This window comes from Bradyrhizobium sp. SZCCHNS3052, from assembly GCF_032484495.1.
Lineage (GTDB): Bacteria > Pseudomonadota > Alphaproteobacteria > Rhizobiales > Xanthobacteraceae > Bradyrhizobium.
The window spans coordinates 57672-113689 of record NZ_JAUETB010000013.1; the positions used below are offsets into that span (position 1 = coordinate 57672).

Annotated in this window: 56 protein-coding genes (2 of these 56 cut by a window edge); 40 read left to right on the plus strand and 16 right to left on the minus strand. The window is 65.4% G+C overall.

The window, feature by feature from the left end; all coding sequences use genetic code 11:
• The 4 genes from QX073_RS28865 to QX073_RS28880 all read left to right on the plus strand — a co-directional run.
• On the plus strand, positions 1-96 hold the final stretch of the coding sequence (locus tag QX073_RS28865) for a YciI family protein (RefSeq protein WP_315717600.1). The gene continues 273 nt to the left of window position 1, outside the view; the window shows 96 of its 369 coding nt (coding positions 274-369); the start codon falls outside the window, past its left edge; it ends in the stop codon at positions 94-96.
• Positions 93-1364: an RNA polymerase sigma factor gene (locus QX073_RS28870; protein WP_315826689.1), complete on the plus strand. Its 1272-nt coding sequence runs from the start codon at positions 93-95 to the stop codon at positions 1362-1364. Before QX073_RS28865 ends, QX073_RS28870 begins: the two co-directional genes overlap by 4 nt.
• Positions 1365-1460: 96 nt before the next feature.
• Entirely contained in the window at positions 1461-1874 is a 414-nt protein-coding gene (locus tag QX073_RS28875) for a DoxX family protein (RefSeq protein ID WP_315717598.1), read from the plus strand.
• 30 nt (positions 1875-1904) lie between these two features.
• Entirely contained in the window at positions 1905-2324 is a 420-nt protein-coding gene (locus tag QX073_RS28880) for a VOC family protein (RefSeq protein ID WP_315717597.1), read from the plus strand.
• Between the two features lie 5 nt (positions 2325-2329).
• Here QX073_RS28880 and QX073_RS28885 read toward each other — a convergent pair whose 3' ends face one another.
• Positions 2330-2776 (minus strand): hypothetical protein, encoded by a 447-nt coding sequence (locus QX073_RS28885; RefSeq protein WP_316226759.1) that lies wholly within the window; start codon positions 2774-2776, stop codon positions 2330-2332.
• 4 nt (positions 2777-2780) lie between these two features.
• Complete coding sequence (locus QX073_RS28890; protein WP_315717595.1) at positions 2781-3581, minus strand: SDR family oxidoreductase; 801 nt, start codon at positions 3579-3581, stop codon at positions 2781-2783.
• 993 nt (positions 3582-4574) lie between these two features.
• On the opposite strand from QX073_RS28890, the gene QX073_RS28895 reads away from it, so the two are divergent.
• A complete protein-coding gene (locus tag QX073_RS28895; RefSeq protein WP_410052310.1) occupies positions 4575-5675 on the plus strand; it encodes a hypothetical protein in 1101 nt (366 codons plus the stop codon).
• 46 nt (positions 5676-5721) lie between these two features.
• Here the strand turns inward: QX073_RS28895 and QX073_RS28900 are convergent, their stop codons facing one another.
• Positions 5722-6240, minus strand: a complete 519-nt coding sequence (locus QX073_RS28900; protein WP_315753948.1) for a helix-turn-helix domain-containing protein — start codon at positions 6238-6240, stop codon at positions 5722-5724.
• 106 nt (positions 6241-6346) lie between these two features.
• On the opposite strand from QX073_RS28900, the gene QX073_RS28905 reads away from it, so the two are divergent.
• From QX073_RS28905 to ftsH, 17 genes are all read left to right on the plus strand, one after another.
• A complete protein-coding gene (locus tag QX073_RS28905) occupies positions 6347-6898 on the plus strand; it encodes a dihydrofolate reductase family protein (RefSeq protein ID WP_315753946.1) in 552 nt (183 codons plus the stop codon).
• Between the two features lie 186 nt (positions 6899-7084).
• Entirely contained in the window at positions 7085-7735 is a 651-nt protein-coding gene (locus QX073_RS28910) for a glutathione S-transferase family protein (protein WP_315753944.1), read from the plus strand.
• Positions 7736-7847: 112 nt separating this feature from the next.
• Positions 7848-8261, plus strand: a complete 414-nt coding sequence (locus QX073_RS28915) for a YciI family protein (protein ID WP_315826693.1) — start codon at positions 7848-7850, stop codon at positions 8259-8261.
• Positions 8262-8294: 33 nt separating this feature from the next.
• On the plus strand, positions 8295-8711 hold the full coding sequence (locus tag QX073_RS28920; RefSeq protein ID WP_315717588.1) for a YciI family protein: 417 nt from the start codon (positions 8295-8297) through the stop codon (positions 8709-8711).
• Between the two features lie 33 nt (positions 8712-8744).
• Complete coding sequence (locus QX073_RS28925) at positions 8745-9113, plus strand: hypothetical protein (protein WP_315756049.1); 369 nt, start codon at positions 8745-8747, stop codon at positions 9111-9113.
• A 262-nt stretch (positions 9114-9375) separates the two neighbouring features.
• Entirely contained in the window at positions 9376-10101 is a 726-nt protein-coding gene (locus QX073_RS28930) for a TetR/AcrR family transcriptional regulator (RefSeq protein WP_315717586.1), read from the plus strand.
• A gap of 129 nt (positions 10102-10230) precedes the next feature.
• On the plus strand, positions 10231-10716 hold the full coding sequence (locus QX073_RS28935) for a DUF2852 domain-containing protein (protein WP_315717585.1): 486 nt from the start codon (positions 10231-10233) through the stop codon (positions 10714-10716).
• Positions 10717-11171: 455 nt separating this feature from the next.
• Complete coding sequence (tolQ, locus tag QX073_RS28940) at positions 11172-11855, plus strand: protein TolQ (protein ID WP_315717584.1); 684 nt, start codon at positions 11172-11174, stop codon at positions 11853-11855.
• 39 nt (positions 11856-11894) lie between these two features.
• On the plus strand, positions 11895-12374 hold the full coding sequence (locus QX073_RS28945; protein ID WP_315717583.1) for a biopolymer transporter ExbD: 480 nt from the start codon (positions 11895-11897) through the stop codon (positions 12372-12374).
• Positions 12371-13405, plus strand: a complete 1035-nt coding sequence (locus QX073_RS28950; protein ID WP_316226760.1) for a protein TolA — start codon at positions 12371-12373, stop codon at positions 13403-13405. The genes QX073_RS28945 and QX073_RS28950 overlap by 4 nt, the downstream gene beginning before the upstream one ends.
• Positions 13406-13473: 68 nt before the next feature.
• Positions 13474-14745, plus strand: coding sequence for a Tol-Pal system beta propeller repeat protein TolB (tolB, locus tag QX073_RS28955; RefSeq protein WP_315717581.1), 1272 nt, complete (start codon positions 13474-13476; stop codon positions 14743-14745).
• Positions 14746-14991: 246 nt separating this feature from the next.
• Positions 14992-17331 carry a putative bifunctional diguanylate cyclase/phosphodiesterase gene (locus QX073_RS28960; RefSeq protein ID WP_315826695.1) on the plus strand — a complete coding sequence of 780 codons (2340 nt, stop codon included), beginning with the start codon at positions 14992-14994 and terminating at the stop codon, positions 17329-17331.
• A 355-nt stretch (positions 17332-17686) separates the two neighbouring features.
• Positions 17687-18409, plus strand: coding sequence for an N-acyl amino acid synthase FeeM domain-containing protein (locus tag QX073_RS28965; RefSeq protein ID WP_316226761.1), 723 nt, complete (start codon positions 17687-17689; stop codon positions 18407-18409).
• 279 nt (positions 18410-18688) lie between these two features.
• Complete coding sequence (pal, locus tag QX073_RS28970; RefSeq protein ID WP_172133860.1) at positions 18689-19183, plus strand: peptidoglycan-associated lipoprotein Pal; 495 nt, start codon at positions 18689-18691, stop codon at positions 19181-19183.
• A gap of 202 nt (positions 19184-19385) precedes the next feature.
• The gene (gene ybgF, locus QX073_RS28975) at positions 19386-20435 is read left to right on the plus strand and encodes a tol-pal system protein YbgF (RefSeq protein ID WP_316226762.1); all 1050 of its coding nucleotides are present in this window, start codon (positions 19386-19388) and stop codon (positions 20433-20435) included.
• 61 nt (positions 20436-20496) lie between these two features.
• Entirely contained in the window at positions 20497-21570 is a 1074-nt protein-coding gene (tilS, locus tag QX073_RS28980; protein WP_316226763.1) for a tRNA lysidine(34) synthetase TilS, read from the plus strand.
• Between the two features lie 235 nt (positions 21571-21805).
• Complete coding sequence (gene ftsH / locus QX073_RS28985) at positions 21806-23722, plus strand: ATP-dependent zinc metalloprotease FtsH (RefSeq protein ID WP_315717576.1); 1917 nt, start codon at positions 21806-21808, stop codon at positions 23720-23722.
• 215 nt (positions 23723-23937) lie between these two features.
• Here ftsH and QX073_RS28990 read toward each other — a convergent pair whose 3' ends face one another.
• Positions 23938-25143, minus strand: coding sequence for an alpha/beta hydrolase family protein (locus QX073_RS28990; RefSeq protein WP_316226764.1), 1206 nt, complete (start codon positions 25141-25143; stop codon positions 23938-23940).
• 178 nt (positions 25144-25321) lie between these two features.
• On the opposite strand from QX073_RS28990, the gene QX073_RS28995 reads away from it, so the two are divergent.
• From QX073_RS28995 to QX073_RS29005, 3 genes are all read left to right on the plus strand, one after another.
• Positions 25322-26548 carry a glycosyltransferase family 87 protein gene (locus QX073_RS28995; RefSeq protein ID WP_316226765.1) on the plus strand — a complete coding sequence of 409 codons (1227 nt, stop codon included), beginning with the start codon at positions 25322-25324 and terminating at the stop codon, positions 26546-26548.
• 157 nt (positions 26549-26705) lie between these two features.
• Complete coding sequence (locus tag QX073_RS29000) at positions 26706-27380, plus strand: helix-turn-helix domain-containing protein (RefSeq protein ID WP_315717573.1); 675 nt, start codon at positions 26706-26708, stop codon at positions 27378-27380.
• A 125-nt stretch (positions 27381-27505) separates the two neighbouring features.
• Positions 27506-29119 (plus strand): glycosyltransferase family 87 protein, encoded by a 1614-nt coding sequence (locus QX073_RS29005; protein WP_316226766.1) that lies wholly within the window; start codon positions 27506-27508, stop codon positions 29117-29119.
• A gap of 6 nt (positions 29120-29125) precedes the next feature.
• Here QX073_RS29005 and pyk read toward each other — a convergent pair whose 3' ends face one another.
• The gene (pyk, locus tag QX073_RS29010; RefSeq protein WP_315717571.1) at positions 29126-30562 is read right to left on the minus strand and encodes a pyruvate kinase; all 1437 of its coding nucleotides are present in this window, start codon (positions 30560-30562) and stop codon (positions 29126-29128) included.
• Positions 30559-31155, minus strand: coding sequence for a DUF1036 domain-containing protein (locus tag QX073_RS29015; protein WP_315717570.1), 597 nt, complete (start codon positions 31153-31155; stop codon positions 30559-30561). Before QX073_RS29015 ends, pyk begins: the two co-directional genes overlap by 4 nt.
• A gap of 194 nt (positions 31156-31349) precedes the next feature.
• Here QX073_RS29015 and QX073_RS29020 point away from each other — a divergent pair, with 194 nt between their 5' ends.
• Complete coding sequence (locus QX073_RS29020; protein WP_315717569.1) at positions 31350-31652, plus strand: DUF1244 domain-containing protein; 303 nt, start codon at positions 31350-31352, stop codon at positions 31650-31652.
• Positions 31653-31941: 289 nt separating this feature from the next.
• Positions 31942-32217, plus strand: a complete 276-nt coding sequence (locus QX073_RS29025) for a DUF2312 domain-containing protein (RefSeq protein ID WP_008961835.1) — start codon at positions 31942-31944, stop codon at positions 32215-32217.
• A gap of 168 nt (positions 32218-32385) precedes the next feature.
• Here the strand turns inward: QX073_RS29025 and QX073_RS29030 are convergent, their stop codons facing one another.
• The 3 genes from QX073_RS29030 to QX073_RS29040 all read right to left on the minus strand — a co-directional run bounded on the left by QX073_RS29030 (position 32386) and on the right by QX073_RS29040 (position 38250).
• Positions 32386-34041 (minus strand): DUF882 domain-containing protein, encoded by a 1656-nt coding sequence (locus QX073_RS29030; RefSeq protein WP_316226767.1) that lies wholly within the window; start codon positions 34039-34041, stop codon positions 32386-32388.
• A gap of 271 nt (positions 34042-34312) precedes the next feature.
• A complete protein-coding gene (locus QX073_RS29035; RefSeq protein ID WP_316226789.1) occupies positions 34313-36370 on the minus strand; it encodes a murein L,D-transpeptidase in 2058 nt (685 codons plus the stop codon).
• 386 nt (positions 36371-36756) lie between these two features.
• Positions 36757-38250 (minus strand): sigma-54 dependent transcriptional regulator, encoded by a 1494-nt coding sequence (locus QX073_RS29040; RefSeq protein ID WP_316186040.1) that lies wholly within the window; start codon positions 38248-38250, stop codon positions 36757-36759.
• 120 nt (positions 38251-38370) lie between these two features.
• On the opposite strand from QX073_RS29040, the gene QX073_RS29045 reads away from it, so the two are divergent.
• From QX073_RS29045 to QX073_RS29090, 10 genes are all read left to right on the plus strand, one after another.
• Positions 38371-40353, plus strand: coding sequence for a M3 family oligoendopeptidase (locus QX073_RS29045; protein WP_316226768.1), 1983 nt, complete (start codon positions 38371-38373; stop codon positions 40351-40353).
• 197 nt (positions 40354-40550) lie between these two features.
• The gene (locus QX073_RS29050) at positions 40551-40703 is read left to right on the plus strand and encodes an aa3-type cytochrome c oxidase subunit IV (protein WP_315717565.1); all 153 of its coding nucleotides are present in this window, start codon (positions 40551-40553) and stop codon (positions 40701-40703) included.
• 140 nt (positions 40704-40843) lie between these two features.
• On the plus strand, positions 40844-41971 hold the full coding sequence (locus QX073_RS29055) for a Re/Si-specific NAD(P)(+) transhydrogenase subunit alpha (protein WP_315717564.1): 1128 nt from the start codon (positions 40844-40846) through the stop codon (positions 41969-41971).
• A gap of 11 nt (positions 41972-41982) precedes the next feature.
• Positions 41983-42300, plus strand: coding sequence for a proton-translocating transhydrogenase family protein (locus QX073_RS29060; RefSeq protein WP_315717563.1), 318 nt, complete (start codon positions 41983-41985; stop codon positions 42298-42300).
• A 45-nt stretch (positions 42301-42345) separates the two neighbouring features.
• Entirely contained in the window at positions 42346-43743 is a 1398-nt protein-coding gene (locus QX073_RS29065; protein WP_315717562.1) for an NAD(P)(+) transhydrogenase (Re/Si-specific) subunit beta, read from the plus strand.
• 18 nt (positions 43744-43761) lie between these two features.
• Complete coding sequence (locus QX073_RS29070) at positions 43762-44562, plus strand: alpha/beta hydrolase (protein WP_316226769.1); 801 nt, start codon at positions 43762-43764, stop codon at positions 44560-44562.
• Between the two features lie 103 nt (positions 44563-44665).
• A complete protein-coding gene (locus QX073_RS29075; RefSeq protein ID WP_316226790.1) occupies positions 44666-46003 on the plus strand; it encodes a sodium:proton antiporter in 1338 nt (445 codons plus the stop codon).
• 115 nt (positions 46004-46118) lie between these two features.
• Positions 46119-47216, plus strand: coding sequence for an ionic transporter y4hA (locus QX073_RS29080; RefSeq protein WP_316226770.1), 1098 nt, complete (start codon positions 46119-46121; stop codon positions 47214-47216).
• 15 nt (positions 47217-47231) lie between these two features.
• Complete coding sequence (locus QX073_RS29085) at positions 47232-47516, plus strand: cupin domain-containing protein (protein WP_315717559.1); 285 nt, start codon at positions 47232-47234, stop codon at positions 47514-47516.
• Positions 47517-47739: 223 nt separating this feature from the next.
• On the plus strand, positions 47740-48648 hold the full coding sequence (locus QX073_RS29090) for a hypothetical protein (RefSeq protein ID WP_316175048.1): 909 nt from the start codon (positions 47740-47742) through the stop codon (positions 48646-48648).
• Positions 48649-48871: 223 nt separating this feature from the next.
• Here the strand turns inward: QX073_RS29090 and rpsU are convergent, their stop codons facing one another.
• The 3 genes from rpsU to purE form a co-directional block, all read right to left on the minus strand.
• Complete coding sequence (gene rpsU, locus QX073_RS29095; protein ID WP_315717557.1) at positions 48872-49174, minus strand: 30S ribosomal protein S21; 303 nt, start codon at positions 49172-49174, stop codon at positions 48872-48874.
• Between the two features lie 166 nt (positions 49175-49340).
• Positions 49341-50450, minus strand: coding sequence for a 5-(carboxyamino)imidazole ribonucleotide synthase (locus tag QX073_RS29100; protein ID WP_316226771.1), 1110 nt, complete (start codon positions 50448-50450; stop codon positions 49341-49343).
• Complete coding sequence (gene purE, locus QX073_RS29105) at positions 50447-50935, minus strand: 5-(carboxyamino)imidazole ribonucleotide mutase (protein ID WP_315753910.1); 489 nt, start codon at positions 50933-50935, stop codon at positions 50447-50449. Before purE ends, QX073_RS29100 begins: the two co-directional genes overlap by 4 nt.
• 87 nt (positions 50936-51022) lie before the next feature.
• Here purE and QX073_RS29110 point away from each other — a divergent pair, with 87 nt between their 5' ends.
• A complete protein-coding gene (locus QX073_RS29110) occupies positions 51023-51784 on the plus strand; it encodes a GGDEF domain-containing protein (RefSeq protein ID WP_315753908.1) in 762 nt (253 codons plus the stop codon).
• Between the two features lie 44 nt (positions 51785-51828).
• Here QX073_RS29110 and QX073_RS29115 read toward each other — a convergent pair whose 3' ends face one another.
• The 3 genes from QX073_RS29115 to QX073_RS29125 all read right to left on the minus strand — a co-directional run bounded on the left by QX073_RS29115 (position 51829) and on the right by QX073_RS29125 (position 52726).
• Positions 51829-52080 (minus strand): hypothetical protein, encoded by a 252-nt coding sequence (locus QX073_RS29115; RefSeq protein ID WP_315717553.1) that lies wholly within the window; start codon positions 52078-52080, stop codon positions 51829-51831.
• Between the two features lie 79 nt (positions 52081-52159).
• Positions 52160-52372, minus strand: a complete 213-nt coding sequence (locus tag QX073_RS29120) for a hypothetical protein (RefSeq protein WP_315753906.1) — start codon at positions 52370-52372, stop codon at positions 52160-52162.
• Between the two features lie 147 nt (positions 52373-52519).
• Positions 52520-52726 carry a YdcH family protein gene (locus QX073_RS29125; RefSeq protein ID WP_009028242.1) on the minus strand — a complete coding sequence of 69 codons (207 nt, stop codon included), beginning with the start codon at positions 52724-52726 and terminating at the stop codon, positions 52520-52522.
• 290 nt (positions 52727-53016) lie between these two features.
• Between QX073_RS29125 and QX073_RS29130 the strand changes: the two genes are divergently transcribed.
• On the plus strand, positions 53017-53202 hold the full coding sequence (locus QX073_RS29130; protein ID WP_315717551.1) for a YdcH family protein: 186 nt from the start codon (positions 53017-53019) through the stop codon (positions 53200-53202).
• 196 nt (positions 53203-53398) lie between these two features.
• On the opposite strand, the gene QX073_RS29135 is transcribed toward QX073_RS29130, so the two are convergent.
• Entirely contained in the window at positions 53399-54502 is a 1104-nt protein-coding gene (locus QX073_RS29135) for an NAD(P)/FAD-dependent oxidoreductase (RefSeq protein WP_315753904.1), read from the minus strand.
• A gap of 211 nt (positions 54503-54713) precedes the next feature.
• Here QX073_RS29135 and QX073_RS29140 point away from each other — a divergent pair, with 211 nt between their 5' ends.
• Positions 54714-56018 carry the 5' end (the start) of an EAL domain-containing protein gene (locus QX073_RS29140; protein ID WP_315753902.1) on the plus strand. 1401 nt of this gene lie beyond the right edge of the window, so the window shows 1305 of its 2706 coding nt (coding positions 1-1305); the start codon lies at positions 54714-54716; its stop codon lies beyond the right edge, outside the window.

Consider the following 56018-nt stretch of genomic DNA (forward strand, 5'->3'; position numbering starts at 1 on the left):
CTCGAGGTCGCGCGCGAGCTCGGTGAGGCCAATCCCGGCGGCTCCTACGAGATCCGTCCCGTCGGCACGTTCAGGCCGGGTGGAGCGCTGGCATGACCGATACGGCCTGGATCGATGCAGCCCTGACATCAGCACGTCCCCAGGCCGTCGGCGCGCTGCTGCGCTATTTCCGCGACCTCGACACGGCGGAGGAGGCGTTCCAGAACGCCTGCCTGCGCGCGCTGAAGAGCTGGCCCCAGAATGGGCCGCCGCGCGATCCCGCGGCGTGGCTGATCATGGTCGGACGCAACGCGGCCATCGATGACGTCCGCCGTGTCCGACGCGAGCAGCCGCTGCCGGAGGACGAGGCGATCTCGGATCTCGACGACGCCGAGAGCGCGCTGGCCGACCGGCTCGACGGCTCGCATTATCGCGACGACATCCTCCGCCTGCTGTTCATCTGCTGCCACAAGGATCTGCCCGCGACGCAGCAGATCGCGCTGGCGCTGCGCGTGGTGTCCGGACTGACGGTGAAGCAGATCGCCCGGGCCTTCCTGGTCAGCGAGGCCGCCATGGAGCAGCGCATCACCCGCGCCAAGGCGCGCGTCGCGCAGGCGAACGTGCCGTTCGAGACCCCTGGGGCGGTCGAGCGGTCGGAGCGCCTGACCGCGGTCGCCGCCATGGTCTACCTGATCTTCAACGAGGGCTATTCGGCCAGCGGCGAGACCGCCGCGCAGCGCCAGCCGCTGTCCGAGGAGGCGATCCGGCTGGCGCGGTTGCTGCTGCGGCTGTTTCCGAGCGAGCCCGAAATCATGGGGCTGACGGCGCTGCTGCTGTTGCAGCACGCCCGCTCCGCCGCCCGCTTCGACGCCGAGGGATTGCCGATTCTTCTGGAGGATCAGGATCGCTCGCTGTGGAACCAGCCGATGATCGCGGAAGGCACAGCCCTGATCGACAAGGCGATGCGCCATCGCCGCAGCGGTCCGTACCAGATCCAGGCGGCGATCGCGGCGCTGCATTCGCGCGCCGCGCGTCCGGAGGATACCGACTGGACGCAGATCGACCTGCTCTATGGCGCGCTGGAAGTGGTGCAGCCCTCGCCGGTGGTGACGCTCAACCGCGCCGTTGCGGTGTCCAAGGTCCGCGGCGCCGGGGCGGCGCTCGACCTGATCGCGCCGCTCGAAGGGCGGCTCGCCAACTATTTCTATTTCTTCGGCGTGCGCGGCGCGCTGCTGATGCAGCTCGGACGCGCCGACGAGGCACGGACCGCCTTCGACCGCGCCATCGCGCTGGCGCACAGCTCGGCGGAGGCCGCGCACATCCGCATGCAGCTCGATCGCCTGATGCGCGACAGCGCAACGGCTCAGGTCCAGGTCGGCCAGTGACATTCCGCTGAGATTCGATCCAAAATCTTGAACCGGGCTGTCGGCGGCACGCTCCTTCATTCGTCCTTGGAGCAGCATTACGGGGAGGAGCTGCAGATGACGACGATAACCTTGGAAGAACCGGTCTCGCGCGCCGAATTGTGGAGCGGCCGCATCCTGAGTGGGCTGGTGACCCTGTTCCTGCTGTTCGACGGCGCGATCAAGCTCGTCCCTCTGCCAGTCGTCACCCAGACGCTGGATCAGATGGGCTATGGCGCGAGTGACGGCACGGCCCGCGCGCTCGGTCTGATCACGATCGTCTGCACCGTGCTCTATGCGTTGCCGCCGACGTCGTTCGTCGGGGCGATCCTGCTGACAGGCTATCTCGGCGGCGCCATCGCTTCTCATGTCCGCATCGGCAGTCCGCTGTTCAGCCACGTCCTGTTCGGCCTCTATCTCGGGCTGATGCTGTGGGGCGGCTTGTGGCTGCGCGATCGCCGGCTGCGCGCGCTGCTGCCGCTGCCGCGCTGACGAATGATCTTTCAACCAAGGAGGATGACGATGATCTGTCCCTATCTGACGTTCAACGGCGATTGCGAGCAGGCGCTCAAGCACTACAGCGAGGTGCTCGGCGCCAAGATCGAGATGATGATGCGCAACGGCGAGGCGCCGCCGGAGATGCCGTGTGCGCCGGAGCACAAGGACAGGATCATGCATGTCCGCTTCTCGATCGGCGGCGGCGTCCTGATGGCCTCGGATTCGCCGCCCGAATATTATCAAGGCAAGCCGCACGGAATCTCGGTCTCGCTCCAGATCGCGGATCCGGCCGAGGCCGAGCGCAAGTTCAACGCGCTCCTCGAAGGCGGTGCCGTCACCATGCCGTTCGGCAAGACCTTCTGGTCGAAGGGCTTCGGCATGGGCGTCGATCGCTTCGGTATTCCGTGGATGATCAATTCCCCGGCGGAAGGCTACGCGGCGTGACGCCGCTAGCGGCACGAGGGGTACATCGCCTTGAGCTCGCGCCCGCGCAACAACAGAAGCCGCGACGTCAGGCCGCCGCGGCGCTCGATCCAGCCGCGCACCGGCGTGGGATAGGTCTGCAGCACCAGCTCGGAGGCTTCGGGTTCCGCATAAACGCGGCCGCGCCGGTCGACCGAGCGTGCGGCGTGGAAGCCGAGGGAGGCTCGCCGCGTCACGCAGATGCGGTCCTCGGGCACGACGCTGAGCACCAGCGTGCAGGCCGACAGGCAGGGACCGTCGATGATGACACGCTCCCCGGAGGCGCGCACCTTCTCGAACAGATCGAGGAACGGTCCCACCTCGCCGCCGGGCGAGGAGATGATGCGGACGTCGGCGCGCGCCAGCATCGTCGCGATCCCCCACAAGAGGACGGCGAGCAGCAAGGTCAGGATGATGCGCGTCCGGCTCGGCATCGTTTCATGTGTTCCTGCGTTGGCCGCGCAAGGTCGGCAATCCGATTCCCGCGGCATCGAAGCCGCCATCGACGGCCAGGATCTGTCCGGTGATATAGCTGGAGCGTTCGGAGCTGAGAAACAAGATCGCCTCGGCGAGTTCGTCCTCGAGGCCGTAACGGTTGAGTGGAATGGCGTCGTGATAGTCGGCGCGGATCTCCGGCGTGTGCACGTCCTTGGCCATCGCGGTCTCCACCGGGCCCGGCGCCACCGCGTTGACGCGGATGCCGGCGGAAGCGAGCTCGACCGCGAGCTGCTTGGTCAGATGCGCCAGCGCCGCCTTGCTGGTGCCGTAGGCGGAGCGCAGCGTCGAGGCGCGGACGGCTGAAATCGAGGTGATGTTGACGATGGTGCCGCCGTGCTCGCGCATCAGCGGCACCGCGGCGCGCGTGCACAGAAACGGCCCGGTCAGGTTGACGTCGAGGATGCGTTGCCAGTCGGCTTCGCTGGTTTCCATGATCGGGGCGAAACGCGCCACGCCGGCATTGTTGACCAGTGCATCGAGACGACCGAAACGGCCGGCAATGCGCGCCAACGCATCGGCGACCATCGCCGCGTCCGCGACGTCGCAATGCAGCGCGAGCGTTCGATCGGGGGATTTGAGTGCCGATGTGGCGTCGTCGAGCAGCGTCTTCTCGATGTCGAGAAGCGCCACGCGCCAGCCTTCGTGCAGAAATCTCTTTGCCGTCGCCAGCCCGATGCCGCGTGCCGCCCCGGTGATCAGGGCGACCTTGTCAGTCAGCGTCGTCGTCGATGTTTCCGTCACGGGGGTCGACTCCTCGGGCCGGCAGCCCGGCTCTTCTCGTCGTTGAGTCCTAACATGCGCTGCGCGGATCGGCTGTGAAGGCCGTCACATCTGTCAGTGTACGTTCAATCCAGCTCCGCGCGATGCGTATAGCCAGCGAGTTTCGTGGGCGTTGTCAAACAGCCAGGGGTGGTAACGACGACGTCAATTCGCGTTCTCGCGGTGTCGAAGCACCCGAGTCGTGCTCGCCCTGGCCTCCCTCTCGGGTCGGAGGGCGCAGGGAAGACCGGGAGCTTGCCCGCCCCATGGCCCCCGCGGGAAAAATGCACGGGGCAGGAACCACAGATTCGGCTGAGACATCCCGGCCCTCCCTGCGCGATGCCCGGGGACCGGCTGTTTTGCCCCCGTTTCCGCCACAATACGCTCCCGCATCGGACACGGCATCAGCATCGGGATGCCAGGGACCACATGATTTCGCCGTACGCGCCGCGTTGTTCGTCTGCGTGTCCTCATATGAGCATGATCTTGTCGGAAAGCTGTGGCGCAATAGCCGTCAACGGCCTCCGGTTCCGAATCATGCTCCACGCTGCAACATCGACGCGTTCACCGCATCCTGCTCCCCACGTTCGTGACGACCGCGAAACGTCCCTCTCGATCGGGAACAGGACGTGGCTAAAGGAGCATGAATTCCGGAAAGGCGAAAGAGGGATTTTTTACGGGAAGCACTGGACAAGGGTGATCGACTTGAAAGTCTTCAGGAAAAGAGCCGCCTCTCCAGGCGCGTTCCCCCGTGGAATTGGACAGTCCCGCCGTCGGCTGATTTGCTCGTCGTCGGGTGGCTCTCGGACGTGTCCGGGACGGATCTGAACCGGTGGCGTAGAGTTTAAGAGTCTCGGTAGAATCGACATGGGCGACCTATTCATCAGCCGGCGAATCACCCTCGTCAGAACCACGGAGCTGCACGCTTCGTCGCACGGGTCGAATGGTCTGAGGCGCGGGTGCGGCGCGCTGCTGTTGTCGTGCATTGTCCTCGGGCTCGCGGCGTCCGGCGCCGCCGGAGCGGATGGCAGCGTTGCTGCGAAACCGGCAGAGACCGAGCAGGCTGCGCACGATGTCGCGCCGCCGCAGCAGCCGCAGACGGCGGAGCCCGAGACGGTGGGGCGGCCGTCGGACGTGCAGATGCCGGCTCTGAAAGTGGTCGTTCCACCGACCGAGCCTGCGAAGCCGATCGCGGCCGAGCGCAAGGGCGACCCGCGGAGCGACGCCAAGACCACGAAGAATCTGTCGGTGCCTCAGCGCGCGCTGCCGGCCGACGTCGCGCAGATGATCGGCCGCAGGATCTGGCTCAACGAGGCCGGGGGACGGCGCGACGCGATCACGTCGTGGAATGCGGGTGAAGAATTCGCCTCGCTGGGAATCGGGCATTTCATCTGGTACCCGTCCACCGCGAAGCCGCCTTATGAAGAGGGTTTTCCGGGGCTGATCGCATTTCTGCGCAAGGGCAAGACGCCGTTGCCTGCATGGCTCGACAAGACGCCGATTCCGGCATGCCCGTGGACCAGCCGGGCCGACTTCAAGCGGAATTTCAACTCGCCGCAAATGCGGCAATTGCGGCAGTTCCTGCTCGACACGATTGCGGAGCAGACGCAGTTCCTGGTGGCGCGTGCGCAAGGCGCGATGGACAAGATCCTCGCCAACACGCCCGACAGCGCCGAACGCGAGCACATCGTCGCGCAATATTCGCGGGTCGTGCGCGCCTCCAACGATCTCTACCCGCTGATCGACTACATCAACTTCAAGGGCGAGGGCACCAATCCGTCCGAGACGGCCGTGGACAAGGAGACGGGCCAGCGCCAGGGCTGGGGTCTCAAGCAGGTGCTGCTCAAGATGAACGGCACCACCACCGAGTCCAAGGCCGTGCTCGCCGAATATTCCGACGCGGTGCAGGTCGTGCTGCAACAGCGGGTTCGCAATCTGCCCTCGAACCGCGTGTGGGAGGCGGGCTGGCTGCGTCGCGCCGAGACCTATCGCCGTCCGATCGCGCAGCTCGAGCAGGCCCCCGAACGCGCCCCGCGCAAATCATCGCGCTACAGGGCCGACAACACGCGGTTCTGATGCGGGAAGCGGCGCGCACGATCCGTGCGCGTCGCGAGGCGTGCGATCATCGGCCGCCTGCCTCGGCCTTCTTGGCAGCGACGACCTTCTGGTAAGCTGCCTGCAGCCGCTCGCCGACGCTCGGTCCAGCCCTCCTGCGCCGTTTCGCGCCGAGATGGGTTTCGCGCAGCTCGTCCATGAATTCGGCCCACATCTTCGGGCCGCCTTCCATCAATAGCTTGGCGCGGATGCCGAGCTCCTCCGAGACGGGCAGATACTTGTAACCCCAGCCCGCCATCTGCGCGAGGATCGGCAACAGCTCGATGCCCTGCTCGGTCAGGGAATAGATGCCCTTCTGCTTGTGGCTCGGATCGTCCTCACGGCTGATGATGCCGGCCGCGAGCAGCGTCTTCAGCCGGTCGGCGAGAATGTTCGAGGAGATGCCCTCCTCCGAGCCGCCGAGCAGCTCGCGATAGTGCCGGCGATTTCCGAACATCATGTCGCGGATGATCAACAGGCTCCATTTATCCCCCACCACTTCGAGCGACAGGTTGATCGGGCAGCCGGAGCGCTGAGGGTCGGACATCGAAGTCTCGTGAGCAGGGATCGCGCATAAACCGCTTGCAATATTGCACCGGTCTGGGCATTCTCCAACTGCTTGCAAAATGAAAGCAGTCAGGGAGAGGCAGTCGATGGCGAGACTGGTGATGTGGAACATGATGACGCTGGACGGCATGGTTGCGGGCCCGAACGGCGACATCTCCTGGCACGAGGATGTGTGGGGCCCGGAGCTGGAGCAGATCTCCGAGACGCAACTGCACGAGGCGGGCGGATTGCTGTTCGGCAGGGTGACCTACGATCTGATGGCCGGCTATTGGCCGACCGAGAAGGGCGTGATCGCCGACGTCATGAACAGCATCCCCAAATATGTTGCCTCCCGCACGCTATCTCGCCTGGCATGGTCAAACGCGCATCTGCTGGGTCCGGAGCTCGCGGCCGAGGTCGACAAGCTCAAGCAGGAGAATGCCAAGGACCTGTTCTTGTTCGGCAGCGCCGACCTCGGCTCGAAGCTTGTGGCACACGACCTGATCGATGAGCTTCGAATCGCGATCAACCCGCGCGTGCTTGGCGCCGGACGGCCGCTGTTCAAGCCGGGGCAGGCCTTGAAGCTCAGCCTGATCGACAGCCGGGCGCTGTCCAACGGCGTTGTCATCGCGCGCTATGCCCCCGTTCGGGGCGTGTGAGCCCATATCTCGCGGCGCGCTCCGGGTTCCGGGGCAGCGCAGGTCTTTCCACTCACATCATCCGTGCGTCAAGGGCCTCACCTCAACCCTCTCCCCGTGAACAGCGGGCCGCGGGAGCGCACCGTCCTGCGGCCGCGCGTTCGGGACCAAACGACTTGTTCTCACTCAACTCAGCAGGAGCGTACGATGTCCCTGACCCTTTACTATCATCCGCTGTCGTCGTTCTGCTGGAAGGTGCTGATCGCGCTGTATGAGAACGACGTTTCGTTCACGCCGAAGCTGATCGATCTCGGTGACGCGGATGAGCGCGCGGCGTTCTTGAAGCTGTGGCCGATCGGTAAATTTCCCGTGCTGCGCGACGAGCAGCGCACGATTCCGGAATCGAGCATCATCATCGAGTATCTCGACCAGCACTATGCGGGCAGGACGCGCTTCATTCCCGATGATCCCGATCTCGCTTTGCGGACACGTCTGCGCGATCGCTTTCTCGACCTCTATCTGCACATGCCGACGCAGACCGTCGTGTTCGACCGGCTGCGGCCGGCCGATGCCCGCGATCCGCTCGGCGTCGCCGACGCCCGAAGCCGGCTCCGCACGTCCTACGCCATGCTCGAGGCCGAGCTGCCGCCGCGTGGCTGGGCGATGGGCGACCCTTTCACCCTGGCGGATTGCGCGGCCTTGCCGGCGCTGTTCTACGCCGACAGAGTGGAGCCGCTGGGTGATGGGCTGCCTGGGGTCACAGCCTATCTCGACCGGCTCAAGGCGCGGCCCTCCGTCGCGCGGGTGCTCGCCGAGGCCCAGCCTTATTTCCACATGTTCCCGCAAGAGCCGGGCTGAACCGGGAACCCGGCCAAAATAATTGCGGGAGCGTGTCGGCCGTGCCGGGGCCGGATCGTCCTACTGATGAGGGCAGGGCAGTCCTGCCGGACAGCATCAGGGGAGAGCAGCCATGCGGTTCATGGTGATCGTGAAGGCGACCAGGGACACGGAAGCCGGAATCCTGCCGACCACCGAGGAGTTCGCGGCGATGGGCCGGTTCAACGAGGGCTTGGTGAAGGCCGGCATGATGGAGGCCGGCGAGGGCCTGCATCCGACCGCGAAGGGGGCGCGCATCGACTTCTCGAACGGGACGCCGAGCGTCGCGCGCGGTCCGTTCGATCTCTCCCGCGATCTCGCGGCGGGCTTCTGGATGCTCAAGGCCGGCTCGCTCGAGGAGGTGATCGAGCACATGAAGCGGGCGCCGTTCCCGAGCGGCGAGATCGAGATCCGCCAGGTCTATGCCGCGGAGGATTTCGGCGAGACGTTCACGCCCGAATTGCGTGAGCGGGTCGAACGGCTGCGTGCGCAGGCCGCCAGGAACTGAACCGACCCTGATCAGGAGAGGAGGATAAACGCGATGCGATTCATGATGCTGATGATCCCGCTCGGCTATGAGAGTGCGCCGCCGGACGTGCAGCTCGATCCCGAGCGTGTCAAGGCGATGATGCGCTACAACGAGGCCCTGAAGGACGCCGGCGTGCTGATCACGCTGGAGGGCCTGCATCCGCTGTCGATGGGGGCGCGGGTCTCGTTCGCGGGCGGCAAGCCTGTGGTGACCGACGGCCCGTTCGCGGAGGCCAAGGAGGTGCTCGGCGGCTATTGGATGATCGAGGTCGCCTCGCGCGACGAGGCGATCGCCTGGGCCAGGCAGTGCCCGGCCTCGGACAACGAGATCATCGAGATTCGCCAGGTCCAGGAGATGGCCGACTTTTCCGAGGAGGTGCAGCAGGCGGCGGCGGGCTTCGCCGAGCTGCCGCATGCCGGCCGTGTCTGATCGATCCGTTTCACAGCAGGAGAGGGAAGTGCAATGAGTGACAACAGCAACACCTATCTCGCCGTCTTTCTCGGCAGCAAGACCAGTCCGGCCTGGAAAGCCTGGGAGGCGCTGTCCGAGACGGAGCGCAACGCCAGGGGACAGCAGGGCATGGCGGCCTGGCATGCCTGGGTGGACCAACACAAGGACGCGATCGTCGCGATGGGCGGGCCGCTCGGCAAGACCAAGCGGGTCGACAAGGGCGGCGTCAACGACATCGCCAACGAGATGGGCGCGTTCACCGTGGTCCGCGCCGCGTCACATGAGGATGCCGCGAAGATGTTCGTCAACCATCCGCATTTTGCGATCTTCCCGGGCGAGCGGGTCGAGATCATGCCGGTGCTGCCGATTCCGGGCGGCTAGTTGAGCGGCCTGCAGGGCGGAGCACGTCGGCTGAGGTGAACGTCCCGCTTGCTGCGGGCGCCCGGCGCTTGTGCCGGGCGCGCTGATCCCGCGGCGACTTCGGTGCCACCCTGCCCCTTGCGGGGGCCCTCAAGGGGCGAGGGTGGCACCTGTTCGCGGGGGCTTAACCGAACGGCGCGATAGAGCGTCCCGGAAGTCGGCGGCTGACCCCGCCCAAAAGTCGCTGGCTTCCTTCGACCCGGCTCATGTAAAAGCCATTTACATGAGCTGGCGCAAGGAAGAGCGCCGCGCCGAGCGCGGCTATCATCACGGTAACCTCAAGGAGGCGCTGCTGCAGGCGGCGCTCGACCTGATCGCGCAGAAGGGGGCTGCCGGCTTCACCTTTGCCGATGCGGCCCGCATGGCCGGCGTCAGCCCGGCCGCGCCCTATCGCCACTTCCGCGACCGCGATGAACTGCTGTCGAGCATCGCCCAGCGCGGCTTCGAGCAGTTCGAGGCGCAGCTCTCGGCGGCGTGGGACGACGGCCGGCCCGACACCGTCACGGCGTTCGAGCGCGTCGGCAAGGCGTATCTGGCATTTGCCCGTTCGGAGCCTGCGTTCTACTCGGCGATGTTCGAATCCGGCGTGCCGGCGGACTCCACCGCGGGCCTGTTGGCGGCGGGTGAGCGCGCTTTCGGCGTCATTCGGGCCGCGGCGGAGCGGCTGGCGGCGCTGGCGCCGCCCGGGATGCCGCGGCCGCCGGCCCTGATGATGGCGCTGCACATCTGGTCGATGGCGCATGGCATCGCCTCGCTGTTCGCGCGCGGCGATGCCGCCCGGCGCAAGCTGCCGATGTCGCCCGAGGAGCTGCTGGAGGCCGAGCTGCTGATCTATCTGCGCGGGCTCGGCTTCCCGACCGACCGCCGGCCTGCGCCGTCCTCCGCTGCCGAGCCGCCGCCGCTGCCGGACGATGACAAGCCGGCAGGGCCCTGGGGCCGCCCGAAATAAGGTTCAAAGAACGCCGAAAAATAATTCGAGCGACGCGTCAGGCGGTCGCCTTGACAAAATCCCGGGTTGAGCTAGCTATGTAAATGTTATTTACATTCACACGGCATGGCGCCGCGAATGGAGAGGGAGATGGCCTACACCGCAGATGTCAATCGTTGGCGCGGTTCGGAGGAGGAGCAGAGGTACCGGCCCCGCATGATGGAGTCGCCCTGGCATCCCGGCTGGATCGCCGTGACCGTGCTCGGCTTCATCATCTGGTGGCCGATCGGACTTGCCCTTCTCTTTTTTACACTCGGGAGCAGAAAGATGTCGTGCTGGAACGGCGGCGATCGCTGGTCGAACAAGATGGAACGGATGCAGTGGAAGATGGACCGCATGCGCGACAAGATGGAGCGCCGCGGCTTCGGCTTCGGTTTCTCGCAGCCGGCTTCGAGCGGCAACCGCGCCTTCGACGAGTACCGCATGGAGACCCTGCGGCGGCTCGAAGAGGAGCAGCAGGAGTTCCGTGACTTCCTGACCCGGCTGCGCCACGCCAAGGACAAGGAGGAGTTCGACGCGTTCATGGCCCAGCACAAGCCGCGTCCGACCCCGCCGAACGACCAGCCGCAGAGCTGATCGCCTCTCACCTGACGCCGCAGGGCTTTCAGCCCCCGCCCTGACGGCACAAGACGCCCGCCTGCGGTTCCCCGCCGGCGGGCGTTTTGCGTTCTCCGATACCGCCCGCCTGCGGCGGCTGGCCGCTGTCCGCCGCCGGCCAAAACGGTCAAGCGGCTGATCACAAAGGCTCTATCTGGCTGGTCCGGCTGGACCTTTGACCTCGGCAATACTCCGCGGTAACCCCGCCTTAACCCCGGAGGGGGTTTGGTTAAGGGGCGCTTACGCGCGCCAAGAGCCCTTGTTTTGACACGTTGGCAGAGGAAGCAGGCCGCTTATGGCTTCGGCGGGCCTCTTAAAGCGATCAGTTCAGGGTTTTCTCGCGCAGGCGCTTTCCGCCGCGACGGCATCCGGCATGGAACGGCGGCTGCATGGTCCCGGGCATCCCGGGATGATTGGTTGAGAGGATACTGCAGATGTCTGTCGATAGCGGCGGCCTGTCCCTGATCGATCTGTTCGGCAATGCCGGCTGGGTGGTTCGGATCATCATGCTCGGCCTGATCTCCTGCTCGATCTGGGTCTGGGCGATTGCGATCGACAAGATGTTCCTGTTCTCGCGGACCCGTCGCTCGATGGACCGGTTCGAGCAGGCCTTCTGGTCCGGAGAATCCATCGAGGAGCTGTACCGGGTGCTATCGGCGAAGCCGACGCAATCCATGGCGGCGTGCTTCGTGGCGGCGATGCGCGAGTGGAAGCGCTCGTTCGAGGGCCACGCGCGCTCCTTCGCCGGCCTGCAGATGCGCATCGAGAAGGTGATGAACGTGTCGATCGCGCGCGAGGTCGAGCGGCTGGAACGCCGTCTCCTGGTGCTTGCCACGGTCGGTTCCGCCGGCCCGTTCGTCGGTCTGTTCGGCACGGTCTGGGGCATCATGACCAGCTTCCAGGCGATCGCGGCCTCCAAGAACACCTCGCTGGCGGTGGTCGCGCCGGGCATCGCGGAGGCGCTGTTCGCCACTGCCATCGGCCTAATCGCGGCCATCCCGGCGACGATTTTCTACAACAAGTTCTCTTCGGAGGTGAACCGGCAGGCGCAGCGGTTGGAAGGCTTCGCAGATGAATTTTCGGCCATCTTGTCCCGTCAGATCGACGAGCGGGGATGAGGGCAGGTATAGTGGCATCCGGATCGTGAGTACCACAGCATGGGCATGAGCATGGGCAGCGCGTCCGGCGGCGGTGGTCGCCGCGGTCGGCGCAAGGCGGCCGTGATGGCGGAGATCAACGTCACGCCGATGGTCGACGTCATGCTGGTGCTGCTGATCATCTTCATGGTCGCGGCGCCGCTGCTCACCGTCAACATCCAGGTCGACCTGCCCCAGGCGCAAGGCGGCTCGGCCTCGACGGCCGACGCCAAGCCGCCGCTCGAGGTCACCGTGAAGAAGACCGGCGGCGGCTGCGCGTCGAAGGTGGACGTGTATCTCGGTGACTCGCCGATCGCGATCAACGAGCTTGGGCCGAAGATCAAGGCGATGAAGGAGGCGGGCGCCGGCGGCGGCGACAACGTCGTCAAGATCCGCGGCGACCGCGACGCCTGCTACTCCGACATGATGAAGGTGCTGGGCCTGGCGCGCGACGCCGGCTATCGCGCCAGCATCGTCGTGCTGCCGGATCAGGGCTCATGACGTCGAAGGACCTCATCCGGTTCGTGCGCACGCGCAAGGGGACGGTGCTGTCCGTCGCCCTGCACGTGCTCGTGCTGTGCTGGGGCCTGTTCAGCTTCTCCGCGCGCTCGATGGTGGCGCCGCCGGAGGACCTTGTGCCGGTCGACGTGATCTCGGAGGACAACAGCTCGAAGGCCAAGGCCGGCGCGCTGACGGGCAAGAAGGACTCCCAGAAGCTGCTGGCCGACAAGATCGGCGAGAAGAAGCCGACCGAGGACATCGTCGGCAAGGTCGACACCAAGCAGGTCACCGAGACCGACGCCGCGCCTGAGCCGCAGCCCAAGCCGGAGAAGCCGGTCGAGAAGAAGCCCGATCCGCCGAAGCCGGTCGAGAAGCAGCCGGATACGCCGAAGCCGGTGGCCGAGAAGAAGCCGGAGCCGCCGAAGCCCGCGCCGGCGGAGAAGCCGAAGCCGGAGGAGAAGAAGCCGGACCCGTTCAATCCGGACCAGATCGCCAGCGTGCTCAACAAGGACAAGGCGAAGCAGCCGCCGAAGCCGCAGGCCGCCGCCGCGCCGCCGGAGCCGCCCAAGCACAAGAGCGAGCGCAAGTTCGACGCTGAGAAGATGGCGAGCTTGATCAATCAGAAAGATCCGACGCGGCAGGCGGTCACGGGATCCGAGATCAATGCTAATGCGGCACTGGGCTCGGTGCGAGGAACGGCAGAGGCCAATGTCGCGAGCTGGCAGGCCGCGTTCCAGGAGGCGGTCACCCGCTGCTTCAATGCGCCCTATAGCGGCGTGGATGAAGATAAGATCTCGGTTGATCTCGATATCCAGCTACGGCCGGATGGATCGCTCTTTGCTGCTCCCGCCGTCGTCGGCATGACCGGACCGTCCCGTACCGTCAGCCTGGCCATGGCGGAAAATGCCAAGCGTGCGGTCGAGAACTGTGCGCCCTACGCGTTTCTGCCGAAGAACCGGTACAATGAGTGGAAGTTGATACCCGCGACATTCAACCTCAAAATGATGAATTCGATGCGAGGCCGAACTTGACGACACCTCCGACGCGCAAGACAGGATCCACCACGCGGCGCCAGGTTCTGCTGGGCGGAGGAGCCGCCATGGCAGCCTTGGGCGCGGGGCCCGCGTTCGCGCAACGTGTGATTATCGGCCCCGGCGAGTTCAAGCCGATCCCGATCGCGATTCCGCCCTTCGTGCCCGGCGGTGCCGGTGACGCCGATGTCGGCAACGGTATCGCACAGGTGATTACCAACAATTTCAAGCGCAGCGGGTTGTTCGCGCCGGTCGACCCGGCCGCGTTTCCCGAGCGCATCAGCAATTTCGAGGCCCCGCCGCAATTCGCGAGCTGGAAGCCGCTCGATCTGCGCGGGCTCGTCACCGGCCGCGCGACGCGGCAGCCGGACGGGCGGTTGAAGGCCGAGTTTCGGCTGTGGGACCCGAACTCGGGCCAGCAGCTCACCGGCCAGCAATATGTGACGGCGCCGGAATATTGGCGACGCATCGCCCACATCATCTCGGACCAGATCTACACCCAGATGACCGGCGAGAAGGGCTATTTCGACAGCCGCGTCGTGTTCGTCGACGAGAGCGGCCCGTCCGAGCGGCGCGTCAAGCGGCTCGCGCTGATGGATCAGGACGGCGCCAACGTCCGCTATCTCACCCGCGGCGCCGACCTCGTGCTGACGCCGCGGTTCTCGCCGTCGAGCCAGGAAATCACCTACATGGAGTTCGGGCAGGGCGACCCAAGGGTCTATCTGTTTAACATCGAGACCGGCCAGCGCGAGATCGTCGGCAACTTCCCCGGCATGTCGTTCTCGCCGCGGTTCTCGCCGGACGGCCAGCGCATCATCCTCAGCCTCCAGCAGGGCGGCAACTCCAACCTGTTCGTGATGGATCTGCGCTCGCGCACGACGACGCGGCTCACCGACACGCCGGCGATCGACACCTCGCCGTGCTACTCGCCGGACGGCAGCCAGATCTGCTTTGAAAGCGATCGCGGCGGCAAACCGCAGATCTACGTGATGTCCTCCAGTGGCGGCGCAGCGCAGCGCATCTCGTTCGGCGAGGGCAGCTACTCGACGCCGGTGTGGTCGCCGCGTGGCGACTTCATCGCCTTCACCAAGCAGGGCGGCGGCCAGTTCGCGATCGGCATCATGAAGACGGACGGCTCGGGCGAGCGCATCCTCACCGCCGGCTTCCACAACGAAGGGCCGACCTTCTCGCCCAACGGCCGCGTGCTGATGTTCTTCCGTGACCCCGGCGGCACCGCTGGTCCGTCGCTATATTCGATCGACGTCTCCGGCCGCTTCGAGCAGAAGGTGCCGACGCCGGGCTTCGCCTCGGATCCGGCCTGGTCGCCGCTGCTGTCGTGATGGAGCGAGCCTCTGGGCCCGCTCACGTCGTGGTGGACGCGATTTTTCCAGTCGCGCGATGCGTGTTCTATGGAAAGGCAGAACTATTAGTTGTAGTAGCCGGGTAGTGTTTGCCTAGTTCTCTGAATTTTCGAGCGAATTCGTGCACTTCGCGAACGCGGAAACGCTCCGCTAACGATGTTCCCTCAGAAAGACTTCACCTGCGAGCGGTAATGTTTGTGCACCGAACAGGACGCGTGCGCACGAATGCAGCTTGCCACTCAGAACGGAGAAGACGATCGAAAGTTGTCGCCTGCGATCCAGGCGGCTCTCGTCGACTCCCTCTTCCAGGATCCCGGCCCGATGTTCGCCGGCGCACTCTGCGCCGCCGTCGCCGCCGTCATGACCGCGATCAAGAGCGGCGACGTCAATCTGTGGCCGTGTGCCGCGATGCTGATCATCGCAGGGGCGTTCCGTTCGCTCGACATGCGCTACTATCGAAGCCTGTGCGACAACGGCCGCCTCACGCAGGAGGCGGTCGAGCGCTGGGAGGTTCGCTACCAGATCGGCGCCATGATCTATGCGCTGGTGCTCGGCGTCTGGTGCGTGGTCGCCCTGGTCGACAACAGCGACCCGGTGGTGCACCTGATCGCGATCACGGTGACGCTCTGCTACATGTCGGCGGGCGCGGGCCGGACCTACGGGCGGCCCTGGATCTTCCACGTCCAGATCCTGCTCGCCTGCGGACCGCTCGCAGTGGCCCTCGCGATCCACGGCAGCCCTTATTACCTGGGCATGGCGGCGTTCTGCGTCCTGTTCTTCGTGTCGCTGAAACACATCTCGACCAACCTGCAGCGGATCTTCGTCCAGGCCTTCGTGGCGCGCGAAAGCGAGGCCGCACTGGCCAAGCAGTTCGATACGGCCCTGAACAACATGCCGCACGGCCTGTGCATGTTCCGCTCCGACGGGCGTCTGGCCGTGATGAACCATCGCTTCGGCCAGATGATGAGCCTGCCGGATGACATCCTGCAGCGTGGCGGCAAGGCGGCCGACATCATCAACGCCTGCGTGATTGCAGGCTCGATATCCGCTTCGAGCGGCCGGCTGATCCTGGCCGAGATCGAGCACACCAAGACCCATAATGTCATTACCAGCGATCCCGACGTCGCGCGCGACCGGTCGCTGTCCTGGACCTTCCAGCCGATGGCCGACGGCGGCGCCGTGGTCCTGCTCGAGGACATCACCGAGCGCCGGCATGCCGAGGCGCGCATCTCGCATCTGGCGCGCTACGACGAGCTCACGACCTTGCCGAACCGCGTCAGCTTCCGCGACGAGATCGAACGGCTGCTCAGGATTCCGCAGCGGCACGGCGAATTGTCCGCGCTGCTGTTCGTCGATCTCGACCGCTTCAAGCAGGTCAACGACACGCTCGGCCACCCCTGCGGCGATCAACTGCTCTGCGCGGTCTCCGAGCGGCTGCGCGACATGCTGCGTCCTGAAGACTTCGTCGCGCGCTTCGGCGGCGACGAGTTCGTGGTGTTCCAGCGCAACATCCGCTCCAACGACGACGCGGCGATGCTGGCGCGCCGGATCGTCGACCAGCTCAGCGAGCGCTACAAGATCGACAATCACCTGGTCGAGATCGGCGCCAGCGTCGGCATCGCCATGACCGCGCCGGGGATCAGCGCCGACACCCTGCTGAAGAATGCCGACATGGCGCTGTATCGCGCCAAGGCGGAGGGACGCGGCACCTTCTGCTTCTTCCGCGATGAACTCGCCCAGACGGTGGAAGCACGCCGCATCCTCGAGCTCGACCTGCGCAAGGCGCTGGCGAACGAGGAGTTCGAGCTGTTCTACCAGCCGCTGGTCAACCTGAAGTCCGGCAAGATCTCGACCTGCGAGGCGCTGCTGCGCTGGAACCACCCGGTGCGCGGCACGGTCTCGCCGGTCGACATCATTCCCGTCGCCGAGGACATGGGCCTGATCGTCGATCTCGGCCGCTGGATCCTGCGCAAGGCCTGCCTGGAATGCATGAAATGGCCGGATGCGGTCAGCGTCGCCGTCAACTTCTCGCCGCAGCAGTTCCATCAGCGCGATGTGCTCAGTGAGGTCCGCTACGCGCTCGAAGTGTCCGGGCTGCCGCCGCATCGGCTCGAGATCGAGATCACCGAATCCTCGCTGTTGCGCAACACTCAGCTCACCCACGATGTGCTGTCGCAGCTGCACATGCTCGGGGTCCGTATTTCGCTCGATGATTTCGGCACCGGCTATTCGAGCCTCAGCTATCTGCACAACTTCCCGTTGGAGAAGGTCAAGATCGATCGCTCATTCCTCGAAGGCATCGACAGCGATCGGCCGCTGACCCTGTTGCGCGGTGTCGCAAGATTGTCCGCCGATCTCGGCATGTCGGTGGTGGTGGAGGGCATCGAGACCAACGAGCAGCTCGAACTGGTCAGCGCCGACGGTACGGTCACCGAGGCGCAGGGCTATCTGTTCAGCCGGCCCGTCCCCGCCATCCGCATCCGGCAGCTCCTGAATGCATCGCATGGGCGCCGTTCGAGCGACGGGGCGATCGCGGCCGCCGGCGGGACACGTTCGATCGCTTGATCGCCCGACCTCCGCCTCGATGCGGTGGTGCCGGGAAAGATCGACCAGTGCTGAACGCGGCTCTGTGCGCAGCATCCCGCCGGTCCGAGCATGGCTCGTATGTGAATGGCAATGTAACAACCCCACGTCGCATCGTTCGGAAACATTGCACGTGCATGCCAAGCGAATCCGTTTCGATCTGATACGCAAGTGATCCGAAGCAATCCGTCCAGCATAGCATCCAATCCCGTAAGTCACGGTTACGCCTCCGGGATTCTACGTGCCGTTAACTTTGTACCGGCGAAAGCTTTGCGTCGGCATTAACCCGCTGTTAAGCTCATACTGCTCGTAGGAGTTGTGTGAAAAGGGGTTGCGGATGAAGTCGGCGGCTAGAGTGAGTGCCGTTGCTGAGCAGAAGTCGGATGTGCTGGAGAACGTGGACTATCGACTGGCGCAGACTGCTGAAGACAAGGACGAGATCTATCGGCTGCGCTACCGCGCCTATCTGCGTGAAGGCGCCATCCTGCCGTCGCCCAGCGAACGCGTCAGCGACGAATATGACGATCTTCCCAACAGCTTCATCTTCGGCGTCTACGTCAATGGCGAGCTCTACAGCTCGATCCGCATCAGCGTGCTGAACTCGCAATGGCGCCGATCGCTGTCCTCGGACATGTTCGCCGACCTGCTGCATCCCGAGCTCGATCGCGGCAAGGTCATCATCGACCCGACACGGTTCGTCGCCGACCATGAGAAGGCGCGGCTGTTTCCGGCGCTTCCCTATGTGACCGTCCGGCTCGGCTACGTTGCCTGCGCCCATTTCAATGCGGATATCGGTCTCGCCAACGTGCGCCCCGAGCATCGTGCGTTCTACAAGAAGGTGTTCTTGCAGGAACCATGGGGTGAACCGCGGCTCTACTCCGGCCTCACCAAGCCGGTCGGCCTGGTGGCGGCGCATTATCCTTCGATCCGCGATCGCGTGTTCCAGCGCTTTCCGTTCATGCGATCGAGCGCGTTCGAGCGACGGATGCTGTTCGATCGTCCGGCGCCGGACGCCTTCACTGATTCGTTCAGGATTCACGCGGTCGCGAGGGCTGGCTGATCATCGGCCGATATCGGGGCCAGTTCGGCCGTCCGGCCGGTTCGCACCGTGGCAGCGATGCAAAAATCAGCGAAAAAGCGCCCTGCTGCAGGCGCTGAGCGGCTTGCCTTCACCCTGGCGCCACATTTACAACCCATTAACCATCGCGGTCGCTTTTCGGGTTTCGTTAGCATTTGACGGGGTTCGGCAAGACCCTATCAAGGTTGACGGAACGTTCGCTTAACCATCGCCCTGTAGACCGGATGGCAGTCTAAGAACGTGAGCGTGGAGGCTCCGGGAATGAAATATCAGATGCGTATCCTCCAGGGATTGAAGTTGGCCGCCGTGCTGGCCGTGGCGCTGTCGATGGGCGCCTGCGCCAACAAGAATCTCACCGGGGCCGACGGGGCGATGGCCAGCGCTGCGACTCCAGGCAGCCAGCAGGACTTCGTCGTGAATGTCGGCGATCGCGTCTTCTTCGAGAGCGATCAGACCGATCTCACGCCGCAGGCGATCGCGACCTTGGAGAAGCAGGCGCAGTGGCTGCAGAGCTATCCGCGCTACTCCTTCACGATCGAGGGCCACGCCGACGAGCGCGGCACCCGCGAATACAACATCGCGCTGGGCGCGCGGCGCGCGCAGTCGGTCCGCAACTTCCTGGCGTCGCGCGGCATCGACCAGGGCCGCATGCGCACGATCTCCTACGGAAAGGAGCGGCCGGTGGCGGTCTGTAACGACATCTCGTGCTGGTCGCAGAACCGCCGTGCGGTGACGGTCCTGAACGCCAGTTCATAAAGCTGAACGAATCCGTTGCTGATGAAGCCGGCGTCGCCCATCGACGCCGGCTTCGTCGTTTGTTGTCGGCGGGTCTCGGCCGGACTTGGTTTTTTCTTCGCTTGAACGTCATTTGTATCCGTCGCATTTCTGCTTTACAGCCACGCTCACAGGCCTGTTTTCAACGTCTCGCCGATCTGGTCGTCAGGGCAGCATGTCGTTCATGTTTCTTCCACGGAGCGCCGCCGCGATCCTCGCCGCGCTCGTCATTTTCTCGTGCCAGGCATTTTCGTCGCGGGCGCTCGCCCAGACCGATGATGATGATCCCGAGATCCGGATTCAGCGGCTCGAAAATCAGCTCCGGCAACTGACCGGTCAGAACGAGGAGCTGCAATATCGCAATCGCCAGCTCGAGGAGCGGCTGCGACAACTGCAGGGCGCAGCACCTGGGGGCGCCGCCGCGGCGCAGCCGAGCGCGGCCGCGCCGGCGCAGGCCAATCCCGCCTACGGCCAGGCTGCTCAGCCGGCCAACGGCCAGCAGCAATATGGCCAGCAGCCGTACGGCCAGCCGCAACAGGCCTATCCCCAGCAGCAGCCGGGCTACGCGCAGCCGCAGGCCGGCGCGCCGGTGCAAATCGTCCAGGAGCCAGCGGCCCCTGGCCGGGGCCGCCGCGGCGATGCGTTCGATCCGAGCCAGAATCCGACGGCTCCCGGCGCCCCGCAAGCGCTCGGCGGCGGCCAGTTGCCGATCCAGCCGGGTGGCGGCCAGCCCGCCGGCCGTCCCGCCGGCGATCCCACGACTCTCGCCAACACGGGCGGTCGCTATCCCCAGGGTGCTCCGCCGGCCGCCGCTCCCGGCGCTGGCGGACTGGAGACCGCGCCGCCGCGGCAGACGCCGCGCGACGAATACGACCTCGGCATCGGCTACATGCAGCGCCGCGACTACGCGCTGGCCGAGCAGACGATGCGCAACTTCACCCAGAAATATCCGAACGATCCGATGGTCGGCGACGCGCAATACTGGCTCGGCGAGAGCTTCTACCAGCGTCAGCAATATCGCGATGCCGCCGAGGTCTTCCTCGCCGTGACGACGAAATATGAGAAGTCGGGCAAGGCGGCGGATGCGCTGCTCCGGCTCGGCCAGTCGCTGGCCGCGCTGAAGGAGAAGGAGGCCGCCTGCGCCGCGTTCGGAGAAGTGACGCGTAAATATCCGCGCGCCTCGGCGGGCGTGAAGGCGACCGTCGATCGCGAGCAGAAGCGGGTGAAGTGCTGAACGTCCCCGGGCGAGGGTAGCCTCTCGCCTATAATCGGCGAGGCGGGTAGGCTGCGGCGCCATGTCCAAGGCCCGTTCCGAAGCCGATCCTGCGATCTCCGCAGCCGAAGCCGAGCGCCTGTTCGCCCCGCTTTCGGGGGCGCCCGCGCTGGTGCTCGCCGTGTCGGGCGGTCCGGATTCGATGGCTCTGATGTGGCTCGCGGCGCAGTGGCGCGCGGGGCTCGCGCAGGGGCCGCGCCTTGTGGCCGTGACGGTCGACCATGCGCTGCGGCGCGAGTCCGCCCGTGAAGCCCGCATGGTGAAGGAGACCGCGCGCCGGCTGGCAATTCCACATCGGACCCTGCGCTGGAACGATGAGAAGCCGGACACTGGGATTCCCGAAGCGGCGCGCCTGGCAAGATACCGCCTGCTGGCACGCGCGGCGCGGCAGGCGGGCGCCGGACACGTCGTCACCGCCCACACCCGTGACGACCAGGCCGAGACCGTGCTGATGCGGCTCTTGCGTGGCAGCGGCATCGCGGGGCTCGCGGCGATGGCACCGCTCAGCGAGCGTGAAGGGTTGTTGCTGGCGCGGCCTCTGCTCGACGTTGCCAAGGCCAGGCTGGTGGCGACGCTGCGCTCGGCCGGCATCCCCTTCGCAGATGACCCGACCAATCAAGATCCCGCCTTCACCCGGCCGCGGCTGCGCGCCCTGATGCCGGCTCTGGCCGCCGAGGGCGGCGATGCCCGGACGCTGGCGACGCTGGCCGACCGGCTCGGACGGGCCAATGCCGCGATCGAATTGATGGTGGATGGCGCCGAACGCTATCTTGCACTGCGCGCGGCCGGGAGCAGGCCGGTGGGCGCGATTCACGGCGAGACCTTCGAGGCGCGCGCCTTTGTCGCACTTCCAGCCGAAATCAGGCTGCGGCTGCTGATGCGCGCGATCAACCGCGTTGGAACCGAAGGTCCCGTGGAACTCGGCAAGGCAGAGTCGCTGCTGGCGCGGCTGGACCGGACTCTTGCGGAGATCGCAGATGGTGGTACGTCTGCTCCGGGCAGGCTAAAACAGACCCTGGCTGGTGCACTGGTAAGCATGACGAGAGAGACGATCCGCATCACGCCCGCGCCGCCGCGGCGGTCGCGCGGGATTTGAAGCGGTTCACCGCCTTCGCGGACGCTTAACCACCTGCCTTGGCGGCGCTTTCCCGCGCCATTTTTTGAGCGGGAATCGGGCTAGGATGCGATAAATAGTCCTTTCTAGTTCCCTTGGCATTGCCGCGAGTGGTACCTAGATTACGAGATGGTCGACCGGGGGATTCCCTCGTGGCTACCCAGGGATGAGTCCGAGGACGAACGGCCGCGATCCGCGCGACCACGAAGGAAAATCGATGAACGCCAATCTGCGCAATTTCGCCCTTTGGGTCATTATTGTCCTGTTGCTGTTGGCGCTGTTCACACTCTTCCAGAACCCCGGGCAACGCGCGTCGTCGACCGACATCAACTTCTCGCAGCTGTTGACCGAGGTCGATCAGGGCAATGTGCGCGACGTCGTGATCCAGGGGCCGGAGATTCACGGCACCTTCAAGAACGGCTCGTCGTTCCAGACCTACGCGCCGAGCGATCCGAACCTCGTGAAGCGCCTGTACGACGCCAAGGTCAACATCCAGGCCAAGCCGCCCGGCGACAACGTGCCGTGGTTCGTGTCGCTGCTGGTGTCGTGGCTGCCCTTCATCGCGCTGATCGGCGTCTGGATCTTCCTCTCCCGGCAAATGCAGGGCGGCGCCGGCAAGGCGATGGGCTTCGGCAAGTCGCGCGCCAAGATGCTGACCGAGGCGCATGGCCGGGTGACGTTCGAGGACGTCGCCGGCGTCGACGAGGCCAAGCAGGACCTGCAGGAGATCGTCGAATTCCTGCGCGATCCCGGCAAATTCCAGCGGCTCGGCGGCCGCATCCCGCGCGGCGTGCTGCTGGTCGGCCCTCCCGGCACCGGCAAGACGCTGATCGCGCGTGCGGTGGCCGGCGAAGCCAACGTGCCGTTCTTCACCATTTCGGGGTCTGACTTCGTCGAGATGTTCGTCGGCGTCGGCGCCAGCCGCGTCCGCGACATGTTCGAGCAGGCCAAGAAGAACGCGCCCTGCATCATCTTCATCGACGAGATCGACGCCGTCGGTCGTCATCGCGGCGCCGGTCTCGGCGGCGGCAATGACGAGCGCGAGCAGACCCTCAACCAGCTGCTGGTCGAGATGGACGGCTTCGAGGCCAATGAGGGCGTGATCCTGATCGCGGCCACCAACCGGCCCGACGTGCTCGATCCGGCGCTGATGCGTCCCGGTCGCTTCGACCGCCAGGTCGTGGTCTCGAACCCCGACATCATCGGCCGCGAGCAGATCCTCAAGGTTCATGTCCGCAAGGTGCCGCTGGCGCCGGACGTCAACCTCAAGACCATCGCCCGCGGCACCCCCGGCTTCTCCGGTGCCGACCTGATGAACCTCGTCAACGAGGCTGCTCTGACCGCCGCTCGCCGCAACAAGCGGATGGTAACGCAGTCCGAGTTCGAGGAGGCCAAGGACAAGGTGCTGATGGGCGCCGAGCGCCGCTCGATGGTCATGACCGAGGAAGAGAAGATGCTGACCGCCTATCACGAGGCGGGACATGCGATCGTCGGCCTCAACGTCCCGAGCCACGACCCGATCCACAAGGCGACCATCATTCCGCGCGGCCGCGCGCTCGGCATGGTGCAGTCGCTGCCCGAGGCCGACCGCCACTCGCATACCCGTGAGTGGTGCGTCTCGAAGCTTGCGATGATGTTCGGCGGCCGCGAGGCCGAGGTGCAGAAGTTCGGTCCGGAGAAGGTGACCAACGGCGCCACCGGCGACATCCAGCAGGCCACCAACCTCGCTCGTGCGATGGTGATGGAATGGGGCATGTCCGACAAGCTCGGCCGCGTCCGCTACCAGAGCAACGAGCAGGAGGTCTTCCTGGGCCATTCGGTGGCGCGCTCGACCAACATCTCCGACGATACCGCCCGCCTGATCGACTCCGAAATTCGCGGCCTGATCGAGGCCGGCGAGCAGGAGGCGCGCCGCATCATCACCGAGAAGCGCGACGACTGGGAAGCGATCGCCCAGGCGCTGCTCGAATACGAGACGCTGACCGGCGAGGAGATCAACGACCTCCTGAAGGGCAAGAAGCCGAACCGCGAATCGGCGATCGAGCCGTCGACGCCACGGGCGTCGGCCGTGCCGCCGGCCGGCAAGCCGCGGCCGCGGCCCGATCCGGGCCTGGAGCCGCAGCCTCAGGCGTGAGCCAGGGTTGATATGCAACGGACATCCGGCGGTCAGCCCGTCTGATCCGGAAGATTAAGAGAAACGACAGGCCCGGCTTGCAGCCGGGCTTTTCGTTTGTTCGGAGTCGGGCCGGCGGCAGTTCGATTCGCGCGCGGTGGGCGCGCGTTCTGTTTGTCACGTCTTTCGTTGATGGGGTGCTGCGCCGCGGACCGTATCCAGCGGCGCCGCGCGCATCACGGCTTGTCGAACCAGGCCTTCCACTGCGGGACGGCGGTCGCGAACGTGCCGCGATGGCTGGTCGGTCCCGTCGACACCGCCTCGACCTTGCTGTTACCGGCCCCGATCGCCTGCTGGTAGGTCATCGCCAGGCGGCCGAGACCGGTCGAGATCGCCTCGTCGGTCTCACCGTAATAGTTGCGCACCGGCGTCTTGATGATCCAGCGATAGGCCTGCGTCTGCGCGACCAGGCGGCCGTAGGCCGACGCCGCGAAATACTCCGCATCGAAATAGTTGGGCTTGAGCAGCTTGTGCAGATCGGTCGGGACGTCGGCGACGTTGAAGGGCTCGCGCTCATAGGCCTTGCGCGCCACATCGTAGTAGCTGTCGCTGATCACCGAGCGCGCCAGCCCCGGCACCGCATAGTAGTTCTCGAACGCGAACGCCGACAGGATGAACAGCGAATTGACCCAGGCGGCGTCGTTCTTGCGCGGGAAGCTGAGGAAGCCGTTGAGCGCCACGGACACGTCGACAGGGGCGCTCGCGGTCGCCGCCGCCGTCACCGGCACGCCGGCGCTTTCGAGCTTCTCGAGAAAGGCCATGGTCACGAAGCCGCCTTGCGACCAGCCGGCGATGTCGAGCCTGGCGCTCGTCAGCTTCATCTGGTCGAGCACGGCGCGGCTCGCCCGCAGCATGTCGTAGGTGGCCTGCTGATGGCTGGCCTTCACCATGTAGCCTTCTGGCTCGGTCGAGATGCCCATCCCGAAATAGTCGGCGCCGATCAGCAGATAGCCTTGCCCCGCGAACTGCGCGATCATCAGCTGGGTCTCGGGCGACTGCTCCGGAAACGACGGCACCTCCTGCTTCCCGTACACCGTGCCGTGCTGATAGGACACCATCGGCAGGCTGGTCTCGCCGGTCTCGGGCACCGCGAGCAGGCCGCTCGCCGTGATCGGCTTGTTGCCGCGCTCGGGGATGACGGACGCATAGGTGACGCGATAGAGCCGGACGGCGTTGCGGGCCGGGGTGTAGGTCACCGAAACGCCCGCGAATTTCGACGTGTCGACGGTGAGGATGGTGTTCAGCCGGGCGACGTCCCAGCGGGCCAGATATTCATAGCTGACATCGGAGGAGACATGGATAGGACCCTTGTCCTGGGCGCGGCTGGTTACCGGCCAGATCATGCAAACGAGCAGGGCGATGAGAGCGCGATGAACGAACATGGGATCTCCCCGGCCTGCCGCCGCTGGTTGCATTCGAGCCCCTGCGATACAGATCGCGAGTAAACAATCGGTGCGGCGCCGGCGGTCGCGCGCCGTTGCCCGCGCTTAAGCCTTCTTCAAGCGTCCGCGCCTATGTCTCGATCGGGAATGCATCCATGCAGCGCGGGGCGAGGTCCAGATGGCCGACAATCCTGATGCCGCCGCGATCCCATCGCAGCGTCGTGACGTTCCGCTCGGCCTGTTCGCGGCCTGCTTTGCTCTCGCCTGCATCAACGCCTCGTTCTTCCCGGCCGGACTGTGGTCGGGCACCTGGATCTGGGACCAGGCCGGGCTCGGCATTCCCACGGACTTCGTCAATGTCTGGGCGGCCGGCAAGCTCGCGCTGCAGGGACATCCGGCCCTGGCCTGGGACTGGGACGTGCAGCGCCAGGTCGAGCTCGCTCTGCTGCGGCAGGATTTTCCGGGCTACTTCGCCTGGCACTACCCGCCGCCATTCCTGTTCGTCGCGGCGTTCCTGGCGCAGTTTCCCTACACGCTCGCCTTTGTCGGCTGGGTCTATGCCAGCTTCGTTCCCTATGCGCTCGTGATGCGCGCGATCGTCGGCCGCGGCTTCGGCTTGCTGCTCGCAGCCGGCTTTCCGGCCCTGTTCTCGAACGCGCTGGTCGGGCAGAACGGATGCCTCACCGCCGCGCTCGTCGGCGGCACACTCTATCTGCTGCCGGTGCGGCCGGTGCTGGCGGGGATCTGTCTCGGCCTGCTGACCTACAAGCCGCAATATGGCCTGCTCTTCCCGATCGTGCTGATCGCCACCCAGCGCTGGACAGCCTTCATCTCTGCGAGCGTCACCGCCATCGTGCTGGCGCTGCTGTCATGGCTCGCCTTCGGGTTGGAGAGTTGGCAGGCCTTCTTGCATTGGCTGCCGATGTTCTCGCAGGCGTTCCTGACCGAGGGCAAGGCGACCTGGTGGAAGCTGCAGAGCCTGTTTTCGCTGGTACGCTATTTCGGCGGCTCGGAAGCGCTCGGCTGGACCTTCCAATGGGTGCTGACCGCGGCCGTTGCGATCGTGCTGGTGATGCTGTGGCGCAGCCCCGTGCGCTATGCTCTGAAGGCGGCCGCGCTGGCCGTCGGACTGCTGCTGACGACGCCTTATCTGTTCATGTACGACATGATGGTTCAGGCCATCGCCGTGGCGTGGCTGGTGCGGATCGGCCTCGCCGAGGGCTTTCGCCGCTACGAGCTGCCCGCGCTCGGCAGCATCGCGGCGCTTCAGATCACGTTCATGCTGTCCGGGATTCCGCTCGGGCTCGCCGCCAATCTGATCATGGCCGGCTTGGTACTGGCGCGCGCCGGCTCGTGGTGGCGTCGGCAGCCGGCGCCCGCCGGCATGGCGCTCGCGCACGCCTGACGTATCGATCACGCGGCACAGGGTCATGATTTCTCTTGTCTTATCGCGTGAACAAGTGTTCAGTTCTTCCCAGCCATTTGTGAGGTCGATCCTCCAAAAACACTGAACCAGCGTTCGCCGGGTGCCCTGGACGAGCGCGTCCGGGACGAGAAACGCCATGGTCTATCGGCGAACCCATCAGGTCGTGAAGCGGCTGGCGGCCCGCCGCAGTGCGATTCTCGCAGCCGCTCGCGAGACTGCTGCGGAAGGCGGCATGTCGGCCGTCCAGATCGCCCCGGTGGCGATCCGTGCCAATGTCGCAGCCGGCACCGTCTATCGCTACTTTCCTTCCAAGGCCGATCTGATCTCGGAGCTGATCGCGGAAGTCTCGCGCGACGAACTCGCTGCCGTCCGGCGCGCCGCCGATGCCGCGCCCGGTCCGTCCTCGGCCCTGGCTGCCGCGGTATCCACGGTGGCAGTGCACATCCTGTCGCAGCGCAAGCTTGCCTGGGGTATCCTGGCCGAGCCGGTCGACGTCGACGTGACGGCGTCACGGATCGCGAGCCGCCGCGAGATCGTCGGCGAGATCGCCTCGCGGATCGACGCGGCCGTCCGTGCCGGCCACCTTCCGGCGCAGGACACCCAGTTGGCCGCGACCGCGCTGCTCGGCGCGCTGCACGAGGCGCTGGTGGGGCCGCTGGCGACCGAGAATCCCGACGACCCTGCCAAACTCCGCGACACCGTTCAGGCGGTCACCCTGCTGGCGCTGCGCGCGGTCGGCGTCATGGATGCGCGTGCGCGCGGTCTCGTCGTGCAGGCCGTGCTGCCGGTCAGGAGCCTGGTCGGCGCGTAGTCCGCGTCACCCGTGCCTGTCGGGCAATGCCGCGCTTAAGCAAGGATTCACCCGTCGCGGCGATGGTGGGGGCTGGCGCGCTGCGAGAGGCCGCCCTTGCCTCACTCCAGGTGTCTCCTCGGACGATGTCGATTGCACGCAACCCTCTGGCGACGCGCCTCGTCATCGCCGGATCGGCCGCCGCCGGCGCCGTCTATGCGTATCTCGCCGGCGAGGATATCAACTGGGACTGGCAGAACTATCACGACTATGCCGGCTTCGCGCTGCTGCATGGTCGCTTCGATGTCGATGTGGCGCCCGGCGGCTTTCAGAGCTTCCTCAATCCGCTGATCTACCTGCTGCCTTACGCGGTCCGCCACGGGCTCGATGCGCCGTGGTGGGGCGTCGCACTGGGCGCGCTGCACGGCCTCAATCTCGCGCTGGTCTATTGGGTCGCCCGCGTGCTGCTCCGGCGCGCGGCTGACGCGTTCACGCTCGGCGCCGCGCTCATCATCGCCGCCCTCAGTCCGATGGCGCTGTCCGAGGTCGGCACCAGCTTCGCCGACATTCTCACGACCATTCCGATCCTCGCCGGCATCGCGCTGATCTTCGGGGAGGACGATGAGCGCGGCCGACGTTTCGTCGCCGCTGGCCTGCTGATCGGCGCGGCCACGGGATTGAAGCTCACCAATGCGACGTTTCTGGTCGGAGCGGGCGTGTCGCTGCTGCTGGTGGCGCGGCCGTGGCGCGCGATCGTCGCGTTCGGGGCCGGCAGTGCGGCCGGCGCGATCGTGACCGCGGGGCCGTGGGCGCTGAAGATGGCGCGCGACTACGGCAGCCCGCTGTTTCCATTCTACAACACGGTCTTCCGCTCGCCCGAAGCGCCGCAGATCTCGATCGCCGATACGCGCTTCATGCCGTCCGGCGTGCTCGATGCGCTCGCCTATCCGTTCTACTGGGTGATCGGCAAGCATCCCTCGTCGGAATGGCCGTTCCGCGATCCGCGTTTCGCCGTCGTGATCGTGCTGCTCATCGCGCTGATCGTCACCGGCCTATGGCAGCGGCGTGAAGTGCTGCCGCTGCGCGAGCGGCGCCTCCTGATCTTCTTCTGGCTCAGCTACGTCCTGTGGATGCTGGCCTTCTCGATCCAGCGCTATCTGATGCCGCTCGAGCTGTTGTCGGCGCCGCTGATCGTGCTGCTGCTCATCCGCCTGGTCGATGCTTGGCGTGCAGACGCTGGGCCGGTCGCGTCACCATCGCGGCGGATGACGCAGGCCGTCACGGTGATGGCCGCGCTCGGCATCGCGCTGGCGTCGCAGCCGACCGACTGGATGCGGCGGTCGTGGTCGGACCCCTATCGGCCGCAGCTCGCGGCCAACCTGCAGCGTCCGGCGACATTCCTGCTGCTGCAGAAGCCGCTCGGCTACGTCACGTCGTTCCTGCCACAGGGCTCGCGCGTCTATCAGTTGTCCGAGCTCGTGGTGCCGATCGTGCCTGGCGGCGTGCTGGACCGCCGGGTTCGCAACGGCCTCGCCAACCCGCTGCCGGGAGGCGTATGGGCGCTGTATCTGTCCAGAAGCCCGGCCGACAACCCGCCGCGGCTCGAGGTGCTCGCCGACTACGACCTCCAGATCGATGCGTCGCGTGGCTGCGAGCGCATTCCTGGCGCCGCCGGCATTGCCATCGAGGCCTGTCCGGTGATCGCGCGGCTCAAGCCCCCGTCCACGGCCGGATTGGGCGCGATCGATACGATCCAATAGGTCGTCTCAGATATGGGCGTCGCTCGACGGCCCGACATAGGCGATCCGCACCATGTTCGTGGTGCCGGGCGTGCCGAGCGGCACGCCGGCGACGATGATGACGCGCTGCCCGGCGCGGACGAAGCCGTCGCGGAACGCGATCGAGCCGGCGCGCTCGACCATGTCGTCCTGGTCGCGCGCGTCCTCGGCCACCACGCAGTGCACGCCCCAGACGACCGACAAGCGGCGCCCGGTCGCCAGATTGGGCGTGATCGCGACCACCGGCGGCTTCGGCCGCTCGCGCGCGACACGGATGGCGGTGGAGCCGGACGAGGTCCAGCAGATGATCGTAGGAAGATCGAGATTTTCGGCGATCCGCCGCGCGGCCTCGGCGATCGCATCGCCCGCGGTCGATTCCGGCTCGGGACGCTGCGCCGCGATCACCGAGCGATAGACCACGTCGCGCTCGACCTCCTCGCCGATGCGGTTCATGGTCGACACCGCCTCGACCGGGTATTTGCCGGCGGCCGACTCGGCCGACAGCATGATGGCGTCGGCGCCTTCATAGACGGCGGTCGCGACGTCGGAGACCTCGGCGCGGGTCGGCACCGGCGACTGGATCATCGATTCCAGCATCTGCGTCGCCACCACCACCGGCTTGCCGGCGCGGCGCGCCAGCCGGGTCATCTGCTTCTGCAGTCCGGGCACGCGCTCCAGCGGCAGCTCGACGCCGAGATCGCCGCGCGCCACCATCAAGGCATCGGAGACATCGATGATGTCGTTGAGCCGGTCGATCGCCTGCGGCTTCTCGATCTTGGACATCACCGCGGCGCGGCCGCGGATGATCTTCTTGGCTTCCAGCACGTCGTCGGCGCGCTGCACGAAGGATAGCGCGATCCAGTCGATGCCGATGTTCAAGGCTGCATCGAGGTCGGCGCGGTCCTTCGGCGTCATCGCCGAGACCGGCAGGTCGGTGTCCGGCAGGCTCACGCCCTTGCGGTCGGACATCCTGCCGCCGATCACGACCCGGGTGACGGCGCGGGTCGGCGAGGTCTCCTCGGCGATCAGCCTCACCTTGCCGTCATCCAGCAGCAGCGCATGTCCCGGCTGCAGGGCGGCCAGGATTTCCGGATGCGGCAGGTGGACCCGCGTCACATCGCCCGGCGTCTTGTCCGAATCGAGCACGAAGCTCTGGCCGTTGTTGAGCTGAACCGGGCCCTCGGCGAAGGTGCCGAGCCTGAGCTTCGGGCCCTGGAGGTCGACCAGAATGCCGATCGGGCGGCCGTAGCTCGCCTCCACGCTGCGGATCGTGGCCACCAGCTCCCGCAGCTTGTCGTGCGAGGTGTGGCTCATGTTGATCCTGAAGATGTCGGCTCCGGCCTCGAACAGCTTGCGAATCATCGTGCTGTCCGAGGAGGCGGGACCGAGCGTGGCGAGGATCTTGATGCGTCGCAGCCGCCTCATGGCTTGGGTGCTTGTCCTGGCGGCAGGGCCGGCGCGGCCGCCGGCGGCGTGCCCTGCGGCCCATTCGGCAGACCGGGGACGTTGCCTCCGGGCCCGAGCGTGCCCGGGATACCTGGAACGCGCTGCTGCGCCGGCTGCTCATTGGCCTCCGTGAGCTGCACGGTCCAGGCACGCTGGTCGCCGGTGTCGACCTCGAAGAAGCCGGTGCGGTCGAAGCCTCGGGCCAGGCAATTGTCGGTGCCCTTGATGGTGAATTCCTTGTCACGCGAGCACATGAAGGCCTGTCCCGACCATTCACCGCCGCGGTCATAGTCCAGCGCATAGATGTAATAATAGCGCGCCACCAGCGTGCCCTTGAGCAGCGTCTCGCAGCTGCGTGACGACACGTTCCACCAGCCTTCCGTGGTCCAGCCTTCGGCGTCCTTGTAGCCGAGGGCGATCCCGACCCGGCTGGAGGTGTTGTTGCAGAGCCGAAAATCGGCGGCCGCCGGGGACGACCACAGACAGAGCGCGGCCAACCCAAGCAGCGAAAGCAGTCCGTAACCGGGGCGGAAGGGATTGCGATGCAAGAGAGAGGAGATTTTCGGGATCATTGCGCGACGCTATATCAACCGTTGAACGATGTCGCTGGGCTTGGCTGCGGCTGTCAACGTCATGACGATCTCGTGCGAAGCCGCTGCGATCCAGCGCCTCGCTCCTCCTGACGGTGCTGCGATATGGCCAAATCTGCGACGAAGCCTCATTATATAGCAGACATCCGTCACGGCGCGGAACAGGGAACAAAGAGATGACGATGGACAGCACCACCCGGACCGAGCTCGAAGCCGCCGCCTTTCGCCGGCTTGTCGAGCATCTGCGGACCAGAACCGACGTTCAGAACATCGATCTGATGAATCTGGCAGGCTTCTGCCGCAACTGCCTCTCCAACTGGCTGAAGGACGCCGCCGACGCCCAGGGGGCACCAATGACCAGGGACGAGAGCCGCGAGGCGGTCTATGGCATGCCCTACGAGCAATGGAAGGCGAAGTACCAGCGCGAGGCGAGCGCCGAGCAGCACGAAGCGTTCAAGAAGGCGCATCCGGGCCACTGAATCCGGAACGAGCGCGCAGGAGATGCGCTGTGTTGCCCTGCGCGCGCGAGTCCAGACTTGGCAGGGGCTTCGAACGGCGAATCGGGTGCTGCGCGCGATGGCGACGAAACACAAGTGGCGCGGGCGGCTTGCGCGGGCTTGACGCTGCGCAGGCCAACAAGATGTGGGCGCTCTGTGGATGAGGTCGATGTCGCCTTGACGCAGGGCACGCCAGATTTGAGGGTCGCGGCGAACACGCAGCGCCCTTTGGCGCCTTCCTTGGACACAGAGTTCCACTCAGGAGTATCAGATGGCCACCTCCGCCGCCGCGAAGGACGACGACTCGCCCGCGACCCGCTTTGCCGTAGACCAGCTCAAGTCGATCATCGAGCGGATCGAGCGTCTCGAGGAGGAGAAGAAGGCGATCTCCGAAGACATCAAGGACGTCTACGCCGAGAGCAAGGGCAATGGCTTCGACGTCAAGGCGCTGCGCACGATCATCCGGCTGCGCAAGCAGGACCCGAACGAGCGCCAGGAAGAGGAAAGCATCCTCGAGACCTATATGCAGGCGCTCGGAATGATCTGAGCAGCCGGCCTCGCTCACCAGCAGGAGACCTCCGCCGGCCCCTGACGGGGCATTCGCTTTCTCGCGATTCGGCTCGGCGCGCCGGCGGCATGCGCGTGCTGCGGCGATCGACGCCGCACTCCAAACGCGTCAATGCTGAGGAGAACGACGAAGCCGGCCGCCTCGGCGTCAGCGCAAGGCTGCCGCGCGCATGGCGAAGGATTTGGTTTCGAGCTTGATGATCGCCGGCCCTGTGAACTGGTCATAGCTCAGTCCCGGCGTCGGCTCGGCGGCGAAGCTCATCGCCAGCGCGACCTGCGGCTTGACGAAATAGCTGCGCATCACGGTGAGGTCGACCTCGCCCATTTTCGTCACGGACATCGATGACGATGCGCTCGGCGTCAGCATGATGGCCCGCATCCAGGTCGAATCGGGGCCCTTGGCCGCGGAGATTCGCGTCGCCATCGTGATGGCGCCGTCCTGACCTTGCCCGTTCTTCGCGGCCACCGGGGCGGGCTCCGGCGCCGGCGTGACGCTGCGGGTCGCCGGGCGGGAGTTTCGCACCGGGATGGCGGTCGTGGAGGCGGCATTGGCGCGATCGAGCGGAGAGGAGGCCGGGGGCGCGAAGGCCATGGCCTGCATCAGGCTCGCGGTCTGTTGCTGATCGATCGACGACAGCGCACGGCGCGCCGTGATCGCGGCAACCTGCTCGGGGGTTGCCTGCTTCGGCGTCCCAGGATTGTCACCCCAGAAGCCGCGCGAATTGATGATGTCGGCGACGCTCTGCGGCGCGCCGTCCCTGGATTTGCTGCCGACAGCGCCCGTCGTTTCGGACTTCGTCTCGGGCCTGGTCGCCACGGGCTGAGCGGCAGATTGCGCATCCGCGGAGGCCAACTGCAGCGCATTGGCGATCTTGCCACGCGCGGTGGCGGCTTTGCTGTCCACCGCTCGCTCGGCGGTCCGGCTGTCCTTGTCGGAGCTCTTGTCAGCCGGCTTGGCGGCGAGTGCCGCGGTTTGGACCGGTTTGGCGTCGGCCTTGCTCTCGCTCTCGCCAGACTCGTCGTCATCCTCGCTCGGACGACCGCGGAACAGCCGTGCAAACAGGTTGGGGCGGCTGGACGACGCGTCATCGCCATTGCCGCGTTTCTCGATCTCGGCCTTCGCCAGCTCATAGCCCTTGAGCGGAACGCCGTTGCTCGGCACGTGAACAGTCTTTCCGTCCGGGAAGACGCGGGCAAGCTGGTCAGCCGTCATCCGCGGCCAGTGCCGGATGTTGCCGGTGTCGAGGTGCACGAAAGGCGAGCCGGAGGTCGGATAGAAGCCGACACCGCCGCGCTGCAGGCGCAGGCCGGCGAAGCGGATCTGCTCCAGCGGCACATTGGGAATGTAGAAATCCATCGCGTGGCCCAGCATGTGCTGGCTGTGCCGCGCCACACCGGAATGCGCCGAGCGACGGCGCAGCATCGAATTGGTGGCGGGCGACCGGTACGACGAGATGATCTGGATCGGCTGCTTGGCGTCGACGTCGCGATAGACTTCCCAGAGGATGTCGAACAGGCGGCGGTCCATGATCGTCTCGTCCTGGGTACGCCAGTCGCGGAGGAAGTGATTGAGCTTCTTCAGCGCGTCTTCGTCATAGCGGCCCTCGCGCTTGAAGGTGACCGTCAGGTCCTCGCCGGAATGGGTGTGGTGGAAGGAGAGGGTGTGGGTTTCATTCAGCGCCGCTGCGTCATGCACCGAGCCGGCGCCGATGAGCAGCAGCAGCGCCGCCAGCCCGCATTGGCATCCAGCCTTCCAACCCGCCCTCGTGAGCGAAACAGATTGGCGCGCGAAAACAGACAGCAAGATGCAGCCCACCCCGTCGACGAGCGTTTACTCGATTACCCTCTTGCGGCCCGTCCGGCGGAAGAGAGAGGAAACGCTTACCTAAGGCGGGATGGTTAAGGGATACTGACCGGCCCGCCCCCCAATTACCCTTAACATATACTCTTGAGTGTGGCGAAAAAGAGCCATCGAATCTTGGTTGATCCTTGTGGTTAACCTAAAGCAAAGGCCCCGCCGATCGGCGAGGCCTTTGATCTCCAAACGGAAATTGTGACCGTGATTGGCGGCCTGATCAGCGGGTGAAGACCCGCCGGGCAGGACGGCCGACCGGCGCCGGCGGCGTCGGCGGGCCACCGCCACCGAACAGACGCTCGAAGAAGTTCGGGCCGGAGGAGAAGCTGTTGTCGCTGAGGCTGACCGAGTTCGGCAGCGCCCCCTTCGGACGCGCGTAGCTGGGTTGGGCGTGGGCGACGACGTTCTCGAGATCCTTGCCGCGGTTGTTCTTCAGGATCGCGATCATGGTGGCGTCGCGGCCATAGATGTCCTTGCGGAATTGCAGCTTGCCGGCATCGTCGACGAAGGCGGTCTGGTAGGTGATGTTCACCGGGATCGGCGTCGGGAATTTCAGGTCGATCTCGCTCCGGCCGTACATGCTGCGGATGCGCTCTGGCGTGTAGCGCTCGTTCGGCATGGTGATGTTGAGCAGCACCGACGCGTACTGATCCGGATACTGCACGCGCATGCAGCCGTGGCTGAAGGCGCGCTCGTCACGGGCGAACAGGTTCTTGTCCGGCGTGTCGTGCTGATAGACCAGGAACTTGTTCGGGAAGTTGAAGCGGATGCGGCCGAGCGCGTTGGCCTCGCCCGGCGGCTGCGAGATGTGGATCGAGCCGTCGCGCGCGCGCTCCAGCCGCAGGCCCATGCGGTCCAGCACGGTCGGGTCCTGCTGCAGCGCCGGCAGATACTCGTTGTAGATGATCGACGGCGGCACGTTCCAGGTCGGATTGACCGTGATGAACTTCATCGTCTCGCTGAGCAGCGGCGTCGCATGCTGCCCGGGCTTGCCGGTCACCACGCGGGTGGTCCACACCTGCGCGCCGTGTTGCATCACCTTCAGCGTGTAGTCGGGAATGTTGAGGATCACATAGGCGTCGCCGATCGCAGGCGCGCCGAGGTCGCGCGGCAACCAGCGCCAGCGCTCCATGTTGACGAGGACCGTATCGATCTGCTTGTCACGCTTGGGCGTGTTCAGCGCCTTCACGGTGCGGTCGTCGAGCACCCCGGTCGGCTTGAGGTCGACACTCTCCTGGAACTTGCGAACGGCGGCGGCGACCTTGGCGTCGTAGCGGATGTCGTCGGCATTCTCGGTGAGACCGAGCTTGGCGCGCAGCTTGGGCACGCGCGGGTCGGACATCTGCGCCTCGGCTTCCTGCGCATTCTTGCCGCGGGCCGGGGTGTATTTCAGCGGCTGGCCTTCGTCGATGATGACGGGTGCGCCGTCGGTGACGCCGCGCAGCTCGGCAAGCTTGGCCTTCAAGAGCTTGTAGAGCCGGTGCGGCGGGTTGTAGCTCTCCAGCGCCGCGGAGGCGTCCTTGGCGCCGGTGACGTTGGCCAGCACCTCGTTCGGGTCGATCGGGTGCTCGGGATACTGGATGTCCGCCGAGACCTGCGACCAGTGCATGCGGCCGCTCTGCGCCTGGCGGGCGTAGTCCATCATGCTCTCGGTGAGCCTGAGATCGGCCTCCGCCAGTGCGTCCGGTGCGGAGGCTGCGGCCGCGAAGTCCGGCACCGGATAGTCGCCGGGATTGAGGCCATCGGCCGCTGCATCCTTGAGACGGGCGACGACGCCCTTCGCGGCGGCCGTCAGGTTGCCGCCCTGGGTCCAGATCGGCGCGTAGTCGCGGCCGGTGTAGAATTTCTCGACGGCGGCGCGTTCGGCCTTGCGGTCGAAATACCTTGTCGCCTTGGTCGCCATCAGGTCGCGCAGACGGTCGGCAACCGGCTGATCGGCGGCGGGAACGGTGCTGGCGGCCTTGACCGGCTCTGGGACTGTCGCGGTCGCAGGGGCTGCTGCAGGCGGCGTGGCGATGGTCTTGGCGGGATCGGCCGCAGGCGCCGCGGCAGAGTCGAGCGGCTTGGTCGTCGTCTCCGGCGCCTTGGCCGGGTCGGGCGACACGGTGGCGGTGGTGTCGAGTTTGAAGTCGCTGGCGGTCGGCGGCGGCACGTTGGCCGGCTCGGGGAACGGGATCGCAGCATCGATGGCGAGCTCGGCCGCGCTGCTGCGGGGCGGATCGCTCTGGGCGAAAGCAGAGGTCGAGGACACCGCGAGGAAGGTCGCCGCGACAGCCATGAGCACGCGGTCATATCCGCCACGGGTGGTCACACAATCTCGCATCGTCAATCCCTCGGATGATCTGTCCCGGCTGGAACAGGTGTAACAAGGTCGATCTGCCAGCTTCGGCGTCGGTACCGCCGGTGAGGATGGTTCACGTCTGCACGCAATGATTCACGCCCAAACGATACTCAAGCCCCACTTCTGCGGCCAGCGCCACACGGGACAACTCACGACAAACTGACTCTTGGGAAACCCCGGCCAAACCGATCGTGCGTTTGTGCCACGCGTTATTTCCTTTGTCTGTCACCGCAAGGCAACGGTTCAGATGTTCCAGTGTTGCCAAGACTTGCGGCCTTTTTCGGACGACAGCCGAGCGCGACCATGGTGAGGATCCGAGCGGCTCAGCCAAGCGGCGGGCTTTCCGTCGCGGGCGTCTCGCCATTGGCCTCGTCGAGCTTGCGGTAGAGCGTCGAGCGTCCGATTTTGAGGCGGCGCGCCACCTCAGACATCTGGCCGCGGTAATGGGCGATGGCGAAACGGATGATCTCATGCTCCATCTCCTCGAGCGGCCGCACCTCGCCGCTTGCGGTGAGCAGCGGCAGGAACCCATGCGAGGGCAGGGGGGCAATGGGGACTTCACTCCCCGGCACCATCGCAGGCAGGGGAGGAACGGGCCGCTCCACGGTGAGGGCCGGCGCAGGCTCCACCGGCGGCGCGTGGGTGGGAATCAGCGGAAAATCGGCAACGCCGAGCTGGTCGCTCTCGCCCATGACGACGGCGCGGTAGACCGCGTTTTCCAGCTGGCGGATATTGCCGGGCCAGTCGAGCTTGGTCAGATAGGCGACGGCCTCGCCGGTGATGCCCGAAATGGCGCGGTTCTCCTCAGCCGCAAACCGCGCGAGGAAATGCCGCAACAGATGCGGGATGTCCTCGCGGCGGGTGCGCAGTGGCGGAACGGTGAGCGGCAGCACATGCAGCCGGTAGAACAGATCCTCGCGGAAGTGGCCTTCCTTGACGCGGTCGAGCAGCCTGCGATTGGTCGCCGAGATGATGCGCACGTCGACCTTGACCGGCTTGCGGCCGCCGACGGCTTCCACGGCGCCCTCCTGCAGGGCGCGCAGCAGCTTGACCTGGGCGGTGAGCGGCAGCTCCGAGACCTCGTCGAGGAACAGCGTGCCGCCATGGGCTTCGACGAACTTGCCCATGTGACGCTCGGTCGCGCCGGTGAATGCGCCCTTCTCGTGGCCGAACAGGATCGATTCCACCAGATTGTCCGGGATCGCGCCGCAATTGACGGCGACGAACGGCTTCGTCTTGCGCTCGCTGGTGCCGTGGATCGCGCGGGCGAACAGCTCCTTGCCGACGCCCGATTCGCCTTCGATCAGCACGGGAATCGACGAAGCCGCGGCCTTCTCCGCGATGCGCAGGATCGGCGCCATCGCCTCGGCGCGGGTGATGATGTCCGCGAAGGTCAGGCGCCCCTCGCGGCTGTGCCGGATGCGCTGCAATTCGCCCTTCAGGGCCGAGGTATTGAGCGCATTGCGCAGGGAGACCTGGAGCCGCTCGATGCCGACCGGCTTGACGACGAAATCCTGCGCGCCGGCGCGCATCGCGGAGACCACGTTGTCGATGCCGCCATGCGCGGTCTGCACGATCACGGGTATCGAGATCCCCGTCTCGCGCATCTTGGAGAGCACGCCCATGCCGTCGAGGCCGGGCATCACGAGGTCGAGCACGATGGCGTCGATGGGGCCGGCATCAGGATTCGTCAGCTTCTCGATGACGGCGTCGCCGGTCTCGACGACGACCGCCTCGTAGCCGCATTTCTGCACCATGTTCTCCACCAGCCGGCGCTGGACCGGATCATCATCGGCAATCAAAATGCTGGCAGCCATGGCTTTCCTTGCACGCTACGACTATCTGTCTCGAATCGGGGCACTCTCGCCGACGCCGATTAACGCAACCTTAAACCTCGCTGATCGGGATAAACGTTCGAACAACAGGTTACCCATCCGATGACCTCGCGCGCCTCTTCTGCCCTTCGCAAGCCGACCAAAGCTGCTCCTCCGCCCAAAACCGCGTCAAAGACTGCCAAGGCCAAGCCGGCCAAGAAGTCCGTCGTCAAGACTCCGTCGAGGCAGGCAGCCGCCAAGACCAAGCGTGGCGCGACGGCCAAATCGTCTGCAAAGCCGGCGAAGAAGGTGGTCGCGGCCAAGACGGGGATCGGGACGCTGCCCGAATGGAATCTCGGCGATCTTTATATGGGCATCGACGCGCCGGAGATCGCTCACGATCTCGCGAAGATGGATGCCGAATGCGTCGCGTTTGAGACCGACTACAAGGGCAAGCTTGCCGAGCATGTGGCGCGCGAAGACGGTGGCGAATGGCTCGCAGAAGCCGTGCGGCGCTACGAGGCCATCGACGACCTCGCCGGACGGCTCGGCTCCTTCGCGGGTCTCGCGCATGCCGGCGACAGCGTCGATCCCGCGATCTCGAAATTCTACGGCGACATCTCGGAGCGCCTGACGGCCGCGTCGACGCATCTGCTGTTCTTTCCGCTCGAGCTCAACCGCATCGACGACGCCGTGATCGCGCGCGCGATGGAGACGCCCGCGCTCGGTCACTACCGGCCGTGGATCGAGGATCTGCGCAAGGACAAGCCGTATCAGCTCGAGGATCGCGTGGAGCAGCTGTTCCACGAGAAGTCGCAGACCGGCTATTCGGCTTGGAACCGGCTGTTCGACCAGACCATCGCCGGTCTACGGTTTCAAGTCGGTGGCAAGGAACTCGCGATCGAGCCGACGCTGAATTTCCTGCAGGACCGTGACGGCGCCAAGCGGAAGGCCGCCGCCGAGGCGCTGGCCAAGACCTTCAAGGCCAATGAGCGAACCTTCGCGCTGATCACCAATACGCTCGCCAAGGACAAGGACATCTCCGACCGCTGGCGCGGCTTCCAGGACGTTGCGGATTCGCGCCATCTCAACAATCGCGTCGAGCGCGAGGTGGTCGATGCGCTGGTGGCCTCGGTGCGCGCGGCCTATCCGAAGCTGTCGCATCGCTACTATCAGCTCAAGGCGCGCTGGTTCAAAAAGAAGAAGCTCGCGCATTGGGACCGCAACGCGCCGCTGCCCTTCGCCGCCAATGCCACCATCGCCTGGCCCGAGGCCAAGAACATGGTGCTGACGGCGTATCGCGGCTTCTCGCCCGAGATGGCCGACATCGCCCAGCGCTTCTTCGACCAGAGCTGGATCGATGCGCCGGTGCGGCCGGGCAAGGCGCCGGGCGCGTTCTCGCATCCGACCACGCCCTCGGCGCATCCCTATGTGCTGATGAACTACCAGGGCAAGCCACGCGACGTCATGACGCTCGCGCATGAGCTCGGTCATGGCGTGCACCAGGTGCTGGCAGCGAAGAACGGTGCGCTGATGGCGCCGACGCCGCTGACGCTGGCCGAGACCGCGAGCGTGTTCGGCGAGATGCTGACCTTCAGGCGCCTGCTGTCCGAGACCAAGGACGCGAGGCAGCGCCAGGCGCTGCTCGCCGGCAAGGTCGAGGACATGATCAACACGGTGGTGCGGCAGATCGCGTTCTATTCGTTCGAGCGTGCTGTCCACACCGAGCGCAAGAACGGCGAACTGACCGCGGAGCGGCTGGGACAGATCTGGCTGTCGGTGCAGACCGAGAGCCTCGGCGAGGCGATCGAGATCAAGCCGGGCTACGAGAACTTCTGGATGTACATCCCGCATTTCATCCATTCACCGTTCTACGTCTACGCCTATGCATTCGGGGACTGCCTCGTGAACTCGCTCTACGCCGTCTACGAGCATGCCGCCGAGGGGTTCGCCGAGCGCTATCTGGCGATGCTCGCGGCCGGCGGCACCAAGCACTATTCGGAGCTGCTCGCCCCGTTCGGCCTGGACGCCAAGGACCCCAGGTTCTGGGACGGTGGTCTCTCGGTCATCGCCGGGATGATCGACGAGCTGGAGCGGATGGGGTAGGGGCGTATAACATGTGTTGAACGGGTCGAAGAGGCGCGCCGGCGAGGCCAGCCTGACGCGCTGGATCCGTGATAATTGGCCTTGCCAATAGGGCGATCGGAAAAGGTAATAAAACTGCCTTGCATGCCAGCCGTTGCCCTTGCATCGGCTTTGGGGTATGCGACCTTAACAAAGCATATTTTCTCTGGGGGACCCCGATGGCAAACCATGGCGAGATCGCCTACTCGACGGCTGACGGCAACGACTATCTGGCGCATGAGGCCACCTACGAGGGCTTCATCAGGCTGGTGAAGTACGGCACGATCGGCGTCGCTCTCATCGTCATCTTGATGGCTATTTTCCTCGCTTAATGTCGCGATCGGCCCGCCGGCATCCCCGCTGGCGGGCCTTCAGCTGACTGCCGAAGCCGATTGCTGACCAGGCGTCACGCTGTAGCCCATGGACGTCCCGCCCTCTTAAAGCTCGCGCGCGCATTCGCGCCGGAGGCCTCATGAAGATTGCCGTCGCCAAGGAAATCGACCCGTTGGAGCCGCGGGTCGCCGCCTCTCCCGACACGGTGAAGAAGTTCAAGGCGTTGGGTGCCGAGATCGCGGTCGAGCCCGGCGCCGGCATCAAATCCGGCCTGCCGGATTCGGAGTTCACGGCGGCGGGCGCAACCGTGAGCGCCGATGCGCTCAAGGACGCCGACATCATCATCAAGGTGAAACGGCCGGAAGCCTCCGAGCTTGCCAACTACCGGCGTGGCGCCTTGGTGTTCGCGATCATGGATCCCTACGGCAACGATACCGCGCTCAAGGCGATGGCCGATGCCGGCATTGCCTCGTTCGCGATGGAACTGATGCCGCGCATCACCCGCGCCCAGGTGATGGACGTGCTGTCGAGCCAGGCGAACCTCGCCGGCTACCGCGCCGTGATCGAGGGCGCCGAGGCGTTCGGTCGCGCCTTCCCGATGATGATGACCGCGGCCGGCACCGTGCCGGCGACCAAGGTCTTCGTGATGGGCGTCGGCGTCGCCGGCCTGCAGGCAATCGCAACCGCGCGCCGGCTCGGCGCCATGGTCTCCGCCACCGACGTGCGCCCCGCCACCAAGGAGCAGGTGGAGAGCCTCGGCGCCAAATTCCTGGCGGTCGAGGACGAGGAGTTCAAGAACGCGCAGACGGCCGGTGGCTACGCCAAGGAGATGTCCAAGGAGTACCAGGCCAAGCAGGCGGCGCTGACGGCGGAACACATCAAGAAGCAGGACGTCATCATCACAACCGCGCTGATTCCCGGCCGTCCAGCGCCGCGCCTCGTCACCATGGAGATGGTGAAGTCGATGCGCCCGGGCTCGGTCCTGGTCGACCTCGCGGTCGAGCGTGGCGGCAATGTCGAGGGCGTCAAGCTCGGCGAGACTGTCGAGATCGACGGCGTCAAGATCATCGGCTACCCCAATCTCGCCGGCCGGGTCGCAGCGTCCGCCTCCGGCCTGTACGCCCGCAACCTGTTTTCCTTCATCGAGACGATGATCGACAAGAAGGAAAAGACACTGGCGGTCAACTGGGACGATGAGCTGGTCAAGGCCACGGCTTTGACAAAGGATGGCGCCATCGTCCACCCGAACTTCCAGCCGAAGGCCTAAGGAGCAGAGCCATGGAACATGTCGTCCAAGCCGTCGACCCCTTCGTCTTCCGGCTGTCGATCTTCGTGCTGGCGGTGTTCGTCGGCTACTTCGTGGTGTGGTCGGTGACGCCGGCCCTGCACACGCCGCTGATGTCGGTGACCAATGCGATCTCCTCGGTGATCGTGGTCGGCGCGCTGCTGGCGGTCGGCGTTCCCATGCTCTCGAGCGGCAGCGGTCTGGCGCGAGCGTTCGGCTTCGTCGCGCTGATCTTCGCCTGCGTGAACATCTTCGGCGGCTTCCTCGTCACCCAGCGCATGCTGGCGATGTACAAGAAGAAGTCCAGGTAACAACGCCGCACGACGCGGGATGACAGGCACAACGGGGCATCTGCAATGAACGCCAATCTGTCGGCACTCCTTTATCTCGTGGCAGGTGTGCTGTTCATCCTGTCTCTTCGCGGGCTGTCGAGCCCGGCCTCGAGCCGGCAAGGCAACTTCTTCGGCATGGCCGGCATGGCGATTGCGGTCGCCACCACCCTGGCCGGGCATCCACCGGCGGATGCGATCGCCTGGGTGCTCGTCATCCTCGGCGTTGCGATCGGCGGCGGTATCGGTGCGGTGATTGCGCGCCGGGTGCCGATGACGTCGATGCCCGAGCTCGTGGCGGCGTTCCATTCGCTGGTCGGCATGGCCGCGGTGCTGGTCGCCGCCGGCGCGTTCTTCGCGCCGGAAGCCTTCGACATCGGCACGCCCGGCAACATCCATCCGCAGAGCCTGGTCGAAATGTCGCTCGGCGTCGCCATCGGCGCGCTGACCTTCACCGGCTCGGTCATCGCCTTCCTCAAGCTGTCCGCGCGGATGAGCGGTGCACCGATCATCCTGCCGGCGCGCCACATCATCAACATTGCGCTCGCGGTCGCGCTCGTCTTCTTCGTGGTCCGCCTGGTGATGACCGGCGGCGGCTTCGACTTCCTGATGGTGACGCTGCTGGCGCTGGCGCTCGGCGTGCTCATGATCATCCCGATCGGCGGCGCCGACATGCCGGTCGTGATCTCGATGCTGAACTCCTATTCGGGCTGGGCCGCGGCCGGCATCGGCTTCACGCTCGGCAATTCGGCGCTGATCATCACCGGCGCGCTGGTCGGCTCGTCCGGTGCGATCCTGTCCTACATCATGTGCCATGCGATGAACCGGTCCTTCATCTCGGTCATCCTCGGCGGCTTCGGCGGCGAGACCGCAGCGGCCGGCGGGGCGACAGGCGAGCAGAAGCCGGCCAAGCTCGGCTCGGCCGACGACGCCGCCTTCATCATGAAGAACGCCTCCAAGGTCATCATCGTCCCCGGCTACGGCATGGCGGTCGCCCAGGCGCAGCACGCGCTGCGCGAGATGGCCGACACGCTGAAGAAGGAAGGTGTCGAGGTGAAATACGCGATTCATCCGGTCGCGGGCCGCATGCCCGGCCACATGAACGTGCTGCTCGCCGAAGCCAACGTTCCCTACGACGAGGTGTTCGAGCTCGAGGACATCAACTCGGAATTCGCCCAGGCCGACGTCGCCTTCGTGATCGGCGCCAACGACGTCACCAATCCGGCGGCCGAAGAGGACAAGTCCTCGCCGATCTACGGCATGCCGGTGCTGCAAGTCTGGAAGGCCGGCACCGTGATGTTCATCAAGCGCTCGCTCGCCTCGGGCTATGCGGGCATCGACAATCCGCTGTTCTACCGCGACAACACGATGATGCTGCTCGGCGACGCCAAGAAGATGACCGAGAACATCGTCAAGGGCATGTAGCCCACGGCGTCGGGAGCCATGACGTTTCTGAAATGGCTCCTGATCGTCGTGGCGGCGGTCTACGGCATCGTGCTTGCGACCCTGTTCGTCCGCCAGCGTGCGATGCTGTTTCCCATTCCGCCGGTCGGCCGCACGGCACCGGCTGCAGCCGGGCTCCCTCAGGCTGAGGAGCATGTGCTGACCTCGGCCGATGGCGAGCGGGTCATCGTCTGGCATGTGCCGGCGAAGCCGGGCCGCCAGGTCGTTCTGTACTTCCCGGGCAATGGCGATTTTCTTGCCGGCGTGGCGTCGCGCTTCAAGGCGCTCACGGCCGACGGTACCGGTCTCGTTGCGCTTTCCTATCGCGGCTATGCGGGGTCCAGCGGCAGTCCCAGTGAGCCCGGGCTGCTGCAAGATGCCGCAGTCGCCTATGCGTTCACGACAGAGCGCTACGAGGCGGGACGGATCGTCGCCTGGGGCTTTTCCCTCGGCAGCGGTGTCGCCACCGCCATCGCGGCGGAGCATCCGATCTCCAAGTTGATCCTCGAAGCCCCTTATACGTCGACCGTGGACGTCGCCTCCGCGATGCTCAGGGTCGTCCCGGTCAGCCTGCTGATGCTCGACCGCTTCCATTCCGACCAGCGCATCGCCAACGTGCATGTGCCGCTGTTGATCATGCACGGCGAACGGGATCCGGCGATTTCGATCCGCTTCGGGGAACGATTGTTCGCACTTGCGCATGACCCAAAGCGCTTCGTACGGTTTCCCGACGGCGGACATAATGACCTGGATCTTTTTGGTGCGACTGAGACGGCAAAGAGCTTCATCGACAATCCGTAACGTCCGTGGATCGCGGTGGCCGGCCCTGCGCGGGACCATCCTACTCCTTGTCTTTGGGAGCCTGCCAGTGCAGGCGCATGCGGCCGGGCTGAACGGCTCCGCGATGACCTGGCCGTTCGCGCTGCCGTTCGCGGGACTGCTGTTGTCGATTGCGCTCGGGCCGCTGCTGTTTGCCAGGTTCTGGCATCATCACTACGGAAAGATCGCCGCGGCATGGGCCTTGGTGACGTTGGCGGCGTTGACCTGGAATGCAGGGCTCGGCACGGCGCTCGCCGCCTTCGTCCACGCGCTGCTCGCCGAGTATCTCAGCTTCATCGTGCTGCTGTTCGCCCTCTATACGGTGGCCGGCGGCATCCTGGTGACCGGCGACATCAGAGGTACACCTGCGACAAATACGGCCATCCTGGCACTCGGCACGATCATCGCGAGCGTCGTCGGCACGACGGGCGCCGCGATGATCCTGGTGCGCCCCCTGATCCGCGCCAATCTGAGCCGGCCGCATAATGTGCATGTGCTGATCTTCTTCATCATTCTGGCCGCCAATGTCGGTGGTGCACTGAGCCCGCTCGGCGATCCACCGCTGTTCGTCGGTTTTCTGCGTGGTGTCGACTTCTTCTGGACGACGCAACATCTCTGGCTGCAGACCGCGATCGTCGCCGGATTGCTGCTCATCGTCTTTGCCGCTACCGACTGGTGGCGCTTCCGCGCGGAGAAGCTTGCGTCGCAAGCGTCCGTAACAAGGGAGCCGGTGCGCATTCGCGGCCTCATCAATGTCGTTTTGATCGCCGCGATCGTTGCCAATACGCTGCTATCGGCGACCTGGAAGCCGGGCATCTCCTTCGACGTCTTCGGCACGCATGTCGAGCTTCAGAACCTCGTGCGCGATGCCGTCCTCGTGGCGATCGCCGGACTGTCGCTCTGGCTGACGCCGGACGAGCACCGCGAGGCGAACGGGTTCAATTGGGAGCCGATTCGAGAGGTCGCCAAACTGTTCGCGGCGATCTTCACCGCGATCGTCCCGGTCATCGCCATGCTGAATGCGGGGCGCAGTGGCTCTTTCGGCTGGCTCTTGGATGCCGTGACGACACCCGCCGGCGCGCCGCGGGAGGTCGCCTATTTCTGGTTCACCGGGCTGATGTCGGCCTTCCTCGACAATGCCCCGACCTATCTCTTGTTCTTCGAATTGGCGGGCGGCGATCCCAAGCTGCTGATGGGCGAGCTCTCGGGAACGCTGGCGGCGATCTCGATGGGCGCAGTCTACATGGGCGCGCTGACCTATATCGGAAATGCGCCGAACTTCATGATCGCAGCGATCGCCAATGAGCGCGGCATCAAGATGCCGAGTTTCTTCGGCTACATGCTGCGGGCAGGTGCCGTCCTCATTCCGCTGTTCGTGCTGCTGACCGTGCTTCCGATCCATCCGCTGCTCAGCCCGCATTGACCTGATCGACGGCACTTTCAGAGACCGTCCAGGTTGACCCGGTCACGGCCGGACCGCGTGACGATCGCCTCGCGGTCGCGCATAGTCGGACAGAACGGATCGAAGGACGCGAATCATGAGCGTAAGGGGCGCAACGCCCGCATCATCGGTGATCTTTCCCGGCCTGGCGGTCGCGCTCGTCGCGATCGTCACGGCGACGCATTATGACTTCACGCCTTCGGCCGCCGGCGTGGTCTTCGCCGCGGTGCTGCTGGTGATCCTGTTCGGCACGGTGTTCGCGGCCGTGCACCATGCCGAGGTGATCGCGCATGAGATCGGCGAGCCGTTCGGCACGCTGCTCCTGACCCTGGCGGTGACGGTGATCGAGGTGGCGCTGATCGCCACCATCATGCTCGGCGACAAGGCTGCGCCCGCGCTGGCCCGCGACACCGTGTTCGCGGTCGTCATGATCGTGTGCAACGGCCTGGCCGGCATCTGCATCTTCATCGGCGGCTTGCGCTATCGCGAGCAGGACGTGCTGGTCTCCGGTGCCAATCTGTATCTCAGCGTACTGTTTACGATGGCAACCATCACACTGGTGCTGCCGAATTATACCTTGACGTCGCCTGGTCCGGTGTATTCTGCCGTGCAGATCGCCTTCGTCAGCGTCGTGACGATCCTGCTCTACGCGGTGTTCCTGTATACGCAGACCACCCGCCATCGGGATTATTTCGTCGGCGGCTCGGCTGGGTTCGCCGATGACGATGTCCGGCTGCCGCGTGCGAAGCTGTTGCTCAGTGTCGGGCTGCTGCTGGTCGCACTGCTCGCTGTGGTCCTGCTTGCCAAGAAGTTCTCGCTGGTGGTCGACGCCGGCGTTGCCGCAACGGGGGCGCCGCAGGCGGTCGCAGGCGTGCTGGTGGCGCTGTTGATCCTGCTGCCGGAGAGTGTCGCCGCCCTCTCGGCCGCCCGCACCAACGACCTTCAGAAGAGCATCAATCTCGCGCTTGGCTCCTCGCTCGCCACCATAGGGCTGACCATCCCGGCAGTGGCGGTCGCCGCCCATGTGCTCGACAGGCAGCTCGTCCTCGGGCTGGACCCGCAGGGAACAGTGCTGCTGGTCCTGACCTTCGTCCTGAGCATGCTGACCTTCGGCACCGGTCGGACGAACATTCTGTTCGGGCTGGTGCACATGGTGGTGTTCGCGATATTCGTGTTCCTGCTCTTCGTCCCCTGATTCAAGAGATCCCCCATGCTCAGCGCTCAGTCCGACGTCCAGGTCGATACGCCCGAAGTCCGCGTCACGGAGTGGCGGCTATTGCCCGGCAGTGCCACGGGGCGCCACGTTCATGAGATGGATTACGTGATCGTGCCGGTCACAGCGGGCGAGATGACGATCGTGGCGCCGTCCGGCGAGCGCTCGAAGGCGCAGCTCGCGGTCGGCAAATCCTATTTCCGAAAGGCCGGTGTCGAACACGATGTGCTGAACGAGACCGGTTCCGAGATCGTTTTCCTCGAAGTTGAATTGAAGCCGTAACCAATTGTTTACCGGGATGCCGCTGATTGTGGTATCTTGAGCCGGCGATCCGGAAGCTGTGGCAACACCCTGGGATTGCTGGCTCCGGCTTCAAAGGATTTCAGGAAACGACTTTTCGGCGGTCGCGTCTGCGCGGAGTGCAGTCTGCGAGCTTCGGAAGGTGTGGGATGGTCCCTTAATTGTGCCTCAAAGTTCCCGCAAATACCGCGCGGGAGTGGTCAGCATGCTGAAATATCTCACAAAGTTCGCCATGGAGATCATCCCGTCGGTGGTTGCCACCATCATCGGGGCCTACATCGTCAATCACTACATCAACACCAAGCCGGACTCGCCGCCATCGACCGTGGCGTCGGTGGCGTCGGCTGCCTACGCCAAGCTCACCGGCTCAAAGAGCGACGCCCCGAAATCCACGGGCAAGGGGACCGACCCTGCCAAGCTGGAAGCGAAGGCCGATCCCAAGTCTGACGCCAAGCCGGCGGAAACGTCGAACGAGGTCTCGAGCATTCCCGCTCCCGGCATCAAGGCCAAGGGCGTGTCCGAGAAGTCGCTGGCCGACAAGGCTGCAGAGAAGGCAGTCGAAGTGAAGCCGGCCGAAACGGCGAGCCTCCCGGCCGATCCGCAGGCCTCGCGCCATCCCGCGTCGCCCCGGGAAAAGCTGATTGCGCGCGGTACTCCGGCCGAGGCCCCAGCGACCCAGCAGGAAGATCGCCGGGATGCTGCTGATCTCGCCCGCGCGGCGATCGAGCGGTTGCGCGCGAGCGAAGGTACCGGCAAGGCGGCTGTCGAGAAGCCGTCGAGCGACGCACCCCGGGGCGCTGGCGAGGCGCCGCGCATCGCGACCGTCGCGCCACCGGTGTCTCCGGTCCGTCCGCTGCCGCCTCCCGTGACGGTGTCTGCGCCACCGGTCGAGCAGGGCTTTGCCTTGCCGTCGGCCTCGAGCCCGCCCTACACGGGATCATTGCAGCCGGACGGGCGCCCGACCCCTCCGGCGGAGATCCCTGTCCAGCAGTTGCGTCCGCTCGACCTGCGCGCCGACAAGACTGATCCATCGATCAAGGACCAGATGTCCAACGTGGCGCAGGACATGATGTCCGCAGCCAAATCGGTGTTCCACTCGGTGTTGCCGAAGTAGCCGATCGAAGCGTTCGCGGACGCGATCGAGGCGGTGGGCCGGGGCGGTCTGCCGCTTTTTCTTTGGAGTGGCGAACTCTGCAGCGATGCGAGGAGCGGCGGCGCAACCCGGATTGACCCTGGTCGCCGGATGGCAGGAGGCGCGAAATCAAAAGGAGGCGCCCAAAACAAAAACGCGAGCCAAAGGCCCGCGCTTCAGACGACGTCAGATCAATCTGGCCAGATCAGCGCGGCGCGCTGGGACGGGCACCTGCACCCGGACCACGACCAGCACCACGGTCACCGCCGGGGCCAGCGCCGAACACCGGCTTCGGCTTCATCGGCAGCAGGCCTTCACGCTGCAACTTCTTGCGGGCCAGCTTGCGCGCACGACGCACGGCTTCGGCCTTCTCGCGGGCTTTCTTCTCGGACGGCTTCTCGTAATGGCCGCGAAGCTTCATCTCGCGGAAAATGCCCTCACGCTGCATCTTCTTCTTGAGCGCCTTGAGGGCTTGATCGACATTGTTATCGCGAACGAGAACCTGCACGCGGCATCCTCTTTCTCAGTCTATCGGTTTGAAATCTGGTGAAGCCAGGGCTGGCAGATGGCCGCGCCCTTGACCTTGAGCGCGCCCGTGTATCAGAGGACATCCTCGCTGTCCACCCGCTGACGGGCTCTTGACCGCAAGTTTAACCTCGCCGGAGCGGTTTATTTCAGCCCTGCCTCGGCGGCAGTGGCGAGACCTGGGTCACATGCCCCATCTTGCGGCCCGGACGAGCGGCGCCCTTGCCGTAGAGATGCACGGTGGCGCCCGGAACCGTGAGCCACTGCTCGTAGCTGTCGATCTCGTCCCCGATCAGGTTCGTCATCGTGACGTGACCGTGGCGCAGCGGCTTGCCGAGCGGCCAACCGGCGATCGCCCGGATGTGCTGTTCGAATTGGGAAATCGAGGCGCCATCGAGGGTCCAGTGGCCGGAATTATGCACCCGCGGGGCAATTTCGTTGACCAGGACGCCTGGAGTGGGACCGTCCGACACCACGAACATCTCCACGGCCAGCACCCCGACGTAGTCGAGGGCGGTCGCGATCCGGCTGGCAATGTCCCTGGCTTCGTCGGCGAGCGCATCAGGGATACGCGCCGGCGCCCGCGACACCTTCAGGATGTGATCGCGATGCTCGTTCTCGGTCACGTCGAAGCACTCGACCTGACCGTCGGCCGCTCGGGCCGCCACGACCGAGATCTCGCGCTCGAACGGAACGAACGCTTCGAGGATGGCCGATTTGGTGCCGAGCTCGGCCCAGATCCGCTCGAGATCGTCACCCTGGTGGATCTTGATCTGACCCTTGCCGTCATAGCCAAATCGCCGCGTCTTCAGCACGGCCGGTAAGCCGATCCGGAACGCGGCTTCGCGCAAGGTGGCGACCGAGGACACATCCGCATAGGTCGCGGTGCCGATGCCCAGCGAGGTGACGAAATCCTTCTCGGTGAGGCGATCCTGGGTGGTCTCGAGCGCCGAACGCCGCGGCAGCACCGGGCGTCTGGCCGCCAGCACCAGGGCCGCAGCCGAGGGGACGTTTTCGAACTCGTAGGTGACGACGTCGACGTCATTGGCGAACAGCTCGAGCGCCTCGACGTCGGCATATTCGGCGCAGGTTGCGTTCAGCACGACGTCGAAGGCGGGGGAGTCCGGGTCCGGCGAGAACACCTGGCAGCGCAGCCCGAGCCGCGCCGCAGCAAGCGCCAGCATGCGGCCGAGCTGGCCGCCGCCGAGAATACCGATGGTGTCGCCGGGCTTGAGCTTCACCCGATTGGAGTCGGTCACGCCGTGCCCTCCGGACGTTCGGCGATCGCATTGGTCTGCGCCTGGCGCCAAGCCGACAGACGGCTGGCAAGCGCGGAGTCCGAGAGAGCGAGCACGCTGGCCGCCAGCAGCGCTGCGTTGATGGCGCCGGATTTGCCGATGGCGAGCGTTCCGACCGGAATTCCGGCCGGCATCTGGACGATGGAATACAGCGAATCGACCCCCGACAGCGCCTTCGACTCGACGGGAACGCCGAACACGGGCAGTTCCGTGAGCGAGGCCGTCATGCCCGGCAGATGGGCGGCGCCGCCGGCACCGGCGATCACGACCTTGTAGCCCGCCGCCTTGGCACCCTTGGCGAAAGCATACAGCCGGTCCGGGGTGCGGTGCGCCGAGACGATCCGGGCGTCGTAGCTCACGCCCAGGGCGTCAAGCGTCTCGGCGGTATGGCGCATGGTACCCCAGTCCGACTGGCTTCCCATGATGATGGCGATCGGGGCGGTCATGACCTCAATTCTTCTCGGGAATCCATCAGCATGGGCCGGAGTATAGGATCGGTCCTGACAGCGGCAAGCCATGGCATGGAGGTCCGAATGGACTATCCTGTCTTGGTCAAGCCCGGCAAGCCCAAACGATGGCGCGGCAGGTGTCCGATGAAAAAGAAGCGCATGGCGGCCGCGTGGCGAGCCGGAAAGCGAAGAACCCGGTACCGTCATCGGCCTTCGCGGCGCGCGCGGGCTCCTGAACCCGGTTCCGTACCGGCAGGCGCGCGGCACACGATCCGACGCCTCAAGGCCGAGTTGGCGACAGCACAGGCCCGGATCGCCGAGCTGACGGCCTCCGCAGAGCGCGATTTCCTGCTCGACATCTTTAATCGTCGCGGCTTCGCCCGCGAACTCCATCGTTCCATCGCCTTCATCAAGCGCTACGACGCGACCGGTGCTCTCATCGTGCTCGACGTCGATCGGCTGAAACCGATCAATGATACGTTCGGCCATGCCGCCGGTGATGAGGTCCTGAAGGCGGTTGCGCGTGTCCTCGGCGAGCATGTCCGATCCTCCGACGTGATCGGTCGGCTCGGCGGCGACGAGTTCGGCGTGCTGCTCTGGCACCTCAGCGCGGCGGACGCACATGCCAAGGCGACGGAGCTGGAACAGGCCATCGACAGCCTGACCTTCACCTTCGGCGATCAGACCGTGCGTGCCGGCGCGTCGGCCGGGATTGCCCTTCTCGACAAGCGCGTCAACCCAGTACGTGCGTTGGAGGAAGCCGACCGTGCGATGTATATGCGCAAGGCCCAGCGGAGGTACGAGAGCCCCGCGCACGGCACGGCCCTGTCGGGCGACCAGCGGTGACGCTCGTGGGCCGTCCGCTCCGATGACAGAGCTGTGCACGGCGCTCACAACTCGCCGAGATCGTCGGGCAACTCGCCGAACTTGTGCAGCAGCCGGGCGTCGCAGAATTCCCCCAGCAAGGGATCCCCGCTGCGGCTGAAGGCAATGGCGCCGATGTTGTCCGGCAAGCGCGACATCGCTTCGGCACGACGCAGCGCTGCGGACGAGCTCTGGCATTCCTCGGCCGCGCCTGCGACCAGCATCCCAGTCTCGTCCCGTCTGAACGGCATGGCGACGTAATAGGTGATGTCAGGCATTGCACGCACCTCCCGGCCTTCGTCGAAGCTGCGAGCGAGCGCGGTGGCAATCGTCCGGAGAGCCTCGACGGCCTAGGGCTCAGGCCGCATTGTTCTGCGCATCGTCCGAAATGGTGTTGGGCATGCAGCCGCAGGAGATTGTCGCCCGCAGCTCCTGCAGCTCCAGCTCGAGATACTCGTTCGCCATGATCAGCGCCTTGATCGTGGAGCGCAGATTGCCGTCGCACATCGCGATGGCTTGGTCACAGGCCTGTTCATAGAGGCGATCCTGTGGGGAGAAGGAGGCGGGCATCACAACCATCCTTGTTGTCGTCAGGAGTTACGAGGGACTGGTCCGATTGTTCTCTTTTTGTTCTTATTGTCAAGGCGCTTCGGCAAATCCTGCACCGCTGTTGCGTATTGCTTGTGTGCATACGGTCAGCCGTGCTGACGCTTCGCCTCAGGCGATGATGTCGGGCGTGATCTGGTCTTCGATGAAGGCGATCCGATCGCGTAGCAGAAGCTTCCGCTTCTTCAGTCGTTGCAGCCGCAACAAATCGGGGGCGGGCGATTGATGCAAAGCGTCGATCGCCGCGTCGAGATCGCGGTGCTCCTGCTGCAGGCGCGCGAGTTCGGCCTGCAGTTCGCGCTCGTCTTGGTCAGCCATGATCTATGATAGCAAAAAAGCGGAAGGAAGTGGAAAGCCTTGCGAAGGCGGGCGCAAATATTGCGCCTGCGAAGCTGATAAGCAAGTCGCACTCCTCGAGATCGGTGCGGCTGTCCCGTGAATTTCGGGTTGGCGCCGGCTTTAGATTCGTCCGGATCTGCTCACGCTTCGTTACACACGGCGCTCAAATTTGCATGTGCGGTCTTTTGGCCCCATCGACAGGTCAAGCGACTTGTGTACACTCATTAGCCCTGGTCGAATCTCAGGTTCACCTACCGAGGAGGTTTCGAATGGCCATTCAGGCGCATCTCGTTGAACTGGAGCGTAAGCATAAAGTTCTTGAAAACGAATTGCATCAAGCTCTCCTGCATCCATCGACGGACGACCTGCGAATTGTCGAACTGAAGCGACGCAAGCTGATGGTGAAGGATGAGATCGAGCGCTTGAGACAGGTAACCAGCGAAACACTTCACTGACATGTGACCATCATCCGCCGTATCATCTGATCGTAAGACCGTGCGCCTGGGATGGTGACGAGTCCATCCCAGACGCAACTCCAATCAAATTAGTTGCGATATACGATGAGGCGGACGCATCTGCCTGCGTTGTCTGCCTGCGTTGTCTGCCGGCGCATCTATCGCGACACGCCGTTCATCGCGATATCTGGGGTCTTCAGCTCGAGGCGAGATCGCACACGTGAGCCGCAATCGCGAGCGATGACGTCAATCCAGGCGATTCAATTCCGAACAGATTGATGAGTCCGGGCACCCCGTGATCGCGCGGGCCCTGAATGACGAAATCCTGCGACGCCACGGCCGGCGGTACGATCTTCGGCCTGATACCGGAATAGCTCGGCATCAGCGCCCCATCCGGCAGCGACGGCCAGTACTTGCGGATCGCCGGGTAGAAGCGCTCGGCGCGCGCCGGATCGACCGTATAGTCGATCCGGTCGATCCACTCGACGTCGGGGCCGAATCTGGCCTGGCCTGCCATGTCGAGCGTGAGGTGCACGCCGAGGCCGCCTGGTTCCGGCACCGGGTAGATGAGCCGGCTGAACGGTGCCCGGGCGCTGCAGCTGAAATAGTTGCCCTTGGCGAGATAGGCCGTCGGCACCAGCGACGACGGCATGCCGTCGATCAGCCGCGCCAGCTCGGGCGCGTCGAGGCCGGCGGCGTTCACCAGCAGCCGGCAGCTCAGCGTCATCGGTTGCGCGCCGCCCGCATCGACCTCGATTGATCCCCCGGTCGCCTTGGCCCGCAGCAACGGCGTGTGGAAGGCGAAGGCACCGCCGGCGTCCTCGATCTCGCCGCGCAGCGACAGCATGAAGGCATGGCTGTCGAGGATGCCGGTGGACGGCGACAGCAGCGCAGCCTGACAGGCCAGGGCCGGCTCCAGCGCCAGCGCTTCGATTCCGGATAGCAGCCGCATACCTTCGACACCATTGGCTTCGGCGTGCGCGCGGATGCCCTGCAGCTTCTCGGTCTCGGCCGGATTGGTCGCAACGATCAGCTTCCCGCAATTGCGGTAGGGCACGCCATGGTCGTCGCAATAGCGGTAAAGCAGGCGCTTGCCGGCCACGCAGAAGCGGGCCATCAGGCTCCCGGCCTTGTAGTAGATGCCGGCGTGGATCACTTCGCTGTTGCGAGACGAAGTGACGGTTCCGATGCCCTCGGCCGCCTCGAGAACGATGACCTCGCGTCCGGCCCGCGCCAATTGACGTGCGACGGCAAGTCCGACGACGCCGGCGCCAACGACGACGCAATCCACTCTATCCATGCATAGTCCTGAGACGATTGGGAGAAGTCATGCCTCGCTGCAATCCCTGGTGGGTGGAACCCCGGTCCGGAGTGCGAGGGCCCTTAGCAAACCATTCATCATAAGGCGCCATTGACCAAATTTGCTTCGTCTTTTTCGAAGTTTGCAGAACCCGTTTACCCGATCCCAATAGGTGAAGCCAGATACTGTCGCCGAATACCGCGGGTGATTGATGGCTGGCAAGAATTGGCAGGCGAGCGACCGAAACGCGTTTTCTGCGCGTGTCGTTGCGGCCTCGGTGGCCGCCATGGCAGCGTGGGCGGCTGCGCCGACCCGAGCCTGGGCCGCTTCCTCCGATTTCTCGCCCTCCGGCTACCTGGCCACCATCGAGCCGGACGTGCTCTGGAAGGTGTTGATCGCCGGCGTTGTCGTCTGCGCCTTCCTCGCGTCGGTCGTGATCTGGATCCATTCGGCCTTGCGGCGCGCCAAGCGAGCACAACTGCGGCGCAATGTTTTCATCAGCTCCGCGCTCAACAATCTGAGCCAGGGGCTGATGCTGACGGACGCCGCCAACCGCGTCGTCTTCTACAACCATCGCTTTCTCGAGATCTACGGCATGAGCCGGGCCGACATTCCGCCCGGTTGCACCGGCCGGGATCTGGTCGAGTTGCGGCGGCAGCGTGGCCTGCTCAATCTGACGGTCGAGGACTATGCGCGCCAGGCGCGGGCACCGGATGGGTGCCTGACCGAACTGCCCGACGGACGTGTGGTGCGTGCCCAGATTTTCCGTCTTCCCACCGGAGGATCGATCGGCATCCATGAAGACTGTACGGTGCAGCACCGGCTGGAGCGCGAACTCGCCTCGACCAAGCAGTTCCTGGAATCGGTGGTCGATCAGGTTCCCGTCTGCGTCGCCGCCAAGAACATCGAGGACGGTCGCTACATCTTCGCCAACCGGGCGTTCGAGCAGTTCGCGCAGGTGCCGCGGGATCAGATCATCGGACGGTGCCCGAGCGACCTGTTCGGCGAGGAGACCGCGGCCGCCATCGCGGCTGCCGATCGCGAAGCGATGCTGGCGCCCGGCACCACCTATTGCAGCGAACTCGTGGTTCAACGCGGTGACGAGAAGCGCATCCTGGACGCCCACCGGGTCGTTGCACGCAACGACAAGAACGAACCGCAATTCCTCATCGCGCTGTTCGACGATGCCACGGAGCGGCGATCGCTGAGCCGCGAGCTGGAGAACAGCAAGAAGTTCCTGGAACTGGTTGTCGACAACATTCCGGTTTCGCTCATCGTCGAGAGCGTCAGCGACGGCCGTTATCTGCTCGCCAACCGTAGCGCCGAGATCATCCTCAACCGCAAGCGCGAGGACGCCACGGGCCTGACCACCGCCGACATCTTCAATCCGCGCGAGGCCAGACTGATCACGGCGCGCGACGAAGCCGCCATCAAGAAGCGCGGCCTTCTGACCGAGGAACATCCGATCTCGACCAAGGACGGCCTGCGGCTGTTCCTGACCCGGCGGGCAACCGTG

Coding starts and splice junctions, on each gene's coding strand:
- QX073_RS28870 (WP_315826689.1), top strand. CDS start 93: ATGACCGATACGGCCTGGATCGATGCAGCCCTGACATCAGCACGTCCC.
- QX073_RS28875 (WP_315717598.1), top strand. CDS start 1,461: ATGACGACGATAACCTTGGAAGAACCGGTCTCGCGCGCCGAATTGTGG.
- QX073_RS28880 (WP_315717597.1), top strand. CDS start 1,905: ATGATCTGTCCCTATCTGACGTTCAACGGCGATTGCGAGCAGGCGCTC.
- QX073_RS28885 (WP_316226759.1), bottom strand. CDS start 2,776: ATGCCGAGCCGGACGCGCATCATCCTGACCTTGCTGCTCGCCGTCCTC.
- QX073_RS28900 (WP_315753948.1), bottom strand. CDS start 6,240: ATGTCCGACCCTCAGCGCTCCGGCTGCCCGATCAACCTGTCGCTCGAA.
- QX073_RS28905 (WP_315753946.1), top strand. CDS start 6,347: ATGGCGAGACTGGTGATGTGGAACATGATGACGCTGGACGGCATGGTT.
- QX073_RS28910 (WP_315753944.1), top strand. CDS start 7,085: ATGTCCCTGACCCTTTACTATCATCCGCTGTCGTCGTTCTGCTGGAAG.
- QX073_RS28915 (WP_315826693.1), top strand. CDS start 7,848: ATGCGGTTCATGGTGATCGTGAAGGCGACCAGGGACACGGAAGCCGGA.
- QX073_RS28920 (WP_315717588.1), top strand. CDS start 8,295: ATGCGATTCATGATGCTGATGATCCCGCTCGGCTATGAGAGTGCGCCG.
- QX073_RS28925 (WP_315756049.1), top strand. CDS start 8,745: ATGAGTGACAACAGCAACACCTATCTCGCCGTCTTTCTCGGCAGCAAG.
- QX073_RS28930 (WP_315717586.1), top strand. CDS start 9,376: ATGAGCTGGCGCAAGGAAGAGCGCCGCGCCGAGCGCGGCTATCATCAC.
- QX073_RS28935 (WP_315717585.1), top strand. CDS start 10,231: ATGGCCTACACCGCAGATGTCAATCGTTGGCGCGGTTCGGAGGAGGAG.
- tolQ (WP_315717584.1), top strand. CDS start 11,172: ATGTCTGTCGATAGCGGCGGCCTGTCCCTGATCGATCTGTTCGGCAAT.
- QX073_RS28945 (WP_315717583.1), top strand. CDS start 11,895: ATGGGCATGAGCATGGGCAGCGCGTCCGGCGGCGGTGGTCGCCGCGGT.
- QX073_RS28950 (WP_316226760.1), top strand. CDS start 12,371: ATGACGTCGAAGGACCTCATCCGGTTCGTGCGCACGCGCAAGGGGACG.
- tolB (WP_315717581.1), top strand. CDS start 13,474: ATGGCAGCCTTGGGCGCGGGGCCCGCGTTCGCGCAACGTGTGATTATC.
- QX073_RS28960 (WP_315826695.1), top strand. CDS start 14,992: ATGCAGCTTGCCACTCAGAACGGAGAAGACGATCGAAAGTTGTCGCCT.
- QX073_RS28965 (WP_316226761.1), top strand. CDS start 17,687: ATGAAGTCGGCGGCTAGAGTGAGTGCCGTTGCTGAGCAGAAGTCGGAT.
- pal (WP_172133860.1), top strand. CDS start 18,689: ATGAAATATCAGATGCGTATCCTCCAGGGATTGAAGTTGGCCGCCGTG.
- ybgF (WP_316226762.1), top strand. CDS start 19,386: ATGTTTCTTCCACGGAGCGCCGCCGCGATCCTCGCCGCGCTCGTCATT.
- tilS (WP_316226763.1), top strand. CDS start 20,497: ATGTCCAAGGCCCGTTCCGAAGCCGATCCTGCGATCTCCGCAGCCGAA.
- ftsH (WP_315717576.1), top strand. CDS start 21,806: ATGAACGCCAATCTGCGCAATTTCGCCCTTTGGGTCATTATTGTCCTG.
- QX073_RS28990 (WP_316226764.1), bottom strand. CDS start 25,143: ATGTTCGTTCATCGCGCTCTCATCGCCCTGCTCGTTTGCATGATCTGG.
- QX073_RS28995 (WP_316226765.1), top strand. CDS start 25,322: ATGGCCGACAATCCTGATGCCGCCGCGATCCCATCGCAGCGTCGTGAC.
- QX073_RS29000 (WP_315717573.1), top strand. CDS start 26,706: ATGGTCTATCGGCGAACCCATCAGGTCGTGAAGCGGCTGGCGGCCCGC.
- QX073_RS29005 (WP_316226766.1), top strand. CDS start 27,506: ATGTCGATTGCACGCAACCCTCTGGCGACGCGCCTCGTCATCGCCGGA.
- pyk (WP_315717571.1), bottom strand. CDS start 30,562: ATGAGGCGGCTGCGACGCATCAAGATCCTCGCCACGCTCGGTCCCGCC.
- QX073_RS29015 (WP_315717570.1), bottom strand. CDS start 31,155: ATGATCCCGAAAATCTCCTCTCTCTTGCATCGCAATCCCTTCCGCCCC.
- QX073_RS29020 (WP_315717569.1), top strand. CDS start 31,350: ATGACGATGGACAGCACCACCCGGACCGAGCTCGAAGCCGCCGCCTTT.
- QX073_RS29025 (WP_008961835.1), top strand. CDS start 31,942: ATGGCCACCTCCGCCGCCGCGAAGGACGACGACTCGCCCGCGACCCGC.
- QX073_RS29035 (WP_316226789.1), bottom strand. CDS start 36,370: ATGGCTGTCGCGGCGACCTTCCTCGCGGTGTCCTCGACCTCTGCTTTC.
- QX073_RS29040 (WP_316186040.1), bottom strand. CDS start 38,250: ATGGCTGCCAGCATTTTGATTGCCGATGATGATCCGGTCCAGCGCCGG.
- QX073_RS29045 (WP_316226768.1), top strand. CDS start 38,371: ATGACCTCGCGCGCCTCTTCTGCCCTTCGCAAGCCGACCAAAGCTGCT.
- QX073_RS29050 (WP_315717565.1), top strand. CDS start 40,551: ATGGCAAACCATGGCGAGATCGCCTACTCGACGGCTGACGGCAACGAC.
- QX073_RS29055 (WP_315717564.1), top strand. CDS start 40,844: ATGAAGATTGCCGTCGCCAAGGAAATCGACCCGTTGGAGCCGCGGGTC.
- QX073_RS29060 (WP_315717563.1), top strand. CDS start 41,983: ATGGAACATGTCGTCCAAGCCGTCGACCCCTTCGTCTTCCGGCTGTCG.
- QX073_RS29065 (WP_315717562.1), top strand. CDS start 42,346: ATGAACGCCAATCTGTCGGCACTCCTTTATCTCGTGGCAGGTGTGCTG.
- QX073_RS29070 (WP_316226769.1), top strand. CDS start 43,762: ATGACGTTTCTGAAATGGCTCCTGATCGTCGTGGCGGCGGTCTACGGC.
- QX073_RS29075 (WP_316226790.1), top strand. CDS start 44,666: ATGACCTGGCCGTTCGCGCTGCCGTTCGCGGGACTGCTGTTGTCGATT.
- QX073_RS29080 (WP_316226770.1), top strand. CDS start 46,119: ATGAGCGTAAGGGGCGCAACGCCCGCATCATCGGTGATCTTTCCCGGC.
- QX073_RS29085 (WP_315717559.1), top strand. CDS start 47,232: ATGCTCAGCGCTCAGTCCGACGTCCAGGTCGATACGCCCGAAGTCCGC.
- QX073_RS29090 (WP_316175048.1), top strand. CDS start 47,740: ATGCTGAAATATCTCACAAAGTTCGCCATGGAGATCATCCCGTCGGTG.
- purE (WP_315753910.1), bottom strand. CDS start 50,935: ATGACCGCCCCGATCGCCATCATCATGGGAAGCCAGTCGGACTGGGGT.
- QX073_RS29110 (WP_315753908.1), top strand. CDS start 51,023: ATGGACTATCCTGTCTTGGTCAAGCCCGGCAAGCCCAAACGATGGCGC.
- QX073_RS29115 (WP_315717553.1), bottom strand. CDS start 52,080: ATGCCTGACATCACCTATTACGTCGCCATGCCGTTCAGACGGGACGAG.
- QX073_RS29120 (WP_315753906.1), bottom strand. CDS start 52,372: ATGCCCGCCTCCTTCTCCCCACAGGATCGCCTCTATGAACAGGCCTGT.
- QX073_RS29125 (WP_009028242.1), bottom strand. CDS start 52,726: ATGGCTGACCAAGACGAGCGCGAACTGCAGGCCGAACTCGCGCGCCTG.
- QX073_RS29130 (WP_315717551.1), top strand. CDS start 53,017: ATGGCCATTCAGGCGCATCTCGTTGAACTGGAGCGTAAGCATAAAGTT.
- QX073_RS29135 (WP_315753904.1), bottom strand. CDS start 54,502: ATGGATAGAGTGGATTGCGTCGTCGTTGGCGCCGGCGTCGTCGGACTT.